Origin of the sequence: Epilithonimonas arachidiradicis, assembly GCF_003610695.1 — a bacterium.
Taxonomy (GTDB): domain Bacteria; phylum Bacteroidota; class Bacteroidia; order Flavobacteriales; family Weeksellaceae; genus Epilithonimonas; species Epilithonimonas arachidiradicis.
The window spans coordinates 692,058-749,728 of the sequence record NZ_RAQH01000001.1 but is presented as its reverse complement, the minus strand read 5'-3'; the positions used below and the strand labels follow the sequence as shown (position 1 = coordinate 749,728).

46 protein-coding genes and 3 tRNA genes (2 of these 49 cut by a window edge) are annotated in these 57,671 nt (G+C 38.1%); 23 read left to right on the top strand and 26 right to left on the bottom strand.

Annotated elements, in window-relative coordinates:
* From ccoG to BXY58_RS03600, 4 genes are all read left to right on the top strand, one after another.
* On the top strand, positions 1-1,212 hold the 3' portion of the coding sequence (ccoG, locus tag BXY58_RS03615) for a cytochrome c oxidase accessory protein CcoG (protein ID WP_120212422.1). It extends 240 nt beyond the left edge of the window; the window shows 1,212 of its 1,452 coding nt (coding positions 241-1,452); the start codon falls outside the window, past its left edge; its stop codon occupies positions 1,210-1,212.
* A gap of 15 nt (positions 1,213-1,227) precedes the next feature.
* Positions 1,228-1,677 (top strand): FixH family protein, encoded by a 450-nt coding sequence (locus BXY58_RS03610; protein WP_120212421.1) that lies wholly within the window; start codon positions 1,228-1,230, stop codon positions 1,675-1,677.
* A complete protein-coding gene (locus tag BXY58_RS03605; RefSeq protein ID WP_120212420.1) occupies positions 1,668-2,405 on the top strand; it encodes a sulfite exporter TauE/SafE family protein in 738 nt (245 codons plus the stop codon). Before BXY58_RS03610 ends, BXY58_RS03605 begins: the two co-directional genes overlap by 10 nt.
* 69 nt (positions 2,406-2,474) lie before the next feature.
* A complete protein-coding gene (locus tag BXY58_RS03600; protein WP_147366800.1) occupies positions 2,475-3,239 on the top strand; it encodes a hypothetical protein in 765 nt (254 codons plus the stop codon).
* A gap of 37 nt (positions 3,240-3,276) precedes the next feature.
* Here BXY58_RS03600 and BXY58_RS03595 read toward each other — a convergent pair whose 3' ends face one another.
* From BXY58_RS03595 to BXY58_RS03580, 4 genes are read right to left on the bottom strand one after another with little or no spacing between them, the layout of a single operon-like run.
* Complete coding sequence (locus BXY58_RS03595) at positions 3,277-3,750, bottom strand: DUF6702 family protein (RefSeq protein ID WP_120212418.1); 474 nt, start codon at positions 3,748-3,750, stop codon at positions 3,277-3,279.
* 58 nt (positions 3,751-3,808) lie between these two features.
* Positions 3,809-4,519, bottom strand: a complete 711-nt coding sequence (locus tag BXY58_RS03590) for an LOG family protein (RefSeq protein ID WP_120212417.1) — start codon at positions 4,517-4,519, stop codon at positions 3,809-3,811.
* On the bottom strand, positions 4,516-5,229 hold the full coding sequence (locus BXY58_RS03585) for a nucleotidyltransferase family protein (RefSeq protein ID WP_120212416.1): 714 nt from the start codon (positions 5,227-5,229) through the stop codon (positions 4,516-4,518). Before BXY58_RS03585 ends, BXY58_RS03590 begins: the two co-directional genes overlap by 4 nt.
* 41 nt (positions 5,230-5,270) lie before the next feature.
* Positions 5,271-5,702 (bottom strand): RapZ C-terminal domain-containing protein, encoded by a 432-nt coding sequence (locus BXY58_RS03580; protein ID WP_120212415.1) that lies wholly within the window; start codon positions 5,700-5,702, stop codon positions 5,271-5,273.
* Between the two features lie 400 nt (positions 5,703-6,102).
* Here BXY58_RS03580 and BXY58_RS03575 point away from each other — a divergent pair, with 400 nt between their 5' ends.
* From BXY58_RS03575 to ypfJ, 5 genes are all read left to right on the top strand, one after another.
* Positions 6,103-7,269, top strand: a complete 1,167-nt coding sequence (locus tag BXY58_RS03575) for an NTF2-like N-terminal transpeptidase domain-containing protein (protein ID WP_120212414.1) — start codon at positions 6,103-6,105, stop codon at positions 7,267-7,269.
* 8 nt (positions 7,270-7,277) lie between these two features.
* Positions 7,278-7,814, top strand: coding sequence for an adenine phosphoribosyltransferase (locus BXY58_RS03570; RefSeq protein ID WP_120212413.1), 537 nt, complete (start codon positions 7,278-7,280; stop codon positions 7,812-7,814).
* A gap of 256 nt (positions 7,815-8,070) precedes the next feature.
* The gene (locus BXY58_RS03565; RefSeq protein ID WP_120212412.1) at positions 8,071-8,775 is read left to right on the top strand and encodes a tetratricopeptide repeat protein; all 705 of its coding nucleotides are present in this window, start codon (positions 8,071-8,073) and stop codon (positions 8,773-8,775) included.
* A gap of 3 nt (positions 8,776-8,778) precedes the next feature.
* Positions 8,779-9,267: a 6,7-dimethyl-8-ribityllumazine synthase gene (ribH, locus tag BXY58_RS03560; RefSeq protein WP_120212411.1), complete on the top strand. Its 489-nt coding sequence runs from the start codon at positions 8,779-8,781 to the stop codon at positions 9,265-9,267.
* Between the two features lie 185 nt (positions 9,268-9,452).
* Positions 9,453-10,307, top strand: coding sequence for a KPN_02809 family neutral zinc metallopeptidase (gene ypfJ / locus BXY58_RS03555; RefSeq protein ID WP_120212410.1), 855 nt, complete (start codon positions 9,453-9,455; stop codon positions 10,305-10,307).
* A 54-nt stretch (positions 10,308-10,361) separates the two neighbouring features.
* Here ypfJ and BXY58_RS17055 read toward each other — a convergent pair whose 3' ends face one another.
* Positions 10,362-11,066 (bottom strand): helix-turn-helix domain-containing protein, encoded by a 705-nt coding sequence (locus BXY58_RS17055; protein ID WP_229728380.1) that lies wholly within the window; start codon positions 11,064-11,066, stop codon positions 10,362-10,364.
* Positions 11,067-11,298: 232 nt separating this feature from the next.
* Between BXY58_RS17055 and BXY58_RS03545 the strand changes: the two genes are divergently transcribed.
* The 10 genes from BXY58_RS03545 (at position 11,299) to BXY58_RS03490 (ending at position 32,990) form a co-directional block, all read left to right on the top strand.
* Positions 11,299-12,255 (top strand): helix-turn-helix domain-containing protein, encoded by a 957-nt coding sequence (locus tag BXY58_RS03545; protein WP_147366799.1) that lies wholly within the window; start codon positions 11,299-11,301, stop codon positions 12,253-12,255.
* A 597-nt stretch (positions 12,256-12,852) separates the two neighbouring features.
* Positions 12,853-19,563, top strand: a complete 6,711-nt coding sequence (locus tag BXY58_RS03540) for an Ig-like domain-containing protein (RefSeq protein ID WP_147366798.1) — start codon at positions 12,853-12,855, stop codon at positions 19,561-19,563.
* A 54-nt stretch (positions 19,564-19,617) separates the two neighbouring features.
* Positions 19,618-22,035: a PKD domain-containing protein gene (locus BXY58_RS03535; RefSeq protein WP_147366797.1), complete on the top strand. Its 2,418-nt coding sequence runs from the start codon at positions 19,618-19,620 to the stop codon at positions 22,033-22,035.
* A gap of 17 nt (positions 22,036-22,052) precedes the next feature.
* A complete protein-coding gene (locus BXY58_RS03530) occupies positions 22,053-22,571 on the top strand; it encodes a hypothetical protein (RefSeq protein ID WP_120212406.1) in 519 nt (172 codons plus the stop codon).
* A 966-nt stretch (positions 22,572-23,537) separates the two neighbouring features.
* The gene (locus BXY58_RS03520; RefSeq protein WP_147366796.1) at positions 23,538-29,480 is read left to right on the top strand and encodes a beta strand repeat-containing protein; all 5,943 of its coding nucleotides are present in this window, start codon (positions 23,538-23,540) and stop codon (positions 29,478-29,480) included.
* 63 nt (positions 29,481-29,543) lie between these two features.
* Positions 29,544-30,056, top strand: a complete 513-nt coding sequence (locus BXY58_RS03515; protein WP_120212535.1) for a hypothetical protein — start codon at positions 29,544-29,546, stop codon at positions 30,054-30,056.
* Between the two features lie 752 nt (positions 30,057-30,808).
* A complete protein-coding gene (locus BXY58_RS03505; protein ID WP_120212402.1) occupies positions 30,809-31,564 on the top strand; it encodes an SDR family oxidoreductase in 756 nt (251 codons plus the stop codon).
* 65 nt (positions 31,565-31,629) lie between these two features.
* Complete coding sequence (locus BXY58_RS03500) at positions 31,630-32,145, top strand: class I SAM-dependent methyltransferase (protein ID WP_147366795.1); 516 nt, start codon at positions 31,630-31,632, stop codon at positions 32,143-32,145.
* Between the two features lie 14 nt (positions 32,146-32,159).
* Positions 32,160-32,510: a DoxX family protein gene (locus BXY58_RS03495; protein ID WP_120212400.1), complete on the top strand. Its 351-nt coding sequence runs from the start codon at positions 32,160-32,162 to the stop codon at positions 32,508-32,510.
* Positions 32,511-32,534: 24 nt separating this feature from the next.
* Positions 32,535-32,990: a hypothetical protein gene (locus tag BXY58_RS03490; RefSeq protein ID WP_120212534.1), complete on the top strand. Its 456-nt coding sequence runs from the start codon at positions 32,535-32,537 to the stop codon at positions 32,988-32,990.
* Between the two features lie 376 nt (positions 32,991-33,366).
* On the opposite strand, the gene BXY58_RS03485 is transcribed toward BXY58_RS03490, so the two are convergent.
* The 3 genes from BXY58_RS03485 to BXY58_RS03475 all read right to left on the bottom strand — a co-directional run bounded on the left by BXY58_RS03485 (position 33,367) and on the right by BXY58_RS03475 (position 33,657).
* Positions 33,367-33,450, bottom strand: a tRNA-Leu gene (locus BXY58_RS03485).
* Between the two features lie 13 nt (positions 33,451-33,463).
* Positions 33,464-33,536 (bottom strand) — tRNA-Gly (locus BXY58_RS03480).
* A gap of 39 nt (positions 33,537-33,575) precedes the next feature.
* A tRNA-Leu gene (locus BXY58_RS03475) sits at positions 33,576-33,657 on the bottom strand.
* A 167-nt stretch (positions 33,658-33,824) separates the two neighbouring features.
* On the opposite strand from BXY58_RS03475, the gene BXY58_RS03470 reads away from it, so the two are divergent.
* From BXY58_RS03470 to BXY58_RS03460, 3 genes are all read left to right on the top strand, one after another.
* The gene (locus BXY58_RS03470; RefSeq protein WP_120212399.1) at positions 33,825-34,205 is read left to right on the top strand and encodes a DUF3127 domain-containing protein; all 381 of its coding nucleotides are present in this window, start codon (positions 33,825-33,827) and stop codon (positions 34,203-34,205) included.
* Between the two features lie 80 nt (positions 34,206-34,285).
* Positions 34,286-34,933, top strand: a complete 648-nt coding sequence (gene aat / locus BXY58_RS03465) for a leucyl/phenylalanyl-tRNA--protein transferase (protein ID WP_120212398.1) — start codon at positions 34,286-34,288, stop codon at positions 34,931-34,933.
* A complete protein-coding gene (locus BXY58_RS03460) occupies positions 34,930-35,811 on the top strand; it encodes a DMT family transporter (protein WP_120212397.1) in 882 nt (293 codons plus the stop codon). The genes aat and BXY58_RS03460 overlap by 4 nt, the downstream gene beginning before the upstream one ends.
* Positions 35,812-36,095: 284 nt before the next feature.
* On the opposite strand, the gene BXY58_RS03455 is transcribed toward BXY58_RS03460, so the two are convergent.
* From BXY58_RS03455 to BXY58_RS03370, 18 genes are all read right to left on the bottom strand, one after another.
* Positions 36,096-37,466, bottom strand: coding sequence for a tetratricopeptide repeat protein (locus BXY58_RS03455; protein ID WP_120212396.1), 1,371 nt, complete (start codon positions 37,464-37,466; stop codon positions 36,096-36,098).
* A 162-nt stretch (positions 37,467-37,628) separates the two neighbouring features.
* Positions 37,629-38,252 (bottom strand): hypothetical protein, encoded by a 624-nt coding sequence (locus BXY58_RS03450; protein ID WP_244926045.1) that lies wholly within the window; start codon positions 38,250-38,252, stop codon positions 37,629-37,631.
* Between the two features lie 49 nt (positions 38,253-38,301).
* Positions 38,302-39,171: a dTDP-4-dehydrorhamnose reductase gene (gene rfbD, locus BXY58_RS03445; RefSeq protein ID WP_120212394.1), complete on the bottom strand. Its 870-nt coding sequence runs from the start codon at positions 39,169-39,171 to the stop codon at positions 38,302-38,304.
* A gap of 1 nt (position 39,172) precedes the next feature.
* The gene (locus BXY58_RS03440; RefSeq protein ID WP_120212393.1) at positions 39,173-39,652 is read right to left on the bottom strand and encodes an acyl-CoA thioesterase; all 480 of its coding nucleotides are present in this window, start codon (positions 39,650-39,652) and stop codon (positions 39,173-39,175) included.
* 57 nt (positions 39,653-39,709) lie between these two features.
* Positions 39,710-40,210 (bottom strand): OmpH/Skp family outer membrane protein, encoded by a 501-nt coding sequence (locus BXY58_RS03435; RefSeq protein ID WP_120212392.1) that lies wholly within the window; start codon positions 40,208-40,210, stop codon positions 39,710-39,712.
* 34 nt (positions 40,211-40,244) lie between these two features.
* The gene (locus BXY58_RS03430; RefSeq protein ID WP_120212391.1) at positions 40,245-40,895 is read right to left on the bottom strand and encodes an OmpH/Skp family outer membrane protein; all 651 of its coding nucleotides are present in this window, start codon (positions 40,893-40,895) and stop codon (positions 40,245-40,247) included.
* Between the two features lie 22 nt (positions 40,896-40,917).
* Positions 40,918-43,452, bottom strand: coding sequence for a BamA/OMP85 family outer membrane protein (locus tag BXY58_RS03425; RefSeq protein WP_120212390.1), 2,535 nt, complete (start codon positions 43,450-43,452; stop codon positions 40,918-40,920).
* Between the two features lie 34 nt (positions 43,453-43,486).
* Complete coding sequence (locus BXY58_RS03420) at positions 43,487-44,230, bottom strand: undecaprenyl pyrophosphate synthase (protein ID WP_120212533.1); 744 nt, start codon at positions 44,228-44,230, stop codon at positions 43,487-43,489.
* 5 nt (positions 44,231-44,235) lie between these two features.
* On the bottom strand, positions 44,236-45,027 hold the full coding sequence (gene porG, locus BXY58_RS03415) for a type IX secretion system protein PorG (RefSeq protein ID WP_120212389.1): 792 nt from the start codon (positions 45,025-45,027) through the stop codon (positions 44,236-44,238).
* Positions 45,028-45,204: 177 nt separating this feature from the next.
* Positions 45,205-47,718 (bottom strand): exopolysaccharide transport family protein, encoded by a 2,514-nt coding sequence (locus BXY58_RS17030; protein ID WP_120212388.1) that lies wholly within the window; start codon positions 47,716-47,718, stop codon positions 45,205-45,207.
* A complete protein-coding gene (locus BXY58_RS03405) occupies positions 47,718-48,593 on the bottom strand; it encodes a polysaccharide biosynthesis/export family protein (protein WP_120212387.1) in 876 nt (291 codons plus the stop codon). The genes BXY58_RS17030 and BXY58_RS03405 overlap by 1 nt, the downstream gene beginning before the upstream one ends.
* Positions 48,594-48,622: 29 nt before the next feature.
* Complete coding sequence (locus BXY58_RS03400) at positions 48,623-49,732, bottom strand: glycosyltransferase family 4 protein (protein WP_120212386.1); 1,110 nt, start codon at positions 49,730-49,732, stop codon at positions 48,623-48,625.
* A gap of 25 nt (positions 49,733-49,757) precedes the next feature.
* A complete protein-coding gene (locus tag BXY58_RS03395; RefSeq protein WP_120212385.1) occupies positions 49,758-50,765 on the bottom strand; it encodes a glycosyltransferase family 2 protein in 1,008 nt (335 codons plus the stop codon).
* A 129-nt stretch (positions 50,766-50,894) separates the two neighbouring features.
* Positions 50,895-51,965 (bottom strand): formimidoylglutamase, encoded by a 1,071-nt coding sequence (locus tag BXY58_RS03390; RefSeq protein WP_120212384.1) that lies wholly within the window; start codon positions 51,963-51,965, stop codon positions 50,895-50,897.
* A 4-nt stretch (positions 51,966-51,969) separates the two neighbouring features.
* Positions 51,970-53,535: an EpsG family protein gene (locus BXY58_RS03385; protein ID WP_120212383.1), complete on the bottom strand. Its 1,566-nt coding sequence runs from the start codon at positions 53,533-53,535 to the stop codon at positions 51,970-51,972.
* A gap of 2 nt (positions 53,536-53,537) precedes the next feature.
* Positions 53,538-54,662, bottom strand: a complete 1,125-nt coding sequence (locus BXY58_RS03380; RefSeq protein ID WP_120212382.1) for an EpsG family protein — start codon at positions 54,660-54,662, stop codon at positions 53,538-53,540.
* A gap of 88 nt (positions 54,663-54,750) precedes the next feature.
* Complete coding sequence (locus BXY58_RS03375) at positions 54,751-56,100, bottom strand: hypothetical protein (protein ID WP_120212381.1); 1,350 nt, start codon at positions 56,098-56,100, stop codon at positions 54,751-54,753.
* A gap of 155 nt (positions 56,101-56,255) precedes the next feature.
* Positions 56,256-57,344: a glycoside hydrolase family protein gene (locus tag BXY58_RS03370; protein ID WP_120212380.1), complete on the bottom strand. Its 1,089-nt coding sequence runs from the start codon at positions 57,342-57,344 to the stop codon at positions 56,256-56,258.
* A 167-nt stretch (positions 57,345-57,511) separates the two neighbouring features.
* Here BXY58_RS03370 and BXY58_RS03365 point away from each other — a divergent pair, with 167 nt between their 5' ends.
* On the top strand, positions 57,512-57,671 hold the 5' portion of the coding sequence (locus BXY58_RS03365; protein ID WP_120212379.1) for a hypothetical protein. Its footprint extends 317 nt past the window's final position; the window shows 160 of its 477 coding nt (coding positions 1-160); the start codon lies at positions 57,512-57,514; the stop codon falls past the right edge of the window.

Here is a 57,671-nt window from a genome sequence, read left to right as displayed (position 1 = left end):
GACCGACAGTTTTTCATTTTCGGTCAGCCTTTTTATCCTCAGGATTTTTTTATACTAGCATTAGGTGCTATCGCTTCACTGATATTCATTATTCTTTTTACAGTAGCCTTCGGAAGGATTTTTTGTGGATGGATTTGTCCGCAAACCATCTTTTTAGAAATGATATTCCGTAAGATCGAATATGCTATAGAGGGAGACAGAAACAAGCAGATCAGACTAGATAATCAGCCTTGGGATTCTGAAAAAATATGGAAAAGATCCTTGAAGTGGTCTATATTCATTTTGATTTCGTTAATCATTACTCACATTATGTTTATGTATATTGTCGGTTATGAGGAAGTTTTCAGAATAATGCAGGAAGGTCCTTTTGCAAAACCGACCAACTTTCTGGTAATGATTATGTTCACGGCAGCATTTTATTTTGTATTTGCTTGGTTCAGAGAACAGGTTTGTACAATGGTTTGTCCATACGGAAGGTTGCAGGGTGTTTTGATTGACAAAGAAACCATTAACGTTTTTTACGATTATAAAAGAGGCGAAAACCGTTCCAAATGGAAAAAAGGAGAAGACAGACGGGCACAGAGTAAAGGCGATTGTATCGACTGTAAACAATGTGTTGTAGTTTGTCCTACCGGGATCGACATCAGAGATGGTCTGCAGATGGAATGTGTGAACTGTACTGCTTGTATCGATGCTTGTGATGAAGTCATGATCAAAGTTGGACTTCCAACCGGGCTAATTCGTTATGCTTCCGAAAAAGAAATCGAAGAACAACAGCAGTTCAAATTCTCTGGCAAGATGAAGATCTATTCGGTGATATTAGCTTTGCTGGTAGGATTTCTTGGATTACTACTTTACAATAGAGGCGAAATGGAAGCAAAATTCCTGAAACCTCCTGGATCAACATTCTTTGTCAGAGACGGAAAAATCACTAATACTTATAATTATACCTTCCTCAACAAGTCCAATGAAACGAAAACCGTTATCATCAAAATTATTGAGCCAGCTAACGGAGAAATATCATCTAGCGCATCAAACAAAATTGTTTTGAAAAGAGATGCAATGATAAAAGGAACAATCAACGTAAGTTTCCCGGAAAGCCAAATCAAATTATCCAAACAGAACCTAACGCTTGGCGTTTATGATATGAACGGAGAATTGCTGGATTCTTACAATACTTATTTTGAAGGCCCTTTCAAATTTCAATTTTAAACAGAGATCAGAAAAATGAAAAAATTACATTGGGGACACGGTTTAGCCATTGCATTGGGATGTTTTATCCTGTTCATCTTATTTCTGATTTTTATCTTTCCTATGGGAAAACAAAATGCAGATATGATCTCCAACAACTATTACGAAGAAGAGCTGGAATATCAAAAAATTATTGATGCAAAGGACAATGCTGCTAAGCTGGAGAAAACACCCGTTTACAGAGCAACTGCTGAAGGTATCCAGATCACCTTTCCGGATGCGATAAAACCGGACGATAAAAAAGTCAATTTCGTATTGTTCCGTACAGAAGATTCTAATCTGGATGTGAAAAAAGAAATTATATTGGAAAGCAACACGTTCGTTATTCCCAAAAAAGTGATTTCTACAGGTTCTTACACCTTGAAATTGAGATGGGCAGAAAATAAAAAACCCTACCAGATAGATTACGACATTCTATGGAAATGACCTTCATAATATCAGCGATTGGACTGGGTTTCGCATCAGGATTCCACTGTATTGGGATGTGCGGTCCTATCGCTTTATCTATGGGTCTTACCAAAAATCAAAAAGCCAATTTCTATTTACAAAATATCACTTATCAATTAGGAAGAATCCTCACCTACTCTATTCTGGGAGCCGTTTTAGGAATCATTGGTCAGAGCTTTGAACTGGCAGGTTTTCAAAAATACTTAACGGTTTCCGTCGGAATTCTTTTGATAATAATGGCCGTCTCATCTTTCGGAGGAAAAGATTTTGCCACCAAAATTCCATTTGTCTCAAAAGCTTTATTGAAAGTTAAGATGCAATTGGGAAAAATACTCCAGAGACCAGATTACAAATCCCGTTTTGCAACCGGAATCCTGAACGGATTCTTACCGTGTGGGATGGTTTATATGGCTCTGACGGCATCATTAGCCGCCGGTGGAATCTGGCAAAGTTCACTTTTTATGCTGTTATTCGGTTTGGGAACTTTCCCGTTTATGTTCGCTGTTGTTTTTCTTGGCAACTTCATTACAACTACGTTCCGGGTAAAAATATTGAGAGTGATTCCTGTGATGATGTTTTTTTTAGGTGGATTATTCATCCTTAGAGGATTAGAATTAGGAATTCCGTATGTTTCTCCAAAGTCAGAATCTTTGCACGTTCAGCATTCTACAGACGGTTTCCATATGGATCATACCAATTGCCATTAACCAAGTTTCAGTCAGGATTTGCATTAATTTTAAAGCCATTAATTCTAAATCGATTTTAAATTAAACGCTATGAATAAACTTCTCAATCTTCGGAACATTATAATTGTAGTCTTTGGTATTTTATCTTTACAATCCTGCTCTGTATCTACAACCAATCACTATTACGCTGACAAAAAAATGAGTTTTGCGACAGATATCGATATGTCACAAGCTTTGGAAATGATGCAGTCTTTTATGCCCGATTCCCTGAATCAAAACGCTGACTTTATGAAGATGGATAAGTATCCGCGCACCTGGCAAAACCTATACGATATTCAGAAAGCTGAAGGCAAAGCACCAACGAATCAGGACTCGATCAAGCTGATGAAAAAAATCTTTTTCAAAGGAAATTTCGATGCGGACAAATTCAAAGGTTTTTCTGTTAAATCCGATCCTTTGACAAATGAAGAATTGTCCGGCGTTGGTGCGGTAATGGGCAAAGAAGCATCGGTGATGAATAATAATGCATTTGATGACTGGAACGGCAAAGCTTTGAAAATAGATATGTCAAAACTACAGATGTCTCCAGCTGATCTGGAAGCACTTCTGAAAGGTGGCGAGACCGACGGACAAACCACTAAGGAAGACCTGGATGGCATCCTGAGTATGATGGATATGGACCTTAAAAACAAATTGGTTTTTGACAAGAAAATTAAATCCGTGACAGGTAAGCACGACTGGATCAAAAAAGTGGACAACAATACAATTGAAGTTAACTTTAGTTTAAAAGAACTGATGGATAAGGAACATCAGTTCAAAGATAAAGATCAGCTCATCGTTATCGAAACAGAATAAAATAAAAAAGTCGGCGCTTTGCCGACTTTGATTTTATCTAGAAACTAACTTCCGCAGTTTCCTTTCCCTTTTGGAAATTGACTGTTTTCAGATTTCCTTTGTAGGTGATGTTCATTATATTCACCTGTTTTGGAAACTGCCCAATCAGGATGCTGTTTTTGATTTTTAAGCTGGCGATATCAGAGACATTCGCAACTTCATAATAAACCCAAACAGATTCACCATTCACCTGGCTTCCTGTAAAGGTTAACGTTTTAGCAGCACCATTTATGGCAACGTCCACATTATTGTTCACATATTTTTTTACTTCCGCTTCGAAACCTGCTGTTGCGGGATCAATTTTCACCGCTTGCGAAATATGACTGGTATTTAATTTAGTCGTGAATTTAAGTGTCTTGCTCCCATCAATATAATCCACCTTGGTCATAGATGAAAAGAAGTCAAAATCTTTGAAGCTGAAAAAGCTGATAAGCAAAATCCCCAAAGACAATATGAATAATGATTTTTTCATTTTTTTGTAATATTTTAATAACTTTAGTAAAGATGTTGGTCAAATTATATGCCAGATGCTAAAAGTTGACACTCACCGAATATTTATCATAAAATGCCTTGATGTGTGCCACTGCATCTTCCGCAGTATCCACCACTCTGAAAAGCGAAAGATCCTGCTCTGCGATCAATCCCTCTTTCAGTAACGTTCCTTTGAACCAGTCCAATAAGCCGCTCCAGAACTCGCTTCCGACTAAAACAATTGGGAATTTCCCTATTTTATTGGTTTGGATTAATGTCAAGGCTTCCGATAATTCATCCAATGTTCCGAAACCTCCTGGCATTACGACAAAACCTTGAGAATATTTTACGAACATTACTTTTCTAACGAAAAAATAATCAAAATTGATATTATAACCTTTGTCAACATATGGATTAAAGTGTTGCTCAAAAGGCAGTTCGATATTCAAACCGATTGATTTTCCGTGTCCGCTGGCGCCTCTGTTTCCGGCTTCCATAATTCCCGGCCCGCCGCCCGTGATTACTCCAAATCCGATTTCCGTAATTTTTTTCGCAATCTCTGAAGCCATTTTATAATAATAGCTGTCTTCTTTCAGCCGCGCAGAACCGAATATGGAAACGCAAGGCCCAATACGAACCATTTTCTCATAGCCATCTACAAATTCTGACATAATTCTGAAAACCATCCAACTGTCCTTGGTAATGGTCTCGTCCCAGGTTTTTTGTCTGAGACTGTCGTGCAGTCTTTTTTCTTCGTCTTGTTGTGTCATTTGAATAATTTTTCTGCTTCAGCAATCGATTCGGGTTTACCCACATCTATCAAGTTAGAAGTATGCTGATAGCCAATAATAATATCTTCTTGCATCAGGTCCATATACTCATCCATAATAGAGAATTTCCCCGTTCTGGTCATCTTGTCAAATATCTCTGAGTTGACGCAATGGACACCACTGAACGCCAGTTCTCTTAGTTTAAAAATCCCACCAACGACTTTCTTTTTATTGTCCTTCAGGTTTTTCCAGCCTTTGAGATACATTTTGTCATTGAACATCAGTTTTCTGGAACTGTCTCTATCCGAAACCGCCAAGGTAATCATCCCCCCTTTGAGTGCGTGGATTTTGATAAAATTGGTGATATTAAGATCTGTCAGGATATCGACATTCATGATCAGAAATGTCTTCTCGTTTTCCAAGAATCTTTTAGCAAATAAAAGACCGCCGCCGGTTTCCAGAAGCTCTTCGGACTCGTTGGAGATTTCGATATTAGCACCGAAGTTATCATTTTCAGCTAAAAATGCCAAAATCTGTCCTCCAAAATGATGAATATTAATGACAAAATCATTAATCCCATAACTCTGGAGATACTTTATATTTCTTTCCAAAAGCGCAACGCCATTGACTTGCGCCAAAGCTTTCGGATGATTGTCTGTGAAAGGTTTTAGTCGGGTTCCCATCCCCGCAGCAAATAGTAATGCCTTCATAATTTATAAGTGATAATTTGGTAAATGATGGATGATAGATCTTAATTATCACTTATCGATGACAGATTGAGGTGCAATTGCTCATCGTGATGGATTCTCACTTCCGCATCCGGGAAATTCTGTCTGATGAATTCAGCCGTTTTAATAGCAGAATAAACCGAACGGTGTTGTCCGCCGGTACAGCCAAAATTGATTTGCAGATTTTCAAAACCTCTGTCCAGATAGTTTCTGATACTGATGGAAATAAGACTCTGAACCGATTTTAAAAACTGAGGCATTTCTGTTTTTGTTTCCAAAAATTCCTGCACACCAATATCATTCCCTGTCTGTGATTTGTATTCCTCAATTCTTCCGGGATTCAGGATTCCTCTGCAATCGAAAACGAAACCACCGCCGTTTCCGGAATCATCTTTGGGAATTCCTTTCTTTTTATAAGAAAAACTGTGAATATCAATAACCAATTTGTTCTGCATTAACTTTAATTTTCCGTAAAGTTACCCTTTTTAATTTTCTTTGAAAAAATTTGATTAGTTTAAGTCATATTTTTGATTTAATTAGAATAAAACCCAAGTGTAAATTTTTCACTTGCCTTTGTTCGTTGTTTGTATATCCTATCTTCGTCCTTTGTTCGCCCTAAGCACACTGAATAGATATTAATTAAAATTAAATTTTTATAGAAATTTCTTAACAAAATTTAATTTAAATGTTCATTTTATTCTGATTTCTTTTTCTGAAAAATTACTAAAACTTAAAGTCGGAAAAAATCAGATCAAATAGGGATTTTACGGATTTTAAATTTAATTTTGCATATTAATTGATATAAAGGTTTGCGAATCAAACATATTCCTTATTTTTAGAAATAAATCACACAAAATGAAATTTATAAAATACTGTCTCTTAGCAACTTTATTATTCCTTATGGTAGGTTGCAAAAAAACAAGTGTTGACGGGAGCAGCCGCAAGAGCTTCCAGGAAAGCATCAACGATATGGCTTCCAGCCTGCCTACATTGAAACAAGTGAAATTCAACGAAGCGTTGTATATCCTGAAAACTTTTGGTGTAGAAGCCGATGGCGATATCGCAGAAATCGCTGCACTTGGAAAACTCCTGGATGGTAAAAAAACGAATGAGATTTTTGCACTGGCAGACCAGGTTGCTCAGAAAAACGGAATCACGTGGAGCAGTACTGCGCCGCCAAGTCTTGGCGAGATGAACATCTTTGGCGATACAGCCGCTTCTGAAAAAGACCCGAATGATGTTGACGCTGCAAGTCTTAGCATCAATGTAAGAAATATTGCCGGCGATAGCTTGACCGGCTCAAAAGGTTTGATCATCACACCACAATTATTAGATAACAACGGAAAAAAAGTTGAGTTCGAAGGTGCGGCTCTGGAAACTATTATGGAAATTTCCAGTGGCGGCAACAAGATTTCCACCTCCAAGAATCTGATGCAGGATCCTGCTTTCAGAGGATTCACAGTACTGTATGCTAAACTTCCAAAGGATAAAATCTTCGAAGAAAAAATCGATATCAAATTGAGTGTTAAAACCACGAAGAAATTGTTACAGATGATAAAAACAGGAATCGCTGTGAATGGGCAAGCGCTTTACACGCCACCACCTCCAGTTGTTGTGGATTCGCTCCAAGTTCCTACTTCTACAGTTGATCCGCAAACAGGCGAAACAATAACAACACCGCCGCCAGCTCCAAAACCAGCCTCCGCTGATCCAAAAGCAACGGTAACAAAGTTCCTTAATAATTTATCCTCGCAGAATTTCAAAGCGGCCTATGAATCCGCTGATAATCCAAACTGGGGATCATATGACAAATTTTCCAATCCTAATTCAGGTTTTGGTTCGGTTAAGAATATCAGTGTTAAAAACATCTCTGTTCCTTACAACAAAGATAATTCTGCTAATGTTAACGTAACGTATGATGTGACCGACAAAAACGGGAAAACCACTTCACTCAATGTCACTTACGGACTGAAAGCTGTTAATAACAACTGGAAAATTACCACTTATAAAATCAACAATTAAAACAGAAGATGGCATCCGCAGAATTGATTAAAAAATTAGAAGACACAATAGAAAATATTCCTGATTTTCCAATTCCGGGGATTCAGTTCAAAGATATTTGTCCGATTTTTCTCCAGCCAAAGTTATATGAAGAAGTAATTGCAGATTTGGCTAATTTCAGCCGTGGTAAAATAGATGTCGTTTGCGGAATCGAAAGCCGCGGTTATCTCTTCGGGATTGCCATTGCGGTTGCTTTGGATGTTCCATTTGTTTTAATAAGAAAAGCAGGGAAATTACCGCCGCCGTTTGTCGGAGAAAAATATGATCTGGAATATGGCTCTGCAGAAATCGAAATGAAAACAGGTCATCTTAAACCCGGACAACGCGTTCTGATCCACGACGACCTACTGGCAACAGGCGGAACTACGGAAGCTGCAGCGAAGTTAGTTTCAAAGCAAGGAGCAATTCCTGCACAATTCAGTTTTTTGATTGATTTAAAAAATTTGAATGGTGTAGAAAGACTCAAAAAATTTAACGCAGAAGTTTATTCGATTCTGAAATATTAAAACAATTGACCTATCCCTTTAATTAATATTTCAAAACCACGATTAATAAATGTTTGTATAGCGTAAACCCTTCGACAAACTCAGGGTGACATCTCGAATACTAACCACAATATTTAAGCATTGTCAGGCTGAGCCTGTCGAAGCCTTTATTAGTAAAAATGGATAGTCGATAAAATAATTTTTAACCCTCAGAAAAAGAAGTTTTTGCATATCAAAAGGAAAACATTAAATTTGCACTCTATTTATTAAAAAAATTATGGCAGACCTGCATAACAAAAAAAACGAACAGGAAGGAAAAGAAACTGTAGAATTCTTCAAAGACCTTGATAAAGAAGCGCTTAACATCGAATCATTTTTAGAAAAAAATGCAAGAGCATTAAGTATCGGTTTCGGTATTTTGATCGTTGCAGTTTTGGGCTGGTTCGGGTATCAGCAGTTCATTTTAGGTCCAAAAAATGAAGAAGCAACAAAAAGCTACCTGGCTGCACAGAAAAATCTGGCTGAAGGCAAAGAAGATCTTGCTCTTGGCGGAAAATCTGTTGCAAACCCTGGTTTTATCGGAACTTATGAAGAATATGGAAGTACAAAAGCTGGTAAATTATCTGCTTACAATGCTGGTCTTATCGAATTCAAAAAAGGAAATTATCAGAAGGCTTACGATCTGTTAGACAAATTCAGTTCAGACAATAAGGTTTTGGTAGCGCTTAAATATGGCGCAATGGCAGATTGCCTATCCAACCTTAACAAAGCTGATGATGCATTAGCAATGGCTGACAAAGCTTCTTCTGCTTCAGATGATGCTTACACATCTTATTATTTCACAAAAAAAGCGGGAATGTTAGCTTTGGCTCTTAAGAAAAATGCTGATGCTAAAAAATATTTCGCTACAATCGACGAAAAATATCAGGACTATGACAACGGGCAATCCGATGCCTTCATAGAAATGACAAAATATTACTAAACAATGGCAACAACTAATCTATCAGATTATAAGCCGCTCAACATATCCAATGCCGATGAATATTCTATCGGCATTGTTGTTTCTGAGTGGAACGATTTTGTAACCTATAACCTGAGAAACGGCGCAGTCGAAACGCTGAAAGCAGAAGGCATCAAGGAAGAAAACATTCATATCTATTACGTTCCCGGTGCTTTCGAACTGAGCTTTGCAACCATGAAACTTTGCCGCTCCAACAAGTTTGCCGCAGTGATTGCAATTGGCAACGTGATCCGTGGAGAAACGCCACATTTCGAATACGTTTGTTCAGGCGTAACGCAAGGAATCAAAGATTGCAACATATTGACAGATACACCTGCGATTTTCTGTGTTTTGACAGACGACACCAAAGAACAATCGATTGCCAGAAGTGGAGGAAATCTTGGTAACAAAGGCGTAGAAGCAGCTGTTACGGCATTGAAAATGATTGACTTCAATACAAAAGTTTCTTTATAATAAAATTTCCAGAAGCTTAATCCCGCTGGTAGTTTAGTCGAAGAGTGCTTTCTTTTGTTTTTTCAGATCAAAAAGAGAACAAGAAAAGGGTCGCCGGTACTATATGGCTATTGGCAAACAAAGGCATAATTTTTCGTTATGGCTACAAAAGAATTTCTTAATTTTAAAAACACAAAACATCAATTATGAAATGGACAAACGATAGAAGTGACAATGTTGACGACAGACGCGGCTCGGGCGGCAGCGGAATGCTTGTTGGCGGCGGCCTGGGAACCATCATTATCGCAGCAATAGTTTTCTTTCTTGGAGGCGACCCTTCGGCAATTCTCAATAACGGAAGTAATTCTGCGCCACAACAGACCGAACAGAGACAACTTTCTAAAGAAGAGCTCAACATCAGAGAATTTGTGAGAATGCTGACTAAGGAAAATGAAAAGACGTGGACAAATATTTTTAACCAAAACGGAATCCAGTTCAGACCGGCAAAAGTTGTTTTGTTTGAAAGCGTAACCCGGTCAGGATGTGGAACTGCTCAATCAGAAATGGGTCCTTTCTATTGCCCTAATGATCAAACGATCTATATGGATATGAGTTTCTTTAACGAGCTGCAACAGAAATTCGGAGCTAAAGTCGGCCAATTTACAGTCGCCTATGTTCTTGGCCACGAATATGGACATCACATCCAAAACCTTTTAGGAACATTAGATAAAGTGGATCAGCTGCGACAAAGCGGCAGATATTCTGAAACGGATATGAACAGAGTTTCTGTAGCCAACGAGCTACAAGCTGATTTCTACGCAGGATTATGGGCCAAGCAAACCGATAGCCGGGAAAAGATATTGGAACCAGGTGATATCCAGGAAGCTATGAGCGCAGCAGCAGCTGTCGGTGATGACAATATCCAGAAAAGAGGCCAAGGTTACGTGAATCAGGAAAGCTTTACCCACGGTTCCTCAGCTCAAAGAGAAGAATGGTTTATGAAAGGTTATAACACCGGAGACATCAGACAGGGAGATACCTTTAATGCGTTATTGAAATAAGTACAAGCTACAAACCATTACACAATAAACTTCAAGCTCAGTTCACGCTGAGCTTTATTTATATACTATTTGTTCCAATTTGATTTGCTCTATAAAATAAGAAGGTGTAAACCCTGTTTCTTTTTTGAAAGCAATAACAAAAACCTGAGAAGACGTATAACCACATTCATCAGCCAGGTAACTGATTTTATACTCTCTGTATTTTGGGTCATTATATAGCTTCTGAACAATGTAATTAATTCTTAAGCTATTAATATAACCGCTGAAATTGTTATTCTTATGGGTACGGATAATTTTTGACAGATATTTCGGATTAGTCCCCTTTGAATGTGACATAGAAGTCAGGCTGATATCTTTTCTCAAAAATCTTTCTGATTCTTCGAAAACAGCAAGCTTTTTCAGAAGCTTCTTCTCCGTATCTGTAGATATGTTAACAATTTTTGACTGATCCTGGCTTTTACTTTCTGCGTGATCTTCATCATCAGCAAAGTCCATTTTAATGTCTGAATCCGAATTCGCTTCATTAGTTTTTAGCCGTTCAATAAGCTTATTATAATTCGCTGTATTTTTTTTATTTCGTTTTATGATCAGTATCAATAATATTAGGGCTAAAAAAATTACAATCGCAACAAAAGCGATCATCATCGTTTTCTCTGAATTTTCATCCGCCTCACCAAACTCTGAAATAACAGTTTGCCCTCCTAGAGAAAATGGCGTTGTAAGAAAATAAATTAAGAAAAGCACTTTTTTCAGATCCATAACAATACAAAAATATGAAATCTGAAAAAAAAAGCATTCAAAACATTACTTTATTTCTTACAATAATTACTCCTTACATATACCATTGATAATCAATATCCTTTACTTGTACAAACTATAAATCAGTGTTCGTTTTATAACAGCATTATTTCCGTAATCATTCTATAATACAATTGTGACATCCGTTTTGTTACAATAATATTGAAAAAAAAACACAAGTAGGTTGGAGAAAATGGGAAATAAGATCTTGAATCTTTTAGACAGGAAAGTCTTGTTCAGCATTATTCTACTCTTTACTTTCGGCGCTCTCGAAGCCACTCCGTATCTAAATTCGGACAAAGAACATCCGAAATCTTCCGGAGCCGGAAATAACAATCATGTAAAACCTATCCTTAAAAAAGATACCTTGCTTATCATTACAGAAACGCATGTTTTTGTTACGGTTGTTGATCAGGAAAAATCAAAACAAATCCTGGCCAATAAGAATCTTTTGAAGGCGATCAATAAAAGCAGACTTGAAAAAGGGTTAAGCTCCAATTATCAAATTATATTCTCTGAATCCAAAGATCAGCCCGGACTGACAACCAATAGTGACGCAGATCTAAAAACTCACAACGGTTATCCAAAAGAATACTTCCTACCATTTTTATTATTTCTAAGTATTACCCTGCCTATTATATTATTAATATTTTTCTTTAGAAAAAATAAGTCAACAGCAGAGGATACTAAAAATTACCCAACAGAATCTACCGATGATAATTACAAGGAAGAAACAAAAGATTCTGATGATCACTCTAAACCAATGCTCATTCCTGAAGAAACGGTAAGCCAAGTATTGTCAGGGCTTGCACAATTTGAAAAAACACAAAAATATCTTAGATCAGATATCAGCTTATCAGAATTGGCAAATGATGTCGATACCAACAAAATATACCTTTCTGAAATATTGGAGCTGCATAAGGACAAAAGATTTGTGGATTACATCAATGGATTACGCATCGCTTACATCACAGAAATGATCTATAAAAATTCTGTCTACAGAGAATACAAGATCAGCTCACTGGCAAAAGAATGCGGTTTCTCATCCCGAGAAGAATTCGTCTTAGCATTCAAAAAAGAAACAGGCATATCGCCATCCTACTTCATTGCTCATCTCAAAAAAGAAAATAACTCCGATAATCAGACATAAAAAATGCCTACTCGTTTAATAGTCAAACAATAAACTGATAAAAAAAATATTTTTTATTAAAAAAAGTATTGTCCAATCCGTAGATATATTTATCTTTGCATTGAATAAATCATTTTATAAAATCAAGTTATTTAATAGATTTACATAAAAACACAACAAAAAACAAACACAAATGATAATAAAAGCCTTATCTACAGCTATTCTGCAGTTAGAATTTCCAGAAAAAAACACACTACAAGTTATATAGATTTCTATAATCTAAGTTTCTTTGTACGCTTTTGTTTAACAATATCGAAAATTGTTAAAATCATTAGTAATAAAAAACACAAAAAACACACGCAAATGATTAATCACTATTTTTTCTTCGAAAATTTATTCAAGCGGCATCTCTAAGACTGCTTAATTGCCAATATCTTATTCTATCGGAATGAGATAAATCCTACGACTATTTTTTGGGGGGATTTCTATCCCTCCATTATTGCAAAATCTAAATTATTTTACATTAAGTATAATAATTAAAGGTGGTAATATCTACAATAAATGATGACAAACAATAACACTATGATGATAAAACATTTAAAAAGCACAAATAAAGGGTTGGAGAATCTCTTTTTTCTGGCGCTTGAATTATTCCGATGGTTTCATCGCAAAGATCGTGATATCCCGAAATTACAATTGCTATTATTCTCGATGATGCTTTTTGCTGGTATTCCGTATGCCCAAGCACAGTGTGTCACGGGATGTAACAGTAATTATGGGCTTAACTCTAATAATGACGCTGCTAGTATTGAGTATGATAATATAATTTCTGGCAATAATAATACAATCATTAAGGAATCTGATGGTACATTCAAAGTATTTGGCTATGGTATGGCCAGCGATGGTTTCAGTAATGTACTCAGTCCTTTAATAATTAATAGCACTAACTTTCCCGGTCTGCAAGGTACAGTTTTAAAAGCTGCTATTGGAGGTAACCAGGCCGTTGTACTAACAACACAAGGTTTATATGCCTGGGGTAATACTGGTTCCATGCTATCTACCACTGTAAAATCAACTGCCTCTATGGGGCCAGTGACCATAGCAGGGAGTAATACTTATGGTCTACCACAAGGGGTGGAGCCAGGAAACGTTAAGAGTTTATTTGGTACTTCCGATACATTGGCATTGCTGACTTGTAACGGGGAAGCATGGGTATTAACACAAACTGCCAGCGTAGCAGGTGTTGGTTTGTCGACCGCAAACCATACCTGGAACCGCGTAACTACCGCAGAGTCTGGCAATCCTACTTTGAACAATGTGGCAGCCCTAAGAGGTGGACCAAACAATCTTATTGCCTTGCTTGGTGATGGTACACTATGGACTTGGGGAAGCTACACTTATTTGGGTGATGGTACAGCCTATGCGACCAGAAACAGGGCAACCAAAATGACTTTGCCTAACCCTGCAGGCGTTATCAAAATGATAGGAATGACAAGCTTTATTGGTAGTTATTATGTATTATATACTGATGGCAATCTTTATGCTATGGGAGATAATGCAAACAGACAACTAGGGGATTGGACAACCGCCACCCGAACATCATGGATACAACCCAAATACACTTCCGCATCGGGTGCTGCGATGAATAATATTCGTTGGATTTCCCCTTCAGAACATTATGATTCTTATCAGGCAATCAATGTTCTTACAACAACCGGGCAGGTATATAACTGGGGAACCAATTATCAAGGTAAGCTACGTTCGACTGGTATCAGTAGCGCCCCGAATGTAGGTATTGATCCGGGAAGCCCTAACACAGATCGAATGCTGGCAATAGAATCTGGTGCCAACTTTACTATTGTTATCAAAGCCTGTACACAGAATTTTGGCTTTGCAGGAAATCAATATTATGGCAATGCAGGAGATGGTTCTAATACTGTCAATGCAACAAGAGTACCTTATTATTATACCACTGCCCCTGTTAATGTATGTGGAGCTAATGCCATTACAACAGCTGGAACACCTGTGTTTAATACAGGTTTACCAACCAATAGATGTCAAGGTGCTGGAACGGTAACCTACACAGCTACGTCTTCCGGAGGAAGTGTTTCTTATAGCCTTACACCTGCTGCAGCAGGAACGATCGATAGTGCCACGGGTGCTGTTACGTATAATGCGTCCTGGTCAGGGACTGCTGTTATAACAGCAACTGATAATGGCGGTTGCGGTACACCAGGAACAGCAACGTTTACAGTAACTGTAGCTCCTGCGCCTGCTACTCCGGTATTTAATAGCTCTTTGTCAACTCAAAGATGTACAGGAGCAGACACGGTAACTTATACCGCTACATCTACCAACGCAGACAGTATAACATACACTATTACAAATACCGGTACAGGAACGCAGCCAACCATCAACCCTGCAACAGGTGAGGTAACCTATGCCGCCAACTGGATCGGAACCTCAACGATAACTGCAATAGCAAGCGGATGTAGTACAACAGCCTCTTCTACTTTCACAGTAAGCACAGCAGCAATCCAAGCAGTAGCAGATGCTGCTACGGGACCGTCTGCTACACCATTAGTGATCAATGTTTTAACCAATGACCTTTGCAGCCCTGATCCTACTACATTAACCATTGCAACACAACCTGCAAACGGTAGTGTACAGATTGGTGCAGGAGGAATAGTGACCTATTTACCTAATGGTGATTTTGCAGGAACGGATACATTTGTCTATAGGGTATGTACTGGTCCTTCAGGCGCATGCAGTCAGGCTACGGTAACAGTTACTATTGAGGCCAACCTGACTGACGTATGTAGTACCGCCGGCTTACCTAAAACGTTTTATCTGCCTTTCCCGGAAAATGCGGAACTGAAAAAAGCACTAATGAGTGCGGGAAGTGATGCAGTAAGTAATAATACTACCAATGCCAGAAGGATTATTGGTATCAGAGCCAATTACTCTAACACACTTATTTATTATGACCATTGGGAAGATGGTTATGAGCCTACAGCAGGAACGCGTACACAAACTACTACGGAAATCTGGGGAGACGGAAACACCTCCAACGGTGTTGCTCCCGGATATCCGACAGATATTTTTCCGGAAGGGGCTATCATTACATTAGATAATAACAATCCCTACAGAACAGGAGATGGCAGAACCCCTACCGAAACCACAATACAATATGATGGTAGAGACAAAATATATTCTACCAAACTACTGACCCTCACCAAAGTTACAGGTAGTGATGCCACTTTTGCTGTACAAAATACCAAAGGTAATGTGATCGATACCAACAAATTCGGGCGATTGTTCGTAGTTCCTTTTGGAGAGAATATTAGCTCTCTATTAAATCCTAATATTGCGACTACAGTTTTCGACTATACTTCTCTATTTGTAAGAGCGTCAGAGAACGGTACTATAGTACAACTGGATTATAATGGAGATGGCGTGGTAGATGTTACATCGCCAACACTTGCAGAAGGAATGGTATGGTTCTATGAAGGAACAGCTGGCCCACCCCCAGGTAATAAAACCAGAGATACAAACAAGTCAAATGATATAAAATCCGGAGCTGTGATCACCAGTAACAAACCGGTGGGTGTAGATCTTGTTTTTGGGGGGATAGATAACTATGGAACCAGAAATATTCCATTGCTGCCAGGTAACTTTTATGGAAGCACCTACTACTCTCCTGTTTACACAACCTTGACTACTGCACCTGTATACGCAGTATTCACAAACAGTTTAAATGAAGATATAACAGTGAATTGGAAAAATGGACTTGGAGGCAATGGCAGCATCATAATTCCAGCCAAGGGTTATACATCTTTGGAGATGAATCAAGCCACTGCTTATAAGTTTGAGAGCGCTAACGGGAAAAGCTATACAGCTGTCACAATCGTAGATGCTGATGCTAATGGTTTAGCTTATGACTGGGCATTTAATATGATTCCTGGAGAACAACTGACGAACTTTACAACGACAGCTTGGGCACCAGGCATGGCTTCTGCCGGAGCTGCTAATCCGGTATGGATCACTCCTACCAAGAGTACCACAGTATATGTTAAATATACTGGCAGTGTCATAAGTACAGCGCCAGGATCGACAAGTCCTTGCGGTCTGAAGTATGATGCGGCCTACACGCTCTCGGAGCTACAAGCACAAAAGGTTTTTACCAGCACAGGAAACGGAGGTATGTCCTTCTTTACTTGTGACGGGACACCAATCTCCGCTGTTTATGGCCAGGATTCATCTGTTGCTGCAGTAAGTGGAGCTACTACATTGGATGCAGGATTTACATTGGATCCTCAATGTGTAGATTTTGTAATATTTGCAAACGACGACCAATCTCAAACCTATCCTAACATCCCAGTAACTATAGATATCCTGAACAATGATGTAGGAAGAGTATCTCCAACTACTGTTACTATAGTGTCTCAACCAACAAATGGAACAGTAGTAGTCAACCCGGACGGAACGGTAACTTATACACCAAACCCTGGGTTCTCTGGAACCGATACTTTTAACTACCAGGTTTGTAATTCTGACAGATCATTATGCAGCACCGCTGTTGTAACTGTAAACGTAGGCTGTCTTGATGCTGAGATGAAGCATATCCTGACAGGTAAAATATTTGACGATGCCAACAAGAATGGTGCTAACGACAACGGAGAAGGCGGAATTGCCCATACGGTTAATCTATATCTTGATGCTAATGGTAATGGTGTATTAGACACTTCTGAGAACACTCCCGTAGAATCTGTAACTACCACTAATACCGGCGCATACGTTTTTGATCGTGCTACACCTACACCAACTACCCAGGCTTCCCATGATTTTGCTACGGCCAGCTACAGTGCAGGAACAGGATGGTCTACCAACTGGATAGAAGAAGGTGAAACAACATCTGCAACTGCAGGAAACATCCAGATAGTTACGGGCGAGCTTCGTATTACAGGAAATACTGCCGTAGCCATCAGAAGATCTGTGAGTGCACCTGTTACTAATGCCTTGTTGTCATTTGATTACAGAACTGCCAACCTGGATGGCCTTCCATATAAAACACTGTTAGTAGAGGTAGCACCAAGCGCTACAGGACCTTGGACAACTCTCGGTTCATTATATAGTACTACAGGATACACAAACGGGAAAAAGGTTTATAATATCCCGGCTTCGGTTGTGACTGCAGGTACGACCATTCGTTTCAGAACAACAGGAGCTGGCAATCACTTCTTTTATATCGATAATGTAGCAATACAGTCTATACCAACTGTTAATTATATTGTACAGCTTGCAGAACCTCTGCCTGCTAACAGTTACCAGACTTTGCCTGTATCGCCACAGAAAGGTTATGCAGTAGCATTTAGCGGTTATAAAACCAGCTGTTCAAATAACTTTGGGCTTGCGACTTGTTCCGCAGCAGGAACAACGCCAGCTGTGAACACTTCTGTAATGGCAAACTGTTCTTCTGGTACTGTTAACCTTAATACACAAGCACATACAGGTGCAATACCATCAGGTAGTACTTTATTGTGGTTTACAGATGCAACACATACTACAGCTGTAGTTGATCCTACAGCGGTAGGACCAGGAACATATTACGCTTTCTATTATAGCTCGGGTGGCAATTGCTATTCTGCGCCATCACAACCTGTGAATGTAACGGTAGACACAACAACCATTACTGCACAGCCAGATAGCACGCCGCAAAACATTTGTGTGAATGGTACGGCTACCCAATTAAGCGTTACAGCTAATAATGCAATAAGTTATCAATGGTATTACAGTAATGCCGCAACAGGCGGATCTGTAACAACAGTTACTGGTGCTACGTCATTCACTTACACACCGCCTACTGTTGCAGCTTTTGCTACAAGATATTATTTCGTGATCGTAACGGGAACTTGTGGTTCTGTAACCTCATCGCCGCGTACGCCGGTTACAGTTAATGCCTATCCTACTTCTGTATCGATAAGCCCGACAACGCAGACTGTAACCCTTAATAGTACTCCTACTAATCTTACAGCTACAGCAACAGGTGCTACTACTTACCAATGGTATAGCAATACAAACAATAGTAATACCGGAGGGACTCTGATAATTGGAGCTACATCCTCTACTTACACACCACCAACTAATGCTTTAGGCACTTTATACTACTATGTTGTGGCAAGCAGCGGTTCAGGATGTGGTACAACATCAGCAACTGTTCAAGTTAATGTAACAGCAGCTTGTACAGTAGGTAGCATAGCTCCTGCAGTAAGTTCGCCTCTGTTCACATCTTGTCCAAGTGGAGTAGCCAATCTAAACAATGCGCATACAGGAACTATACCTGCCAACGCAAGCCTGGTATGGTTCAGAGATACAGCCCATACAGATCCAGTATCCAATCCTACCGCTGTAGGTGCCGGAGTCTATTATGCGTTCTATTACAGTACCGCAGGTAATTGCTATTCACCAGCATCCAGCCCAGTTAACGTTATAGCTGCTGTATGTTCAACGTGTACAGCGCCAGCCGATCCGCAGCCAAGAGATTTGAACTCAGTATTTAATGTCAATGCAGCACCATCAGGTTCTGTGATCCAATGGCATACTTCAGCAACACCTTCTTCAACTAGCTTGTTGAGCAATACCAACATATCTGTAACCTCTACTCCTACAGAATATTGGGTGTACTATTACAACACTTCTACCAATTGCTACAGCCCTGGAAGCAAATTGATTACGGTGACTAATATTTGTTGTAATATCCCTACGGTTAATCTTAACACGACACAATATGCTGCACCACCAGATGGTTCTACATTGGTATGGTACAGTACAAGAAACCATTTGAATGGAACACTTGTCAATAATTCTGCGGCTGTAGGTGAAGGCGTTTATTGGCCTTACTTCTTCAATGCTTCTACCAACACGTACACTATGGCGGGTGCGCCTGTATTAGTTGCGATTGACGATCTGTGTGCTTGTTACAAGCCGGGAGCAACAACCGGAGGCACTGTGCTAGACACCAAGGTAGGTATCTCAGCTTTGGGAAGAGCTGGCACAAACGATGCTGATAACTGGCCAATGACCCGTAAAGGTGGACACATAGCTCTGGAATCTAAGACCAAAGCTTTTGTACCAAACCGTGTAGCATTCTCGGATGCGGATAATGATCCTTTTACACCGGACGTTCCAGTGGGTATAGCTCCTGCTAACTTTGTAGAAGGAATGATGGTGTATGACACCACCAACAAATGTATGAAGCTATATACTACTATGGATAATGGTTTGAGCTACGCATGGTATTGTATCTCTACCCCAACTTGTCCGGATTAATAGAGATTCTAATTATAGAAATAACCGTTTATTTTATTATTAAAACACAACACAATGAAATTTTTTAATACATATATTTTATTCTTCGTATTTCTGTTAGTAGGATCGTCTATGACATCAGCACAGGACTGTACTGTGAATGCCGGCGGGACTACTAAAATATGTGGAACCAGCTATACGCTGCAAGGCAGTGCGAATAATTCTATATCTGGTAATCCAACCTGGACGATTGTATCTAAACCCGCAGGCGCTCCTGACCCGGTCATCAGTAATATCAATTCTTATACACCGAATGTAACGGGGATGACGTTCCCAGGAGATTATGTGTTCCAGATTGCACAAAACTGTACCACGGGCAGTGTAACATCGCAGGTAACAATTACAGCTCCTGGTGATGTCTCTACTTTTACGGCAGGCCCGGATATTACCAATGTTAATGCAACAGTGGGTATCGTAAATCTAAATGGTGTGGTACCCGCAGGTTATACAGCACAATGGAGCGCATACAATATATGGCGATACGAAAGATCAAGTGGAGTAAAAACATCTCAAAACTCAACCTTTGGATCCCCTAATTCTGCTTCTACCACATTCAGTCTGATTAAAAAGGCTGATCACGATATTGATCCTGCCTATGTTGTTACTTTAAGAATTACATCCATTTATAACCCCAACTGTTTCTACGAGGATACAGCCATAGTCCGGTTTATCCCAAATCCACAAATCGTATTACCTCTAAGTACGAGTAATTGTGTTACTCCAACAGGCAATACCTTTATTGCTTTAAGTAGTACTTCTCCAATTTTTGGTACGACAACTACAGGTTCCGCTGGTAACCCTACTTACGGAACCAATATATCAATGAACGTTACCAGCCAGCCTTCCGGAGCTAATATGACATATTGGAGAATTTTTGATGGATTATTTTATTTCACAGGAGCCAATACACCTGGAACTTATAAATTTACAATTACTGTTACAAATGCTGCAGGAACTTATACTACGCCAGAAATTACTTATATTAATTCAGGCACGCCACCTAATGTAGTCTCCTTCCTGGTACCTTCTGACCCGGAACAGATGATGGTCTACTTTAGCTCCAATAGTGGTGGAGAAGTACATTGTGGTATTGCAGGCAGCAGCACACCTATCACTTTCCGTTATACACTAGATCCATCTGATCCTGTTACCAATACTTCTAATGTATCTGTCTCTGGTATAACTCCTCCGGGTGGGGCACCAACTTATGTAACAGGCGGGGCAGGTACGGCCAACCGAAGTGTGACTGTAACCCCACCATCAGGCGGATGGCGTGTAGGAACTTATAAATTTTCAATTTATACATATAATGGAACATGTAATGGTCCAAATCAATCTTACTATATTCATATTTCCGATGGTGCACGTTCTAATGTAAGTGTTAACAATACTGTGGTTTGCTATCCGGGTTCAGGCGTTGTAACAGCTACCGTTCAATTGCCCGCTGTATATAAAGGCGTGGTTAACAGCAGCTACTTCCAGGACTTTGTGGGAAGGTATGATTTCACAACCCTTTCTACGCCAAACGGAGCTGCTACTCCAACATTTGAGGCTGCCAATCTAAGATCTTTTACTTCCACATCTACAGTAATTGGTAACCTGACGACTCCCGGTGTCTATACCTTCAAAATTAAATTAGCCCCAAATACTAGCGGTGTAGGCGCATTTTTAGATCAGGAATATGCTTGCTCAGGAGCTTCCATGGAAAGTACTTTCACTGTTACTGTATCACCTCAGATTAATTCCAATGCCGGAAGCGATCAGGATGTGATATGTAATGCTACCGTATCATTGGCGGGGAACAACCCTGGGGCAGGAACGGGAACTTGGTCAGTTGTATCCTCACCTTCAGGAACATCGCCTGTCTTTTCTAATGCCTCATCACCTAATACATCCGTATCAGCTCTGAGCGCAGCAGGAACATACACCTTCCGATGGACTATTACTACTGGCGACTGTGTAAGTACAGATGATGTTACCGTTACCATCCAGGCTTGTCTTACCATTTCCGGTACGGTTTTTAATGATGCGAATAGCAATACTGTAATCGACAGTGGTGAAGCTGGTACTTCTGCAGGAGGAAGCTATATCTATCTGGTAGATAGCAGCGGTATCATCGCTAACAGCACACCTGTTAATTCTAATGGAACTTACATTATCAATGTAGGGGCGAATAAAAATTACACCTTGCAGTTGTCACCTAACGTTTATCCAATAGGAACTAATACTGCAACAACACCAATTAACCATAACATCGCAGGATGGGTAACGACTGGTGAAAATAAAAACAATAATACAGGAAGTGGAGACGGAACCCCTGACGGGACACTATCTGCTACGGTAACTAATTCAAGCTTTACCAATTATAATTTTGGTATCAAAGCTTGTGCAGCAGGTACTACTCCGCCTATTTTTGATCAAAGAACCAATTAATCAATATAAAACACAAAATGAAAACAAATATTCTAACTTCATTATTATTGATGGCAGCGGCTATTGGGATTAAATCGCAAGTCGCCATTGGAAAAGCCAGTGTCACCAACAATTCTGTTTCTCTGGAATTCTCGGATGCTGAAAACAAGGGACTGATACTCCCATACATAGAAAACAAATCGGGTATTACAGAAAACGGATCTGTCATCTTTGACAACAGTGATCATAAAGTAAAATATTTAAAGGATAACAGCTGGTTTGATCTGTCAGTAGATACTACGGGAAAATCTGATATCGCCATCCAAACCACCAAAACGGAACTTACTACCGCTAAAACGACCATTGGAACCAATACGGCAATGGATAGCAATGGTATTCTGGTTTTGTCTGATGCCAACAAAGCCATGATCCTTCCAAGAGTAGCCAGCCCGCACCTTAATATCATCAATCCTGCACCGGGAATGATGGTTTATGACACCACCAAGAAGCAGCTTGCCGTGTATAACGGGACAGTCTGGTCCTTTTGGAAGCCCTAGGAACCATTTCTGCTTAATCCAAATCTAAATTATAAAACCTCGATGCTTCGATTCTGCGATGTCAAATTTGTGAGAGATCTCATTAATTTAGCTCAGTATAACTTTCTCTTTTCAAGACAGATATAACTTTATGAATAGAGAAAAGCGGAATCGAAGCGTCTTATTTGTTATTTTCATATCAGAATAAAGCTTTGGAACTGTGGATATCTAATATTTCAAATTCTTCTATTAAGCACACATATAACGATTAATTCAATATAATTACAACTATATTTCACATTTTTTTTCACATCCATAATCATATCATTTTTTTAATGTGAAATTCCCAAAAACAACACCTCTAAAATCACTATTTCAATTTAACATAACTAGTTAATAATCAGTACAACTTATTTGTAGAAGCCATTTTTTGCGTTGCAAAAAATGGCTTCTATTTTAGACGAATAAATTCCGTAATTCTTCTATACATTAATTGTATTTTATCGCTTCTTATAGTAATATTTGTATACCATAAAATGACTGTTCTAATTGCACAATGATCAAAAATCAAAATAATGAAAACACAAGTGATCAATACTTTAAGTTGGATCTCGTTTCTAAACTGAAGGTAGATCCAACTTTCTTTCATCATAGTGCTTGTTGTGCTGTACAAAACGCTTTCTAAAAAACTACCATTAATACAAACAAAAAATAACTTGAAAAAACGAATCACAATGGACAAACAACTACTCAACCCATCAAAAGGGAGTTAATTCTCCACCCGCTCCCCAGACTTTTTACGAAAATATTTTATAGGCTAGGCAGGTCTATATTTTAGATAGATTATTGCTACTGTCGTTATTAGCTTTAGGATACTGAATGGATTCAAATTATCTTTTCTTATCTCTAATTTTTGTCCGAACTATGAAATAGCAGAAGGGCTACCTTCATATCTTTTTCCCAATTATACTGTTAAAAAAAATAATTATGGTTAAAATCTATTCTGCACTATTCCGATTTGCAGCATTCCGAATGGTATTACTAATGGTATTTGGCCGTGATACAGCAAAAGCTGTCACAAAAGCATATAATAACCATAATAAAATATATGTCCTACTCTTCCTTACGCTAGGTATTTGGTCTTCTGCCCAAACTCAATCTTTAGAATTCGCTGCTGGGGATAGTAACCCTACCGCAACTAATGGACCTGCTCAAAATACGAGTATCAGATTCCGGTATAATATTGATAACCCTAATGGGAATACTTTCCAGACCTATACCCCTGCTGTTACAGCATCTTTCCAATTGATCAATCAGCAGTACACATTATCAACCATTTCAACCAACCAGGCTGCCAACTTTGGACATACTACTACTGGTGCCACGCCTATATTACAAGCATTAAATAGCTACGGGGCCCCTTCATCTAATTGGTTTACATCTAGTAATGCAGCTACAGGTACCGGTATCGATCCTGCCAATAACTATGGGGTCATTTTTGCTACCAACACATCCCCATTGCGTGCCGCAGCTTTAGCCACAAATGGTACATATCGGATGACTGATCTTGTAGTGACCTTTAGTCAAGCTGTCAATAATCCTACCCTACATATTGGGGGAATGGGAGGCTTTTATGGTGCCCTGGGTTTTTCGCAACAATATGATCTTATATCCTCGAATACTCCCGTAACCTTAACCCGATTATCCGGTTCTAATGTTTTTGCTGTCAGCGGTACCAATATCAACAATACAGCTACAGTTTTTAATTCATCAGGAACTGATAACTCGGGAAGTGGTTCGGTAAGAATCAATGGTACTGGTATCACAACATTGACATTTAGGGTCTACCTGAAAGGTGACGGAGGTGACCCTGCTACTACTGCCTGGGCAGCTTCTAACACCTCTGCTGTGGAAGCAGATGTCGTTACATTAAGCTTTTCATTAGGAAATACCTCAACCAGCTGTATCACTTCACAACCAGGCAGTACGCCAAGAAATCTATGTCAGAATGTGACTCCAGCACCTCTAAGTGTTACCGCAACGGGAGCTACATCCTACCAATGGTATTACAGCGATGCCGCCGATGGCGGAACGATTACCACAGTTGCCGGTGCGACATCTGCCAGCTACACTCCGCCTACAACTGCAACATTTGCCACCCGCTACTATTTCGTGACTGTGGAAACTTCGTGTGGTACGGCAAGCACCTATCCCAGAACGCCTGTAACTGTTAATGCTAATCCTACATTTACAAGTAATCCTGCGGCCAGTACACAAACCGTTTGTCTCAATGGCACACCGACCAACTTAACAGTAGCAGCAGCGGCAGGAAATACCTACCAATGGTATAGCAACACTACAAACTCTAATACAGGAGGAACACTAATAGCAGGTGCAACTTCAGGAACCTTCACTCCTCCTACAAATGTTGCAGGAACCACCTACTATTATGCCGTTATTACCAATACAACTACCGGGTGTACTGCCACATCCAATGTGAGAGGCGTTACTGTACTTCCGGAATTGGCTATTACCACACAGCCCAATTCTACACCACAGAATCTTTGTGTGAACAGTACCGGACCAACATTAACCGTTACTGCAACGGGAGCAACCACTTACCAATGGTTTTACAGTAATGCTGCTACAGGTGGTACTATAACTACAGTAACAGGCGCTACTTCCGCTTCTTATACCATCCCTACAACGACAGCATTTGCTACACGATATTATTATGTGACAGTAGGCAATGGAACCTGTACGGTTACATCAAACCCCAGAACACCTGTGACAGTCAATGCGAATCCTACTTTTACGACCAACCTAACAGCCGGCACACAAACAGTCTGCCTTAATGGTACAGTGACTGCATTAACCGTTGCAGCTCCGGCAGGAAACACTTACCAATGGTACAGCAACACTACCAACAGTAATACAGGCGGAACTCCTATTTCCGGAGCAACATCCGCATCCTACACACCGCCATCTACAACTACCGGAACAACTTACTATTACGCTGTTATTACCAATACAACTACCGGGTGTACTGCTACATCCAATGTGAGGGGCGTGATTGTACTTCCGGAATTGGCTATCACAACACAGCCCAATTCTACACCACAGAATCTTTGTGTGAACAGTATCGGACCAACGTTAACCGTTACTGCAGCAGGCGCAACTACATACCAATGGTTTTACAGCAACGCAGCTACAGGCGGAACTTTAACAACCGTAACCGGAGCTACTTCTGCTTCTTATACAATCCCTACAACGACTGCATTTGCTACACGATATTATTACGTGACAGTTGGTAATGGTACCTGTACAGTTACATCGTCACCTAGAACACCTGTGACAGTCAATGCCAATCCTACTTTTACGACTAACCTAACAGCTGGTACACAGACAGTCTGTCTTAATGGTACAGTGACTACACTAACCGTAGCCGCTGCAGCAGGAAACACTTACCAATGGTATCGTAACACTACTAATAGTAATGTGGGAGGAACTCCTATTTCCGGAGCAACATCCGCATCCTACACACCGTCTTCTACGACTGCCGGGACAACTTACTATTACGCTGTTATTACCAATACGACTACCGGATGTACAGCGGCTTCCAATGTAAGAGGAGTTAACGTACTTCCGGAACTTGCCATTACTACACAGCCAAATTCTACACCACAAAACCTTTGCCTGAACAGCTCTGGCGCAACATTAACAGTTACTGCAACAGGTGCAACTACATACCAATGGTTTTACAGCAATGCAGCTACAGGTGGTACTATAACTACAGTCACCGGAGCTACTTCTGCTTCTTATACCATCCCTACAACAACTGCGTTTGCTACACGATACTATTATGTGACAGTTGGGAATGGTACCTGTACAGTTACATCATCCCCTAGGACGCCTGTGACAGTCAATGCCAATCCTACGTTTACAAGTAATCCGGCAGCAAGCTCTCAAACTGTTTGTCAAAATGCTGCAACAACATCCCTTAGTGTAGCGGGAACAGGCGTTACTTATCAATGGTACAGCAATACCACTAACAGTAATACGGGAGGAACACCAATAGCGGGAGCAACTTCAGCCACTTTTACCCCTCCATCCACAAAGGGAGGCACAACTTATTACTATGCTGTTATTACCAGTACTACTACAGGCTGTTCCACACCATCCAATGTAAGATCTGTTGTTGTCAATGGGATATCAGTAGAAAATCTAAATGCACAGACCGTATGCCAGAACACACCGGCTAACACATTAGGTGTGATTACATCTCCTGCTGCTACAGCTTATCAATGGTATTATAACACGACCAATACCAATGTTGGCGGAACTCTAATCAGTGGAGCAACTACATCTACATACATCCCACCATCCAGCACACTTGGAACATTGTATTATTTTGTTCAGATAACAACAGCCGGATGTACTGCGAGATCCAATACCGCCCAGGTCAATATTGTGAATACAGGATGTCCTGATCTCTCTATAAGCTGTAACACTAATCTCTATCTGTCTCAGAATAGCAATACGCAGCTTTATCTTATAGATAAATCGACCAATCCATTTACCTATCCTCCAATTGGAGTCGCTTCCGCAATACAATATAATGGTATTGGAATCGATCCTGTAGGCGGAGGCATGTATGGCATGAAAAACGGATCCAGAACATTGATCAAAATCAATAATGATGGAACCTATGCTGAATTGGGAGATATCACAGGAATGCCGGCAAGTACAACCATCTCTTATAACACAGGAGAATTTGATGATCAGGGAAATTACTATGTAACCCCTACAGGATCAGGTGTCACTATTATGTATAAAGTCAATGTCACAACCAGAACCGCCACTACAGTTACGTTATCTCAAGGGTTACAAATCTCCGATCTGGCTTATAACGTAAATGATGGAAAACTGTACGCCGTAAATATTGATGGAAGAACAGTATCTATCGATCCTTCTACAGGTGTAGTTACATTTATAGGACCCGCAACAGGAACTGTAGCTTTCGGTGCTATGTTCGGTAGCCCAAATGGTATTTTTGGCGCCGATAATAACGGCGGTTTTTATAGAATAGACACCGTTACCGGTGCAAGATTCAGAATATCAGATTCACCATCCAGTGGCACAAATGATGGTGCACATTGTGTTACTGCACCTATCACTTTTGATGCCGATCTCTATGTTACAAAAACTGACAATACACAGTTTTACACACCAGGATCCAGTACCGTTTATACAGTAGTTGTAGGTAATAACGGACCTTTTGGTGTTCAGAATGCAACCGTTACTGATGCCATACCAACCGGCATTCCTAATGCCAATATGACTTACACGGCTGTTGCATCCAGCGGAAGCGTAACTAACATTACAGGAGCAGGAACAGGAGCTATCAACGATATTGTATCATTACCAGTAGGTGGTACCGTAACTTACACCGTAACGATTACTATTCCTCTTACATTTACCGGGAACTTGACTAATACCGCAACAATAACTGCACCTGCTTCAACATCGGACACTAACCTGAGCAATAATACTGCTACAGACACCGACATAAAAGCAATAACTGCCTGTGATCCTGTCGTTTGGTATCATACTGATGACGACAAACTATATGCAGCGGATGTTAACACAGGAGTAGCTAGATTGATTTGTGATAATTTTTATACCGTAGACGAAGGTGTCTTTGATATTGGCTATGACACCAATGGCACTATGTATACCGTTAATTATAATTATACCGAGGGAAAATCATATTTTTATAGATTCAATACTGCTAATTGTACTTTTACGAGGCTTACAAATACCGGAACCACAGAATTATCTGCAGGTAGCAATTCTCTTTCTTTCTTACCGGATGGTACCGGCTTATTAGGAAATAATTTCAATACACTAATACAAAGAGTTACAATAACGGGTAATAATTACACTCTGAGCAATTGGTATAACATTGTTGATCCTAATGCAGCAATTTCTGGTGGAGACTTTATTCTTTTTGAAGGAAAAGTATATGCCTCAATGCTGAATAGTTCTTATGAAAATTATATCTATGAACTTGCATTAGATGGTTCTTACAATGTTACTGGTATTCAAAACATCTATGCTGACGCGTCCGGTGTTTCCGAACTAATGTTTGGAATGGCACAAGTTGGGGGCGATATTTATGGTGGATTCACCGATAATACCGTAAGAAAACTTACATTCTCAGCCGGTACAATGTCTCTATCAGCTAATGTATTGAATGCTCCTACCTCGGGGCAGGTCTATGGAATGACCAGCCTTCAGGAAGCTTTTGGAGTCCAGACTCCAGTGATAGCCTCTAATCCTGCGGCTGTTAATGGAACGGTTACGGTTTGCTCTACTAATCCTATATCTGTGACATTAACCTCATCATTGGCTTCAAACATACAATGGTACAAAGATAATGCTGTCATCCCGGGAGCTACTTCACAAAATTATATTGCTACCGCTCTTGGCAGCTATACCGTAGCTTATACTAATACCAATGGTTGTTTATACACCTCCGATCCAATAGTAATTGCGGGTGGTGCGTCCTGTGCTTGCTATAAACCTGGTGCAATAACTGGCGGAACCCTATTAGATACCAAAGTCGGTATAACTTCTCTGGCAAGAGCCGGTGAAACAGACGCAGACAATTGGCCAATGGTAAGAAAAGGAGGCTGGATAGCATTAGAAGCTAAAACAAAAGGATTGGTTGTGAACAGAGTTGCGTTCAGCGATGCTGATGGCAACCCTTCAACGCCAGATGTTCCTACAGGAATACCGTCAACGGACTTTGTAGAAGGAATGGTAGTTTATGATACTACTAATCATTGTTTGAAAATGTACACCTCTACAGATAATGGCGTCAGCTATCATTGGTATTGTATCTCAACACAAACATGCCCGGATTAAATAAACACAATTAATTATGATAAAAACAGTGTGATGAAAATAACAGATTCTAAAAACAGTACAATGAAAAAAAATTTAGGAGTAGTATTGATTTTTATAACAATCGTTATTAAATCTCAAGTAGCCATTGGGAAAACCAGCGTTACCAATAACTCAGTATCGCTGGAATTTGCCGATACCGAAAACAAAGGATTAATAATTCCTTATGTAGAAACAAAAACAGGTATTACAGAGAACGGAACAGTCATCTACGATGTTACCGACCACAAAATGAAATACCTGAAAAACGGAAGCTGGTTTGATTTGAGTATTGACACCACCGGGCAATCCGACATCTCGATCCAGCAATCGAAGTCAGAAATGACCACTGCTAAAACAATAATTGGTAATAATACGTCTGATACAAGTACCGGGATTTTGGTTCTTTCTGATAGCAATAAGGCCATGATTTTACCAAAAGTTGCAAGCCCTCATATTAATATTATTAATCCGGCCCCCGGAATGATGGCTTATGACACCGTAAAAAAACAACTTGCTGTCTACAACGGAACAGTTTGGTCCTTTTGGAAACCATAAATTAAAAAATAAATGGTTACAAATTAAAAGGAATTATTCTATTACCAGAGTGATCAAAAACTCCATTTGTACAGAACAAAGACCGGGTAGCAATAACTCTTGACCAAACAATAATACAGAACATTTATTGGTAAATATTAGCGTGCTTGCAATATAGTAGAGATAAATATCAAATCATACATTTGATAATGACTTTCTATAAAAGACATGAGCTTCCACATACAGAGATCGTATTATCATTCAGGGAACCTTTAACAAAAAAGCTATGATAAAATGCAATACATTGAAATCAGAAATGCTCGATAAAATACTTGAAGAAAAAATGATTGGAAAATCACATCGCGAGACTCAAAAATTTCTTGGCAGACCTGCGGATATCATAAATGAGAATGAAAGAACCTACATTTTGAAGACATATTGTTTCGGGATTTTTTCAAAAAAACTTCATCTTTATTTTTATGAAGGGCGATTAAGAGACTATTACATTGGGATATTTTAACTACAATAATTAACATTTCGCATTTTCCAACACAATAGAAAACTAAGAACCATACATAAAAAGGCTTAAATTCAGTTAAATCAAAATTTTCTAAAAAAATTTCATTCAAACAACTAAAATTCTATTAATCAAATAATTGAATAGCCTTTTTGATAGAATAAATTCTGTAATCCTTCGTAGGAATTAATTGCTTATAGCTGATTAATGTCTGCAAATTGACATATTTGTATAGAATAATTAAAAAAATACAAATATGTCAAAACACGATGTGAAAGGGAAAGTGATCCTTATTGCCGGAGGAGGTAAAAACCTTGGCGGATTATTAAGCAGAGATTTTGCTGCAAAAGGTGCAAAATTAGCGATTCATTACAACAGTGAGAGCTCGAGAGCAGAAAGTGAAAAAACTTTGGCTGATGTTCAGGCTCTGGGTGCAGAAGCATTTTTGTTTCAGGCTGACCTTACGAAAGTTGAAAACATTACTAAATTCTTTGATGAAACCATCAGCAAGTTCGGAACTATTGATATCGCCATCAATACGGTTGGGATGGTATTGAAAAAGCCTTTTACAGAAACTACAGAGAAAGAATACGATACAATGTCTGATATCAACTCGAAGGTTGCCTATTTCTTCTTGCAGGAAGCCGGTAAAAAAGTAGCTGACCACGGGAAAATTTGCACAATTGTAACGTCTCTTCTTGCGGCTTACACAGGGCTTTACTCGACTTATGCGGGAATGAAAGCGCCTGTTGAGCATTTCACAAGAGCAGCTTCTAAAGAATTCGGGGCGAGAGGTATTTCTGTAACAGCAGTTGCGCCCGGACCAATGGATACGCCGTTTTTCTATGGCCAGGAAGCTGACGATGCCGTGGCTTATCACAAGTCTGCTTCTGCATTAGGTGGTCTTACCGACATCAAAGATATTGCTCCATTGGTAGAGTTTTTAGTGACTGACGGATGGTGGATCACTGGTCAGACTATTTTCGCTAACGGCGGATACACGACGAGGTAATAGAGTATTCATAAGCTCTTTCAAAGTTGGGAATTGGAAAAGCTTCAATTCCCAATTTTTATTTTATGGAGATCAGCGAAGCTAAATTATTGCTACCAGAATTAACCTCAATCCAGCCTGAAATATGGGCAGACTTAGGTTGTGGAAGCGGAATCTTTACTTATGCTTTAGCCGAAAAATTATCAAGGGAGAGTAAAATATTTGCTGTTGACAGAATCCGACAAAAATTTTCAGGACGATATGACCAGGCAAAGATTGATTTCATACAAGCTGATTTTGAAAATGATGATTTGAATATTTCTTCTCTGGATGGGGTTCTTTTAGCCAATGCCTTGCATTTTGTAAAAGATAAAGCAAGATTAATTCAAAAATTTGAAATGTATTTTGAGCAAGAAAACGGAAAATGGATTATTGTAGAATATGATCATTCGGTTCCGAACCAGTGGGAGCCGTATCCAATTCCTTTTGTTCAGTTGAAGTTGTTATTCAGTCAATTTGGTTATTCAAAAATTGAAAAAATAGGCGAAAGAAAGTCTGTTTTTGGCGGAACAATGTATTCGGCTTTCATTACTAAAACTTAAAAAAATTAATTACGATGATACTTAAAATTATAAATGGAATTCTGATTCTGGTTGCCGTTTTTATGGGCTTCAAACAAGGATATGCTATGTTTTCCGGAAAGCCTGAAATGATGGAGATGTTCGGAAAATGGGGTTTTGGAAAAACCGGACTGATGATTAACGGAGCTGTTACTATTCTTGCAGCAGTATTAATTCTTTTTCCAAAAACTTTTGTCTGGGGAAATTTTCTGATGGCAGCGGGAATTTTGCTGATTATCTGTTTTCATTTATTAGATAAAGACTTCAAAGGTGTAATGGTTGAGCTTCCATTTCTGTTGCTTAATCTGTTGATTATCTATCTTCAGCATCCTTTAAAGAGTGCTTAATTAATGATTCTAAAAACACAAATGATGAGAAAAATATTATTTGCAAACCTTTCAGCATTGGTGCTGTGTTCTGTAACGGCCTGCGCACAGACTAAGACAGAAAAAACACAGAATATATCTGAAACTAAACATTTAACCCTTAAAAAAACACAACAAACTATGGAATTATCAAAAATCACCAACCCGACAGTCAATGCTGCAATGACAGCTTGGCAAAACGGCGACAGCAAAACTTTCTTATCTTATTTTACAGCCAATCCCACAATGACGGATGATGGCAGCCCGAGAAGTTTTCAGGGATTTGTAAAGGAAGCGTGTGGCGAAGAGAAGTTTCTGACGATAGACTCTGTAGAAAATGATGGAAAAGATATTACCGGAAATTTCAAGGCTGGAAAATGGGGAACTTTCAAGGTTTTCTTCAAATTTCATCAGAATTCTGATGGCAAATTCGACCGTTTGGACATCGGGCAAGCCCATTAAATCTATAGATAAACTGAAATCATCTATCAGCAACTTACAGGAATTACATGTACAATATTAAAGAGTTGCAAGAAATTGCGATGTATAATTATGGTCGAGGATCTATATGTAAGACATTGCAAGATGACGTGTTGTCAATGCTTCATTTGAGAAACACAAACACTCTCCGTAAAACTATGCTTTTAACAAACGGTATTGTTCGTAGATCCGGATGGGAATGATGCAACCTCTTATTTAGGACAGGATCAATAAACGCTTACTATTCTATGCAAGCCTGAGCCCTACCACTGATAGTAATGGTTAATAACAGTATTCATCTTTAGCCATCCTTAAAATAAAAACTCTCTGTTACTATTGTTGACAGAGAGTTTTTAAGTACCCCAGACGGGACTTGAACCCGTACGTCCTTGCGGACACAGGATTTTAAGTCCTGCGTGTCTACCAATTCCACCACCAGGGCAAAGTAGAACTTGAGCGAAAAACGGGATTCGAACCCGCGACCCCAACCTTGGCAAGGTTGTGCTCTACCAGCTGAGCTATTTTCGCATAAAAAAAATTCCTAATTACTTAGAAATTTTTTCGTTGTGCGGATGAAGGGACTCGAACCCCCACGCCTCACGGCACCAGATCCTAAGTCTGGCGTGGCTACCAATTACACCACATCCGCATTATTGAAGAACTTCTTTTCTTTCGTTTTGGTGAGTGCAAATATATAACTCTTTTGTATTCTCTCCAAAATAAAAACAACATTTTTTTAAAGTTTTTTCATCGTCGGATTTTTGAATAACATTAATACTTTTATTACCTTTACAGACTTAAAACATTTTTCAACATATGGAATTAACAGGAACAATTAAGAAAATTTCTGATTTACAAACTTTTGCAAGTGGATTTCAAAAGAAAGAATTGGTTCTTTTAACAGAAGAGCAGTATCCACAACCTATTAATATCGAATTTTTATCAGAAAAAGTTGACCTTTTAAATCAATATAAAGTTGGTGACAAAGTAAAAGTTTATATCAACATCCGAGGTAGAGAGTGGACAAGCCCGCAAGGAGAAGTGAAGTATTTCAATTCTATCCTGGGATGGAGAATGGAAAAAGATGGTTCATCCGATTTCAACGAGCCAACCGAAGCTACGCCTTCTCAGAATTCGCCTGCAACAGAAAACAAAAATGTTTTTTCTGAGGATGAAGATGATGATTTACCTTTCTAATCGACAATAAAAAATTATCACATAAGTCCCTGCATTCTATTAAAGTGCGGGGATTATTTTTGTAATCAATAGTTAATACAATGATCAGGCTAGATTCTGAAGACATTTCTTTTCCCGATCCGGAATTCTATGATTCTGAAGACGGATTAATTGCCATTGGCGGTGATCTGAAACCAGAACGGCTTTGGTTTGCTTATCAATTAGGATTATTTCCCTGGTATAATGAAGGCGAAGAAATACTCTGGTGGTGTCCGGATCCGAGATTTGTTCTTTTCCCAAATGAAATTAAGGTTTCAAAATCGATGAGGAAAATTCTGCGAGATGAGGTTTTTGAATTTACCGAAAACCAATGCTTCGAAGAAGTGATGAGAAACTGCAAAACATTGGAAAGGAAAGGACAAGACGGGACATGGATTAATGAACAGCTCATCAAATCCTTTATAAAACTACACCATTATGGAAAAGCTAAAAGTTTTGAAGTCTGGCAAAACAGCGAATTGGTTGGTGGCTTTTATGGTGTTCAGGTTGGGAATGTTTTCTGCGGCGAAAGTATGTTTTCCAAAGTTTCCAATGCCTCCAAAGCCGGCTTTATCTACTTTACTACAAAATATAAAAATGTATGGGAATTGATTGATTGCCAGATCTACTCTGAGCACCTGGAAAGTCTGGGGGGCAAGATGATTCCAAAAATTGATTATTTAAATATCTTAAAACAACAAAAGCCTTGAATACCGAAAAACTTAAATGGATTCTTCTCATCGTATTATCTGTGATTTGGGGATCATCCTTCATATTGATAAAAAAATCTCTGGAACATTTCAATCCTTATGAAGTTGGTGCGTTACGTGTTCTCATATCCGGAATTGTATTAATGCCTTATGCCATTACTAAAATCAAACAATTTCCGAAGCAACACACCAAATGGTTGATTTTAGCTGCTTTGAGCGGAAGCTTTATTCCTATGTTTCTGTTTCCATTAGCAGAAACTGAGATCAGCAGCAGCATTGCAGGAATTATTAATTCTATGATGCCAATATTCGTGATTATAGTTGGATCTTTGGTATGGAAATTCTCTACTACCAAAAGACAAATAATCGGCGTTTTAATCAGTTTTATTGGCGCTTGTATTTTGGCTTTGGGAAGTGGCGAAAGCGGTGAAATTAAAATCTATCCCATTCTATTATTAGTTTTAGCCGTCCTAATGTATGCGATCAGCACCACGACGATAAAATCGAAACTACAGGAAGTTCCGCCGATTCTGATGTCAGCCTTTATTTTTTCTTTTGTTTTGTCTTTACCGTCTTTAATTGCATTGGTATTTTCCGGATTTTTCCAGGATTTAGAATTTAATCAAAGTACGTTTGAAGGACTTGGTTTTGTAGCGATGTTATCCATCTTTGGAACCGGCTTGGCAATGATGATGAATTATAAATTACTGAGTATTTCTACACCGCTATTTGCATCAACTGTGACTTTGCTAATGCCAATTGTTGCGATTATTTGGGGAATTTTGGACGGTGAAACTTTGACAACAATGCAGTCTATCGGCGCATTAATTATTTTAGCTGGATTGATATTTTTGAGAAGTAAGCCAAAGGCTGCATAATTTTTTTGAACGCGAAGCGCGCAAAGATTTTATTGAACTTATTGAAAATATCTTTAAGGTTCGCAAAGGCGTAAAACTCAGCTAAGAAATAGATAAAGGATTAGTTTGTGTCCTGCGGAATGATAATATTGTAGTTTTGGTTTAATGTTGATTGGATTACAAAACCCATAGCCCTGATTGCAACGGCATCCTTTTGTGATGAGGAACGAAGAGCAAAAGATATAGTGGAAAGCAGGTTCCCGGCTCCTAAAAATTAAAAAGCTCAGATGACTCTGAGCTTTCGTTTATTTCTTTTTGGTCTTTATTTTTTTGACCTGTTCTTTGATGAACGGATATTTCTGCTGCATATCCTTGCTGAGCGACGGATCTAGTTCCAAAGCTTTTTCCAGTTTTTGGATTCCCTCCGAATCATTTTTCAGATTGAAATAGCAGTTACTCAACTGATAATACAATTCTGCTCGTTGATGCGTCTGCAACGCTTTTTCCAAAACTGTAATCGCCTCCTCATACTCTCCTATCAGCATCAAAACTTCTGAATAAGCATACCAATTATAGAATCTACTTGGTTCTGTTTCTACTAATTTTTTCAAACAAGTTAAACTCTCCTCGTATTCTCCACAAGTGATATAAAGAAAGGCTAAACGTTTTTGATATTCCAGGTTACCCTCATTCAAAGCGACTGCTTCTTGTGCGAAATAAAGCGCTTCCTTAGGGTTCCCCATTTCCTCATAGATCTGAGATTGCTCCATCATTGCCAAATAAAACTGAGGATCTTCTCTCAATGATTTTTGGAAAGAGGTTAAAGCCGGAACCAATTTCTTAGCTTCTTTATAACATAAGCCTATTTTGTAGAAGGTAAATGCTTTGGTATATTCCAACTCCAGCATCTCTTCGTAAACTTCAATCGCTTTGTCCCACTCGCTCATCGCTTCATAGCAGGATGCTTTGTTCGCATAAACACCAACTGCACCAGAATTAATCGCTAATAGATAATCAAATCCTCTGATAGCTTCTTCATAATTTTTCTTATTAAAGAAAAACTGCCCATATTCGTACCAAGCGGTTTCGGAAAATGGAAACCTGTCAAGATATTGATTCAAGAAATCTAAAGCTTCTTGTGGACGATTCAGTTTGCTGTAACATAGCATTACATTCTCCAAAGAATAATCATCATAAGGATCGTGCTCCAGAGCAGATGTGTAATGTTTAAGCGCGTTGAAAGGATCATCCAGATTGACATATTCGTCGGCGATGAAATTGTGAAGGAAGTTTTCTTCCTCTTCCAGTTCCAAGGCTTTCAAACAGTACTCTATAGATTTTTTCGGATTTCCAAGGTTAGAATAGTATTTAGCACAACAAACTAAAAAGTCTGTGTCTTCCAAAGACGACTGGTGTAACTCATCAATCAGTTCTTTTGCTTTCGCATAACGTTCCAATTCCAAGAAAACTTCCAGTTGTTTGGTTTTGATCTCCAGAGAGTTCGGATGAATTTTCAGGGCATGATTCACAGCAAGTTCTGCGTAGCTGAAATCTCCCAACTCCAAGTAATAAATAATGATATCAACATATTCTTCTGTGTCGAAGTATAACTCTTCATTATTCTCTATCATTTCTTCGAACTTTTTTGCAAGTTCGTTTTCAAAAAATTCTTCCAATATGTGTGATTTAGATTTGAGATTTAGCTCCGCTCAGTTAGAAATAATTCCAAGTGAGGTCTGTAAATGAATTACAATTAGCCGGGTTCTTAAATCTTCTTGTATAAAGTTAATCAATTTTATTCTGAAAATAAGTCATATAAGCATTATAACTTATTAACATTAATCCTTTTTCTGTTCAGAATATATTGTAGTCAAAAACATACCAAACGATTTCTCTAATCCTGTGATATCGCCTGATTTTAAGTTGATTCCTCCGTAAATACTGTCGTTACTACGAATTTTGAAATCTGTCAAAGAAAAGTACAAAGACGGCTGATCTTTTTTTCCTGACAATTTTACCGCTGAACCTAATAATTTTCTTGTAGAAACTGTCAAAACTTCATTATCAATCAGTTCCAATCTCAGAAAGCTTCTTGGTTTTATCTCGGTGGTTTGGTTATTAATATTGATTTTCTGATTTTTTTCTGATGCCGAAACCAGATAAACGACATTTTGTTCATCAGTAATATTATCCGGCTGAGTATAATAAAGATTCAAAATATAATAAGCCGGATTGAAGCTTTGAAAAGTCCCATCCACATTTTCAATCGGTTTTAATGAAAATGAATTGGCTCCAACCTGTTTTGCCTTTTTATAAATATCACCGAAAATGGCTACATCGTCATTCGAAAATCCGTTCACAAGAATTTCACCCAGGAATTCAGATTTCGACGGTTCCGTTATTTTGTAAAAAAACTTGTCTTTGTTATCATTTGTTTTTTCAACCTTATTCAATGTAACCATCTGAAGGTAAAATAACTGAAAACAAAAAACACTAATTAAAAATAATAATTTACGCATTCGTTAATTTTAATATTTCGATGCAATCTCTCAGACTATTTTCCCAATGCTTTGGTTCGATATGATAATCTTTTTCGATTTTGTCCAGAGACATTGTGCTTCTCTTTGGGCGTTTTGCCGGTGTTGGAAATTCTTCTGTTGTAATCGCTTTTAATTGAACGGAAGAATCCGAAAATTCTTTTATCTTACTTGCAAAATCAAACCAAGTGGTTTCCGGATAATTGGAAAAATGATAGATTCCGAAAGTCTTCTTTTCAGCACCAATGATTTCCATAATCGCTTCGGCAAGATCATTCGCATTGGTCGGCTGACCAAACTGATCACCCACAATTCCCAATTCATCCTTAATTTCGAATAAATGAAGCATTGTCTTGACAAAGTTCTTGTTAAACTCAGAATATAGCCAGGATGTCCTCAAAATAACAGTCTCAGGATTGTTTTCCAAAGCCAATTCTTCGCCTTTTCTTTTGGAAGCACCATAAACACCAATTGGATTGGTAAAATCGTCTTCCGAATAGCTAAGATTAGTTTCTCCATCAAAAACATAATCTGTAGAAACGTGGATCAAGATTGCGTTGTTATCTTTACAAACCTGAGCTAAATTACCCACAGCATCTCCATTGACAGCAAAAGCTTTTTCGACTTCTTTCTCAGCTAAATCAACTGCCGTATAAGCTGAAGCATTAATCACAAAATCCGGTCGATATTCTGCAAAAACAGTATCTACCTGCTCGTCATTTGTAATATCCAGAACCGATGATCCTGTAAAATTAAAATCATACAGATCGTGGTATTTTGGAGCTAATTTCTGCAGGCAGTGTCCTAACTGGCCATTTCCTCCGATAACAAGTATTCTTCTCATATTATTTTGTTTTATTCTGGCTTCTTAAAAATCCAACTCTTTCTTTAAATGTTTTCTGGTCTACCTCCACCAGAAAATGAGCGAATTTGGTAAGAGTTTCTTCAGGCATTTTTTCTGCTCTTCTGGTTTTCATATTAAAATAAATGACCGTGAGCCAAAAAACAGCGTGGACCACTCCATTTTCATCCTTCATCAGCAACTCAACCACTGCTGTAAGATCATCAACGAAAATGGTTTTGCTGGTGATTTCAACAGTAGAATTGTATCTAACTTCTTTTAAATAAGCGATCTCATTCTGGACAGTAACCCAGGTGCAGCCTGTTTCTCTGGTATATTGTTCGTAGGTAAATCCGTAATTCTGCTCCACGTGATCTTCTCTGGCGTTGAGCATATATTCCAGATATTTGACATTATTGAGATGACCGATTGGATCACAATCTGCAAAACGGATTTTAACCGTAGAAGAGAATTCTTTTTCCATAATACAAAAATAAAAAAACCGCTCCGAAAAAGAGCGGTTTTAATGATTTGGATTCTATTAAAGACCTAATTCTTTTTTAACCGCTGGTGTAGCGTCTGTTCCTGCTTTGTAAACTAAAGCCGGGCTAGAAGCGTCGAAAACATATTCATACCCTGCAGCTTTAGAAACTTTAGTAATAGCATCATTGATTTTTTTCTCAATTGGAGCTAAACCTGCATCTCTTTTTTCAGCGATATCTTTCTGAGCAGCAGCATATAACTGTTGCAAGTTATCCTGAAGTTTTTGAACCTCCTGGCTTCTTTGCTCATTGATAGCCTGAGTTTGAGTAGCAGCTTCTTTTTGATATTTTGCCATCATATCTTGAAGAGATTTTCCTTGCTTTTCTAATTCGCTTTGTTTAGAAGTCTGTAAGGTTTGTAATTGCTGATCCAACGCTTTCATTTCCGGCATAGCTGTAAAAATTGAATTTACATCTACATATGCTAATTTCTGTGCGTTTGCAAATCCTGTAGCAAAAACCATTACAACCGCTACTAATAATACATTTAATTTGTTCATTTTAAAAAGTTATGTTTATATATTTAAATTAATTTTAATCTGCTTTGATTTCGCCTTTGCTGACAGATGATGTAGCTTTTTTAAGCATATTACCTGCTTTACCTTTCAGACTTTCTCTCCCACTTTTAACACCTCCCCTATTAGGCAAAGAATTATTTTTTGATTCTTCAGCCTTAGGAAGATTTTTTACAAGTAGGTTTAAAACAGCCTCGGTATAATCATATTTCTTATCCAGAAAAAGAACATTGTTCGTGGTTTTATCCAAAACTATGCCCAGATTATTCTTCGTAGATACTGTTTGTATTGCATTCCAGATCTGATCCTGATAAGGTTTTGTAAGATTGGATCTTAACTGATTAACTTCACCATTTGTACCAAATCTCGCACCAATTGTATTACGGATGCTCGCTTCCATATCTACAACTTCTTTTTCTCTCAGTTTCAACTGTTCACCTACCAAAAGAACTTTTTCGTTTTCAAAAGCTTCTCTTTTTCTCTCATACTCAGCCTGCAGCTTCTGCAAATCGGCCTGCCACTGAGTCACCTGGGTATTAAGCCTGTTCTCTGCTTCTTTATATTGAGGCAATTTGCTCAAAACATAATTGGTATCTACAACACCAATCTTTTGTGCATAGATGTGTGTAGTGGTAAAAAGAATTGTTACAATGAATGCTAATTTTTTCATCCTATAAAAATAGTATTTTATTTTATAATGGTTGGTTCATCAAGAAGTGGGTCTGCCATCCTGAAGGATCCGCACTTCCTAACGTTCTGTCAAATCCATAGGCAAAGTCAAATCCAATTAAACCAAATGCCGACATTGACACCCTGATACCTATACCCGCTGATCTTTTCAATTTGAAAGGGTTATAAGTTCCGAAGCTGTTCCAAGCGTTACCGCCTTCCACAAACGTCAAAGCAAAAATCTTCGCTGTTTGATTCATAGAAATTGGATATCTTAATTCCGCAGCAAATCTGTTATAAATTGTTGCCCCACCATATGGTGTTATATCATATGTTGATGAAGAACTGAAACCTGTAGAAGATGCATTCTCATAACCTCTTAACGGCACCAATTCTCTACCATCAAATCTACCATTGAACAATCCAACACCTCCTACATAATATCTTTCAAATGGCGGTGGACCCAATTCTTTGCTGTATCCGCTTAAGAATCCCATTTCACCGGTTGTTCTAAGAACCAATTTTCCAATAACTTCGTTATAGAAATCAGCTTTTAACTTCACTTTGTAGAACTCCATCCACTTATATTTGTCCAACGTATTCATAGTGGAGTAATCTTTGTTACTGAACCAGGAATAAGGCGGCGTGAACTTCAATGACGCTTCTATATTAGAACCATAAGTTGGGAAAACAGGATCCAAACCAGCCGAGTTTCTACTCAAACCAATATTGAAACTGAATGATTTCGTACTTCCGTTATATTCCAGCGCATCTCCGAAATAGAACGGATAGTTACTGAAATTATAGCTCTGAAACTGTATCCCGGTATAGAGCGAGAAATAATCATCCGGCCATCTCAACAGTCTTGTTAAGCCTGCTGTTGCAGAGAAAATATTCATCGTTTGATCTCCAGTGGAGTAAGAATAGTTAACTCTGGAATAGTTTAATCCAACACTCAAAGCTGTAGGCCTTGTTCCAAATAACCATGGCTCTGTAAATGAAACTCCATAATTGGTAAAATATTGTCCTGCTTGTGCCTGAAGTGACAATGTTTGTCCGTCACCCTGAGGAACAGGTTTGAAATCTTTGAATTTCAGGAAGTTTCTCAAAGAGAAGTTATTGAAAGTCAATCCCAAAGTTCCGATGAAAGATCCTCCACCGTAACCCGCTTGCAACTGAACCTGCGATGAACCTTTCTCAACCAAAGTCCAGTGCATATTAACCGTGTTATCTTGTGGATTTGGTTTCACATCTGTACCAATCTGCTGAGGATCGAAAAACTGCATCCCAGCCAATTCGAAATAAGTTCTCTTGATGTCTGATTTTGCAAATAAAGTTCCCGGTTTTGTTCTAAGCGCTCTCAGGATAACGTGGTCGTGCGTTGTTGTATTCCCAGACCAGGTTACACGGTTCCAAGTCGCTTTTTCACCTTCATTGATTCTGATTTCCAAATTAATAGAATCACCTTTGATTGATTTCTCAATTGGTGTCACATTAGAGAACAAGAAACCATTGTTCATGTATAGAGACTTAAGGTCAGAGTCATCTTCTTTACCTCCATCTTCTCCAACTTTCTTGTTGAATCCTACAGCATCGTAGATATCGCCTGTTTTATACCCTAAAATCTTTTGTAAGAACTCGGTTGTGAAAGTTGTATTACCAACAAAATTGATATCACCGATGTAATATTTTTTACCCTCATTAAGTTTTACATTGATGTTATAACCTTTTTCATTTCTGGTGACAGAATCTGAAACAATTACCGCATCACGGAAGCCCAGAGAGTTATAATAACTGATCAGGTTTCTCTTATCCTCATCATATTTGTCCTGAACAAATTTTGACGGCTTAAGGATTCCCAACAAAAATCTTTTCTGCTTAGTATCTTTGAAACCTTTCTTTCTCAGTTTTCTGTCAGACACTTCATTATTACCATCAAAAGTAATTTTGTCAATTTTAACTTTTTTACCCTTGGCTACTTCAATGGTCCAGTCTACCAAATTCGGGTCTCCTGCATTAGCTTTTTCCTGGATATTAATCTTAGCGTCAGCAAATCCTTTTGCAACATACTCCTGAGGAATCTTATTTTGTAAGCTGGAAACCAAATTGTTATTGATTTTAGTCCCAGGCTTCAAATTATTATCCTTGATCAGCTTTTCGTTTTTGGACTTACCGATTCCTTTACCTGTGAATTTGATCTCTCCCAATTCTTTTAAGTCCTGTAACTGGAATTGTAAGATCACGTTTTGACCTTCTACATCCTGTACATAGACCTCTACTTTCGAAAAAGATTGTGTTTCCCAAAGTTTCTTAACAGCTGAGCTGACTCTCTGGCCGGGAATTTCTAACTTCTCTCCTTTCACAAGACCTGTAAAACGCAAAATCTGAGCTGGGGTGTATCTTTTGACACCGTCTACAACGATATCCTTCAGAACATACTCTTGGTTTTGGTTTGCTGCAAGTTCTGTGTTTTCTGCATTGTTACCCTGTGGAACAACCTGAGCGTGGAAATACACGGAAGCTGTTAACAAAATAATGGGTATAAATCTTAATTTCATTCTTATTGAAGTTGTTCTCTTTTCTATATATTTTTTATGAAAGCTGCTCGCTTGTCATTCCGTATCTCCTTTCCTTATTTTGATAATCTATGATACATTGGAAAAAGGTATCTTTTGTAAAGTCCGGCCAAAGCACATCCAGAAACTGAAGCTCTGCATAAGCAATCTGCCAAAGCAAAAAGTTACTGATCCTCACTTCCCCACTGGTTCTGATCATCAGATCAACCGGCGGAAAATCTTTTGTATAAAGATGATCTTCGAATACTTTTTCATTAATATCATCAACATCTATTTTCCCATCTTTCACTTCCTGGCTGATTTCTTTGATCGCTTTGAGGATTTCTTTTTGCGAACCATAATTCAGTGCCAGAATCAGATTTCCTTTATCGTTATTTTTAGTCAGCTCAATTACATTTAATAATTGATCTCTCACCAGTTCCGGGAGTTTTGTAATATCGCCGACAACGTGCATTCTCAAGCCTTTTGTGAAGATCTCTTCCGCTTCCAGAAGTAGTGTCTCTGACAAAAGATTCATCAGCGTATCTACTTCATCCTTTGGACGGTTCCAGTTTTCTGAGGAGAATGTGTAAAGTGTAAGATATGGGATATGGATCTCATTACAAGCATTGATAACATTACGAACAGCAGTGATAGCGTTCTTGTGCCCAAAGGTTCTCTCTTCTCCTCTGGATTTTGCCCATCTTCCGTTGCCATCCATAATTACAGCAACATGCTTCGGTAATTTATCTTTATTTATAAGCTTTTTTAAATCCTGCATAATCATTATTTGCAATAACAAGGTGGTCTCCCAAAAGAATAGGACAAAATCAATGTTGCAGAATTAACCCAATCTTTAGAATTCAGATTACCAATATTCCTTTGATCCATAAATCCTTGTACAATAGCAGCTGTTTGGTCTTTTCCTAAAGAACTCTTCACTGTAACATCACCATCTTTCAACATACTATAATCCACCTGATCCGAGAAAGTCGGACGGAAAGTGAATTCCCCGGACAATGCCCAGTTGTAATTAAATTTATATTTAAGCCCTACACCAAATGGCAATCCCATTGTAAAAGCTTTTTCCTGCTTGTACTTAGCTTGTACGCTGGTATTTGTAATGGTCAGTTCTGCCTTCACTGCATCCATATACAAACCGGAAACACCGGCAAATATATACGGACTTATCATACTGGTTTGCTCCTCATTAACCGGTAAAAAATTATATTCGAAAAGCAAGTCCGCTGATATCACCGAGTTGGTGCCTCTCAACTGCCTCATTCTTCTATAATTTTCTTTCGCATACCTGTCATCAAACTGAATGTTGCTAAATCCTACATTAAGCCTGACCGTCTGATAAGGATTAAAATTCATCCTGTACATTACGCCTCCATAAAATGGAAGGCCGTTTTCCGATACATTTCCGAGAGGTTTCTGAAGAATATAATTTGTCCTGCCAATATCTCCCACGAGATTACTCATACCCAATTGTACTCCTATCTCATGTCTCTGAGCTTTTGCAAAACTCAAAAAACAAAAAATAGCGATAAAGGCATAAGTTAATTCTCTCTTCATTTTCAATATACTGAAACGTCTATTACTCAAAAATTTGGTGCAAATATAAAACATTTTTAGATTAAGGAACTTCTTAAAGTTTAGTTAAATAAAAACAAAAAAATATAATTTATTGTTATAAAAACGAACTTATTGTCAAAATAGTCTATAAAAAAATAAAAGCCTTGACAAAGGCTTCTATTTTCTATTAAAAAACATTTTCAGCTTGTTCCTGATTTTTATGATTGTTGGTTCTTTATAATTTTTGTCTTCATCAAAGTAACCGTAACCATAGCCGTACCCGTAACCATAGCCGTACCCGTAACCATAGCCATACCCGTAACCATAACCCTGCTTAACAACAAAATCATTATAAACCAATCCAAGATTGGAAACTTCTTTATTAAAATACTTTTCTGTGATCATTCTCACCATATGCTTTTCTGTGTACTCGTGGCGGACAACATAGATGGTGGTATCAGCTTTTTTGATCAGTTCAAACGAATCGGCAACCAAGCCTACAGGCGGCGAATCTATAATAACATATTCATAGATCTCTTTCAGTCTTTCTATGAACTTCATATTATTATCACTCATCAGCAATTCTGAAGGATTCGGTGGAATAGGCCCCGATGTTATTACATCCAAACCGGGAATACTGGTATGATTAATAATCTCTTCCAGTTCTACCTGACCTGTGAGATAATTGGAAATTCCGTTTTTATTATTGATTTTGAAATCTCCGAAAATTTTTGGCTTCCGAAGATCCATACCTAACAAGACTGCCTTCTTCCCACTAAGCCCTAAGACAGAAGCTATATTGATAGACACATAAGTTTTACCTTCTCCACTGATAGAAGATGTAACCAGGATAACTTTGCTTTTCTGCTCCTCATCAAACAGGAAGCGCAGGTTGGCTCTTACAGCCCTGAATGCTTCCGATATTGATGATTTCGGTTCTTCTAGAACCGTCAGATTATTGTCGTAGCTGTTATGTCCTATTACACCCAATAACGGAATTCTGGTGGCCGTCAACAATTCTTTCAGATTTCGGATCTTGTTATCCAGCAATTCACCTACCAGCAAAAATATAAGAGGAATCAGTAACAGCCCCCCCATAATCTGCATTTTCGTAGCGTTTACATCCGGAGCAATGGGTCCTTGTCCCAGATTTTTTGCTCTGTCTATAACGTTTAGATTACTTTGATTGGTCGCAACACGCATTTGAGATTTTGCCTGTTCTGTAAGTAATGTATTATAAGTACTTTCAATAATATCATATCCCCTTTGTGCATCCAGGAAAATCCTTTGCTTTTCTGGTAATGTAATTAACTCCTTATCAATTTTTGCAATCTGTGAATTAACATCAGCAAGCCGGTCATAATAGCTTTGAAAATATTTTTTCAGACCATCTTGTGAAGTATATTTTGCTTCGTTAATCAACCTGTTGATTTCCCGCATTGGTTCAGAATTAGGGGTGTAGATCTGAGCCATTTCTCTCCGTTTTGCATAGAGCTGTTTCAGTTCTGACACAGAAGCATTAAAGCTCCCATCCTCTATCCCTGCAATATTGAGACTGATTATTTTTTCTATATTATTCGTCCCGACAGAATTTCTGATCTGATCCAGAGAATTAATTTTGGTCGCTAATTCAGCTTTTTGAGTTTCTAATGCAGTGAGTTTTTCCAATGTCTTAGAATCGATATTCTCCATATCGAAAAGACGATTGTTGATTTTCAGATTATTAAGAACTGTTCCGCTGGAATCTAATTTTTTCCTGATTAGAGAAAGATTTTCGTTAAGATATTCTACAGTATTTTTATCTACCATATTTTGATCCAACAATCTTTTCTTGATTAATTCATCAACAGAATTATTAAGGAAACTCACCGTATTATTAAGATTATAACCCGACTTAGTTATAACCATAATTGACGGTAGTTCTTTATCAAAATCTACCGTTAAACTTCCTATTATTCCATTAACCGCCTGATTTACAGGAATAAGAGTTATAATAATATTATCAAGGCCTAAATTGCTTGGTGTAGGGTTTGGAACCAGTTTGAATTTAAGATTTGGCGTCTCGTACCATTCATTAATTCCTAAAATTTTATTTTTTGGTCTTGGGTATGAAGTGATAGTCTCCATACTTTCTGTCTCATAATTATAGAGATACGGCGACTGCCCTTCTTCTGGTAAAACAACTTCATATTTATTCTTCTCTTTTGGTATCAAGGTTATGGGATAGTTCACCTGCTGCAGATGATTCGTATCAATCTCCAAAAATACCGGACTATCTTCCTGATCCAAATAAGTTGTCTTAATTAATCCTTTGGTTGTATAATTAGTGATTAAATTAAGTTTTTTTACCAGAAACTCGTTATGACTTCTTGATAATAAGATCTTTTTCAAATAAACACCATCCTGATTTCCACCCTGCCCCCAAATGAAGTTAATTGACTGATTGGGTGTAAAATAGCTAGCCGTATTGTTAGATATGCTTAATGATAGGCTGGAGGCATAAACTCTCTGAGCATAGTATTTACTATATACATACGAAATACAATAACCTATAAAGCCCAGAATAACAAACCAATACCAATTGCGAATAACTCTTTGCAAAAAATGAGCAGGATCAAACAAATTGAAAGCTCCCATTTTTTCAGCCAGTGCTGTATCTTGTGATTTTTTTCCGTTTTTATCAGGAATCATTATAGTCTAGTAAGAATTAAATAAATAGACATTACTGTTGTAAGAACAGAGACGCCAGTCGTCAAAGTCTGAACAGGTTCTTTTCCGAATCCATTGATAATCTTACTATTCGTATTGAGATAAATAATATCACCATTCTGCAACCAGTAGTAAGGAGAATTCATAGCATCTTCTCTTGTAAGATCCAGCCTTGCTGTTTTTATACCTTCCGGATACTTTCTATGGATCATTATGTTTTTACGGTCAACGGTTCTGTTGAGCCCGCCATTCATCGCTAGCGCCTGCATAATATTGAGCTGAGTAACATATGCCGTTTTTTCGCCTGTTATAGCGACATTTTCCATGTCACCCAAGATGTAATACCGGATTCCATCTAAGTTTAGTCTAACTTCCGATTTCCCTTGCAAAAAATTTTCGTTAACTTTTTCCTGGATCTCTTTTGTCATATCCTCAAGTGTCCTACCCTCTGCTTTGATGTAACCAATGCCAAAGATATTAACATCTCCTTTCGAATCAACTTTCAGCCCATTAAAATAAAAGGTTGCATTACCTCCTGAGCCACTATTCATCTGATTGTTCCCCATTTGGTTGGCATTGTTACTCATTGCCTGACTATTAGAACCCGTATTGGAAGAGTTGAGTGAAGAATAAAATTGAGCTGCATCTCCTTTCGGAGTTGTCACTACATTGAGGCTTAAAATATCACCTTTTGTTACTCTGTATTCCGGGACATTATAAGGGACTAAGCCTTCCTCATTTATTGTAAGGCTTTCGCTGGGTTGCAGATAACGAACATCTTTTTTAGAAATACAAGATGAACTTACCCCAACAAGAATGAGTAAAAAAAATATATTAAAAAAATAACGTTTTGTCATCAATAGTTTTTTACAAAAATATAATAATTTTAATCTTTTTTGAATCGCAATAAAAATATCGGCAAATAAGCGCCAAAAAATCCAAGAACCATTATAAGAACTAATAGCTGATTAACGCTCAAATGCCTGAAAAAATAGGCTGCGACTATGATTAATAAATAATAAGCTATAATATAAGCTGTTGATCTTCTATGGGTTAAACCTAAATTCAACAATTTATGATGAATGTGATTTTTATCCGGAGACAACACCGATTTTTTATGATAAATCCTTGTTATAATAACTGTTAAGGTATCAACGATTGGTAAAATCAGGATTGCAACAGCTATGACTGGCGCTGACTGCAAATGATAAAAAACCTCATCTCTTTTTGCAATAAAAATTTCTATAAAAGAGATTCCTGTAAAAGCAAGAAGAAAACCCAATATCATAGAGCCGGTATCTCCCATAAAAATCTTGGTACTTCTTTTATTCGATAAATTATAAAACAGAAAACCTAAAGAAGCTGCTATTAAAATCGAGCAAAGGACCACCAACGGATCATTATGGCTGCCCAACCTGAAAAAGCTGACACCAAACAAAGCGCTGGTTACTATAGTGTAACTCCCTGCCAGTCCATCAATACCGTCGATCAGATTAAAAGCATTAATTAAAATAATGAATGTTAAAATACTAAAGGCAATACTGATATAATAATTGATCTCATAGATGCCAAACACGCCAAAAAGACTACGTATGCGGACATCGGAACCGATTACCATCAATGCGGAAACTAATATTTGAGCCAATAATTTTTTATAAGCCCTCAAAACCATAATATCATCCATCACACCTACAAAAAACAGGATAATAAAAGATGCGAACAGGAACTTGTATCGGTCAAACAGTTCGTATGCAAAGATGGGCGCGCAGACACCTAATGAAAAAAAGATAGCGATTCCGCCAAGATTAGGTATCTTCCTGAGGTGTGAACTTCTTGCGCCGGGCTCATCCATCAGATTTTTTCTTCTGGAAATTTTTATAATCGTAGGAATGGCGATATAAGTAATAAGAAACGAAAATACAAAGCCAAGCACTAGCTTAAAGTAAAAGAAAGATATTCCGGTGCTTTCTAAAAAAGTTTCGAAATTATTATTCATTTAGTGTTTTTGGCTTATGGTATTATTAGCGGGTTAATTTCCTGACAAGTCTCCTCAACTTTAAAAGACTAAGGATATAATAAATTTTTTTTCTCAAGGGCAAAGATAATAGATAATTCTTACCAAACCGCTTATATTGCAATATATCTTTAGTCTTCAAAGCATTTATTTTTACAAAATCATCCAATTTTTGTGACATCAGATAAAAATCCTCCTCTTTTTTTACAAATGCCAAATAAGCCAAAAAAGTATAAACGCCTTCCAAAATCTGAAAATCCTTCAAAGCTTTTGGTCGGTCGGCAAACCGGCTTTTTTTAAAACGTTCGCTCACCGTTTCTACAGCTCTCAGAATATCCAAACCTTTTGTTGTATGACTTTTACTGATTGAATCTTTTCTTTCCAGATATTGATAATGATAATTCGGAGTGAAAGCCAAAGTCTTGCACTGAAGCAAGAGCTGTGGAATCAGTTCAATATCTTCGAAATGAATGCCTTTTTTGAACCTCTTATTTTGAAATAATTCCTTTTTAAATAATTTGTTACATGCGAAATAAGAGATGTCAGAAAAAACCGAAAGGTTCTGTTCCAAGAGAATTTTCTCCGGAAATCCTGGAAGTTGCGTCAGTTTTTGAGTGACATTACCATTTTCATCAACCTTTTGAAGATTACAAATCGTCATTTCTGCCTGATGTTTTAAAGCTAAGTCATACATTTCCTCAAACATAGTTTCCGAAACATAATCGTCGCTGTCCACAAAACCGATAAATTCCCCTTTTGCTCTGTCGATACCGAAATTGCGCGCATCGCTGAGTCCGCCGTTTTCTTTTATGAAACCAAAAATCCTACCCGGATATTCTTGCTGGAATTTTTCGATGATTTGTTGAGATTGGTCTTTACTTCCGTCATTCACCACCAGAATTTCGATGTCTTTTAAAGTTTGGTTGACTAATGACAACAAGCATTTTTCCAGATATAATTCGACATTATAAACCGGAACGATGATTGAAACTTTGATATTTAATTTTTCAGACATTACAAAATATGTAGCTCCTCTGGAGCTTTACCTGTTGCTTTTTTCTAAAAACATTACGCTCCTACGGAGCTTTTCTTCTTGCACCTTTCTTCTTTTGAACAGTAGTTTTAATACAGCATTATTAAATATTTAATTTCTGGTAAATCTCGGTCCTAAAAATCCTTTTTTAGCCTCATCAAAATCCGAACGTGAACAAGGGATACAATTATCGATATCCTCATCATCTCCAAAATACCAGAGATTACTGAAAACCTCTCTTTTGAAAGCATATTGCTCGTCATTAATCAAAACATAAAAAGTCTCGTAAGATTTCTCCTTCGGATGAGATTTTTGGATATTAATTCCTTCAATTAGATACCAGATCATTTGTGCTAAAAGCTGATGATTGAGCTGCGAATCCGAATAGATATTGTAATTGAAAATCCCGACAGATTTCAGTCTTTCGCTCAAACCAATTTCTTTCATATAAGCACAAATCTCCCTTCTGTTAAGTCCATTCACTTGCGGATTCATAGAAAAAGCCTCACCAAAACTTTCAATCGCATCGCAGTTAATCGTTACCAAATCTGCTTTCCGGAAGTAAGGCTCAGTTTTCTCTGTAGAATTCATCATCTCTGCCAATCGGATTATATCAAACTGAACTTCTTTGATGAGCTTTACAGAATCCATTTCGTTCAGATGTTTCTGATAGCCCAGATGATGGTAATTTTTGATAGAGAAATTTTTGGAACCTAAGATTTTACTCAGAAAATTAGACTCGTGGATCTCGTCCTGCTGCTTCAGTGACACCACGTTGCTAATTTGGGTATAATTGATATTTTGTTGATGAAAATTGAGCGCAGAAAAAAGTGAAAATGCGAAGTCATTACTTCCGCCAACAATCACCGGAATCGCACCTTTGTAATGACAAGCCGACAAAACTTCCTGCAGAATATAATGCGAATCCTGCGGTGTCCTTCCGGAAACCAAATCTCCTAAATCTACAAGCGGAATCTCAAAATCCAGTTGAGACAGTTTATAAAATTCTTTTCGTACACCTGTAAAATCCTGACTTTCCGCTTCGCCGTCAGCACCACGGTAATCTGATACAAATAGCAGAACGATGCTGTCTTCTTTGATGTCGTTGGTGATTCTGTCTCCGATTTGCCATTTCTCGGTTCGGATTTTTCTGGGCGCAATAATAAAGTCTTCGAATTCCATAGTTCTAATCTACAATTTTTATGATAACGTCTTTTGGTGTTTGTTTAGAAAATTGAATTAACTGATTTCTAAGTCTCTGGGTATTCTCTTTCTGTACAGAATAAAAAGAAACAGTTTTTCCGCCAGCCATATAATTATCAGGAATAGTTAAAGTTCCGACTTTTGAAAAATAATCCGGCATTTTTACCCATTCTTCAAAAACCAAAGCCACATCAAAATTCTGGTTTTTTGCCGTATCATAAACATATTGTTGCAAAGCCTTGTTATCGGTAAATTTTCCGTGGTCACTTTTTCTGAGCTTCGCCACTCCTATACTTCCTAAACCGTAGGTGTCCAAAAGATGAATATTATTGAAATAAGTAATCGCCCCGATATCATTGGCAATAACTTTCGAGTTTCTATAATATTGATGGAGAAAACCTGCCAGCTGAATCTGCTGGTCAAAGATATTTTTAGAAGCAACTTTCTGTTTTTCCAGCATTGTCCCAAACCGCATATACAATGTAACCAGTAAAAGAAAAACAGTTCCGAATTTCAGAATTTTGTTTGTCGCATTTTTATTGAAAACCTCATTAATAAAAGGCGTTATTGCAAATAAGACAATCACCACAAGATAAGCTTCATACCGGATCAGCCAACCAAAATTAGCAAATAAAAGATGAACGATAAACCCGCAAAACACAACAAGTGGAATAGCATTTTTGGTAAGTTGTAGCGTTTGAGAGATTTTGAGATTTTGATTTTTTGGGTTTCGAAGAATCTGAATCGACAGAATAATTATCAATATCAAAACTGAAATTCCACGGTAAGCATTCCCTGCGACTCTGGTGAAAAACCCTACAATACCATCGTTAGTATTTCCTTTCAGAATCAAAGAATTGGGCAGAAAAAACGAGGCGTTATCTATAGAAATCAATCCATAAACTACGACCGGAGTGACGGCGAAAAGGCCCAATGCAATGCTGATAACATAATCTTTCTTAATGAAAAACAGATAAACACAGATGAAGAAAACAAAAAACAAACTCTCATACCGGAAACCGACCGCAATGATTGAGAGCAAAGCTAGATTGGAGAAATGTCTCGGCGTTTTATCCTCAAGATATTTTTGAAATCCACGCAAAACTAGAATCATCGCCAGCGTATGGAAAACATGTTCCATTCCTGTCATTATCATCAGGTGCAAAGGCATCAGCAAAACAACAGAAAATAAAATAACGCTATAGGTTGCCTTAGAAAATTGTTTCAGATACCGATTAAAAACCAATATTAATGCAAAGCCAGCTACGCTATTGACAACCAGTGGTAGATATTCCCAATTTCCAAAAACCTTAATTAAAATTGCTAATAAAAATGTGAAAAGTGGAGACGATGTTGTGGAAGAAAACTCATATTGGGTAATTCCCCACGTTTGAAATTCAGCAAAATTCTTCGCCATCGAAAGATGGATATAAGTGTCATCCAAGGGATAAATATATTTTCCTGCAAAATCTGTTACGACCTGAATATTGAAAAAAATCAATAATCCAAGAATTATAAATATTAATAAAAGGACGATTTTGTTATTCATAATTATTGATTGAGCCAGAGAATATTTTGGTATTTTTCGGGTGTAAAACGTCCTGCATTGCCTTGATATTTCACAAAAACAAAATAATAAAATATCATAAATGAAACAAAAAACAGATGAAGCATTCTTTTTACATTAGCATTAATTGAAAAAATCACATTGGTAATAACCAGAGGTGCAAATCCTAAATAAGGACCTACCAGTCTTGTCGAAAACACCGGATTACTTCTCATTATAAAATAAAGACATACCCCGAACACCAGAATATTACGCATATACTCGTAATAATATATTTTCTCGCACGCCTTTTTATCATAATTAATCAAAATAAAGCTGTACATCAGTATCAGTCCATCCATAAAACTGGAAGACTTTGCCTCATAGTTGACATAACCGTTGAAACCGTTTGAAACATCCTGAACATTCAATGTGTTCAGAAAAGTTGAGAAAAGGTTATAAACCTGAAATGGTGAAAGGATGATACAAATCAATATGCTGTAGAACATCCTGCTGGAGTTCATTGGAATCACCGCTAACCAGTAAGCCGGCAAAAATATTATTGCAGATTTGTGAAAACCGAAAGCTAAATAGATACACAACAAGTACCACCAAACCTTTCTCTCTTTGATAAATTTAAAAGACAACACACAGACTGTCATTCCCAAGGCCTGCCTCATATGCCCGCTATCAGCGATAAAATACGCCGGTATCAAAAATAATAGAATCGCAAAAACAGGATATTTAGAATTCTTGGAAAAAAATATAAGTTTACCGCCCAATGTGATAATGGCACTTACTAAAGTGAAAAAATAAAATGGGCCTCGCGTGATATAGACAATTTTATTCAGAAACACGTATAGCCATTCTATATCAAGATTGCTTCCGCGAAAAAACATTTTATCAACAAGCTGAGAATAATTGATGGTTGGAAAATACTCATTATACATTCCCATATATACAGGATAATCTGCTCCAACATAATGCCTGAATCCAACAATGATGATCATGTAAATTCCCAGCAGCCAAATCAGAAACTTAGGCGTACTCTTGTTGCCATAGACTTCGTAAAAGCTATACACAACTAAAAAAACAAAAAGAATCGTAAATACCGGATGTAAGAACGCCATCAAATTCTGTTAAGAGGAATTATATCTAACAAAGATAATTTTATTTTACACATTACATCAAGTAGAAGCGTTATTAAAGACATTCTCTTTACCAATAAAAATTCCCAATCATCTGCATTCCAAACGTTTGAAAAAGACAGAGGTAAAACATGATTTTAAATTGTTCTGAACCAATATTCTTCAACAAAATCAAAAAATAAGGTACCAAAAACAAACAAGCCCTTGCTGTTTCGCCCGTTCCGTAAGCCCCTGTCAAAAGCATTGCTGAGATTGCTGAGATCGCTGAGAAAAACAGGATATTGATATTTCGGTTGTCAAAAACTTCCGTTCCTGATTTTTTTGAGAAAAATATCGCCAGGAATCCAAAAGACAAAAACAGAAAAATTTCGCCAATGTCTTCCAGTCTTGTCATCAGGTAGATAAAAGGTTGATGAAACAATCGGAAGCCATCCGGATTCTCGGATTCTGACGCGAGTAGAAATGTATCTAATTGATCGTAACCTGTTGTTGCATAGATAATCGAAAAAGTCAAAACAAAAACTGCAGCTGTCATCAAACTTAGCCAAACGAAATTCCATTTTCCTTTGATTACAAAATAGAAACTGATACAACCAAGAAATGCAAACAGAAATAATCCCGAAAATGTCAAAAGATTGGTCAGAATCAATCCAGAAGAAATCAATAAAAATGAAACAGAATCGATTTTATGCTGATGAAAAATTCTCGCAAATCCTAACAGGAAAATCAAAGTTGACGTCAACACCAACGCATCAATCGATACCAAGAGATAAATATTAACAGAAGGAATTACCGCCAACAAAAGCAGAGTCCATTTCCTTCTCGTTTCCTCAAAACCGAGGTACACCAAAATCTTATAAAACAATGGAAAGGACAAACTTCCAATCGCAAAAAACACAATTGCCAATGTCTCGATATTAGAAATATTCAGAATCCAATAATGCAAAAGCGTGACAAATGGCGGATGTGTTTTGGTGTGCATCTGGAACTGCTCCAGATTCTTCGCAAAATCCCTTAACCAGATTTGTCCGTCGGTAATGTTAAGAGCATCGGTGTAATACTGTCGGCCTTTCAGATAAAACGGCTGCAGGAAAGCAATATCAAAGTTCCCCTGACTCAGATTACCTAAAATAACGAGAACTATTGCAATTAAAAACAAGAGATAAACATTCAGTTTCTCAGAATATTGGAAAGCGAAAATCCCGACAATCAAAAACAAAAACGCAAACACAAATCCACTCCACAAAAACTGATTAGGATAGATAACCGAAATCGGGAACAAAATCCCTGTCCCGGTGTAACCGCCTTGGCTTTGGTAATAGTAGTTAGCACCAGCCAAAGCCAGCCAGATGACGATTGCTACAAAAAAAATCAGCCAGGGAAAGTTTTTAAGATTCGTCCATTGTAATTTTCCACCCATCAGGAAATGTGTTTTCTTGGTTTTAAGGGCAAAAATATTAATAAAACTTCAGACTGCTGATTAATTTTTTGTGATTTTGGTTAAACACAAAGACACAAAGCACATCACAAAGCACACAAAAATTCATGATGTACTATTTTGTATTTGCTTTAAAACTACTTATTCAGAATCTCAAACACAAAAGTGGTAGAAGTCTCAAACGCCCCACCCTGCGTGGCTCCGAATAAAAACTGGGGCTTCTTACCATCTTTGCTCATCAGAAGCATCGGGCGCTCCAGTCTGCCAAATCGTTTCAGATGTTTGGGAGGCGTTGGTTCTGTGATGTAAGACTTCATATCAAGATAGGCCATCTTTGGTTTTGTCCAGCTAAGTCCATTTTTCGAAGTGAGGTGCAGACCATATTCGTGGTTATAAAATCCCATATCACGGGCTATCAAATGGAACTTCCCATTTTGTTCCCAAACAAAAGCATCTTCCAGTTGTGCATTATTGGGTAAAGCTGAAAAATCGATGACGGGATGTTCTGAAACCTTTTCGTAAGGTCCGGTTGGCGAATCCGATTTTGCTAATCCATATTTTCGGTTGCCCCTCACCGCGCCTTTTTGCGTTTCATACTCGTGGGTGTTCCAGGATTTGTAGAACAGCCAGTATTTACCATCATTCCCTTTTACGAAGGCAGGATTAGTGGTACAATGGTCGTCCCAGGCGCCCGGTTCGCCGGGAAGCAACAGCGGTTCGTCAGGTCTTGTCCAGTTGCCGTCCAGCGTTTTGGAAGTTGCCAATCCAATCCTTTTCGTATTGGTTTTACCATTAGAGTTACCCATAAAAAACAACAGCCACTCGCCATCCACTTTTTTGATCAATGGATTATGGCAAGTCGTAGCATCCCAAAAACCTTCACCTCTCGGACTTAGAATCACTTGTTGATGCTCGAACGGATGAAACGGCGAATCCGCCTCGGCACGGCAAATCTCGGAGCCATTCAGCCAGCCGCCCATCCCTTTTTCCTTCTTCCAACGGGAATAGAAAAGGTGAACCTTACCATCATCTCCCCAGATGGGCGAGCTGCACCAGATGTAGTAGCTGTCCAGAGACAACTGCCGTCCGATAGGCTTCAGATTGAAATAAGGCTTCTCAGAAAAATCAAATCCTCTTGTAAATGAAGAACCAAAAAACACCGCAGCCATTCCCAGTGCTGAGGTTTGGAGAAAATCTTTTCGGCTAAAGTTTTTGGATGTACTCATTCTGTATGATTTTCAGCTAAGTTATAGGAATTGGGTTGAAGAAGTGTCCTGCGGTTTGATGTTTATTAAAGTTCGTAAACAATGCCATTAAATTATTCAACCAACAGCATCATTTCGTATATCAAAATTCATTACATTTGATTGTTTAACAAAAAAAATCACAAACGATGAGCACAAAAAATCAAATCAGCATCGAAATTCCTCAATCTGTTATAGACCAAGTAACAGAAAACCTACAAAACTCCAGAACGCTGCTTGCGCCTTATCTACAAGGATTAACGCCTGAACAAAGAGAAACTATTTTCAAAATGGGAGACAAAACTGTGG

Coding starts and splice junctions, on each gene's coding strand:
- BXY58_RS03610 (WP_120212421.1), top strand. CDS start 1,228: ATGAAAAAATTACATTGGGGACACGGTTTAGCCATTGCATTGGGATGT.
- BXY58_RS03605 (WP_120212420.1), top strand. CDS start 1,668: ATGGAAATGACCTTCATAATATCAGCGATTGGACTGGGTTTCGCATCA.
- BXY58_RS03600 (WP_147366800.1), top strand. CDS start 2,475: ATGAATAAACTTCTCAATCTTCGGAACATTATAATTGTAGTCTTTGGT.
- BXY58_RS03595 (WP_120212418.1), bottom strand. CDS start 3,750: ATGAAAAAATCATTATTCATATTGTCTTTGGGGATTTTGCTTATCAGC.
- BXY58_RS03590 (WP_120212417.1), bottom strand. CDS start 4,519: ATGACACAACAAGACGAAGAAAAAAGACTGCACGACAGTCTCAGACAA.
- BXY58_RS03585 (WP_120212416.1), bottom strand. CDS start 5,229: ATGAAGGCATTACTATTTGCTGCGGGGATGGGAACCCGACTAAAACCT.
- BXY58_RS03580 (WP_120212415.1), bottom strand. CDS start 5,702: ATGCAGAACAAATTGGTTATTGATATTCACAGTTTTTCTTATAAAAAG.
- BXY58_RS03575 (WP_120212414.1), top strand. CDS start 6,103: ATGAAATTTATAAAATACTGTCTCTTAGCAACTTTATTATTCCTTATG.
- BXY58_RS03570 (WP_120212413.1), top strand. CDS start 7,278: ATGGCATCCGCAGAATTGATTAAAAAATTAGAAGACACAATAGAAAAT.
- BXY58_RS03565 (WP_120212412.1), top strand. CDS start 8,071: ATGGCAGACCTGCATAACAAAAAAAACGAACAGGAAGGAAAAGAAACT.
- ribH (WP_120212411.1), top strand. CDS start 8,779: ATGGCAACAACTAATCTATCAGATTATAAGCCGCTCAACATATCCAAT.
- ypfJ (WP_120212410.1), top strand. CDS start 9,453: ATGAAATGGACAAACGATAGAAGTGACAATGTTGACGACAGACGCGGC.
- BXY58_RS17055 (WP_229728380.1), bottom strand. CDS start 11,066: ATGGATCTGAAAAAAGTGCTTTTCTTAATTTATTTTCTTACAACGCCA.
- BXY58_RS03545 (WP_147366799.1), top strand. CDS start 11,299: ATGGGAAATAAGATCTTGAATCTTTTAGACAGGAAAGTCTTGTTCAGC.
- BXY58_RS03535 (WP_147366797.1), top strand. CDS start 19,618: ATGAAATTTTTTAATACATATATTTTATTCTTCGTATTTCTGTTAGTA.
- BXY58_RS03530 (WP_120212406.1), top strand. CDS start 22,053: ATGAAAACAAATATTCTAACTTCATTATTATTGATGGCAGCGGCTATT.
- BXY58_RS03520 (WP_147366796.1), top strand. CDS start 23,538: ATGGTTAAAATCTATTCTGCACTATTCCGATTTGCAGCATTCCGAATG.
- BXY58_RS03515 (WP_120212535.1), top strand. CDS start 29,544: ATGAAAAAAAATTTAGGAGTAGTATTGATTTTTATAACAATCGTTATT.
- BXY58_RS03505 (WP_120212402.1), top strand. CDS start 30,809: ATGTCAAAACACGATGTGAAAGGGAAAGTGATCCTTATTGCCGGAGGA.
- BXY58_RS03500 (WP_147366795.1), top strand. CDS start 31,630: ATGGAGATCAGCGAAGCTAAATTATTGCTACCAGAATTAACCTCAATC.
- BXY58_RS03495 (WP_120212400.1), top strand. CDS start 32,160: ATGATACTTAAAATTATAAATGGAATTCTGATTCTGGTTGCCGTTTTT.
- BXY58_RS03490 (WP_120212534.1), top strand. CDS start 32,535: ATGAGAAAAATATTATTTGCAAACCTTTCAGCATTGGTGCTGTGTTCT.
- BXY58_RS03470 (WP_120212399.1), top strand. CDS start 33,825: ATGGAATTAACAGGAACAATTAAGAAAATTTCTGATTTACAAACTTTT.
- aat (WP_120212398.1), top strand. CDS start 34,286: ATGATCAGGCTAGATTCTGAAGACATTTCTTTTCCCGATCCGGAATTC.
- BXY58_RS03450 (WP_244926045.1), bottom strand. CDS start 38,252: ATGGTTACATTGAATAAGGTTGAAAAAACAAATGATAACAAAGACAAG.
- rfbD (WP_120212394.1), bottom strand. CDS start 39,171: ATGAGAAGAATACTTGTTATCGGAGGAAATGGCCAGTTAGGACACTGC.
- BXY58_RS03440 (WP_120212393.1), bottom strand. CDS start 39,652: ATGGAAAAAGAATTCTCTTCTACGGTTAAAATCCGTTTTGCAGATTGT.
- BXY58_RS03435 (WP_120212392.1), bottom strand. CDS start 40,210: ATGAACAAATTAAATGTATTATTAGTAGCGGTTGTAATGGTTTTTGCT.
- BXY58_RS03430 (WP_120212391.1), bottom strand. CDS start 40,895: ATGAAAAAATTAGCATTCATTGTAACAATTCTTTTTACCACTACACAC.
- BXY58_RS03425 (WP_120212390.1), bottom strand. CDS start 43,452: ATGAAATTAAGATTTATACCCATTATTTTGTTAACAGCTTCCGTGTAT.
- BXY58_RS03420 (WP_120212533.1), bottom strand. CDS start 44,230: ATGCAGGATTTAAAAAAGCTTATAAATAAAGATAAATTACCGAAGCAT.
- porG (WP_120212389.1), bottom strand. CDS start 45,027: ATGAAGAGAGAATTAACTTATGCCTTTATCGCTATTTTTTGTTTTTTG.
- BXY58_RS17030 (WP_120212388.1), bottom strand. CDS start 47,718: ATGATTCCTGATAAAAACGGAAAAAAATCACAAGATACAGCACTGGCT.
- BXY58_RS03405 (WP_120212387.1), bottom strand. CDS start 48,593: ATGACAAAACGTTATTTTTTTAATATATTTTTTTTACTCATTCTTGTT.
- BXY58_RS03400 (WP_120212386.1), bottom strand. CDS start 49,732: ATGAATAATAATTTCGAAACTTTTTTAGAAAGCACCGGAATATCTTTC.
- BXY58_RS03395 (WP_120212385.1), bottom strand. CDS start 50,765: ATGTCTGAAAAATTAAATATCAAAGTTTCAATCATCGTTCCGGTTTAT.
- BXY58_RS03390 (WP_120212384.1), bottom strand. CDS start 51,965: ATGGAATTCGAAGACTTTATTATTGCGCCCAGAAAAATCCGAACCGAG.
- BXY58_RS03385 (WP_120212383.1), bottom strand. CDS start 53,535: ATGAATAACAAAATCGTCCTTTTATTAATATTTATAATTCTTGGATTA.
- BXY58_RS03380 (WP_120212382.1), bottom strand. CDS start 54,662: ATGGCGTTCTTACATCCGGTATTTACGATTCTTTTTGTTTTTTTAGTT.
- BXY58_RS03375 (WP_120212381.1), bottom strand. CDS start 56,100: ATGGGTGGAAAATTACAATGGACGAATCTTAAAAACTTTCCCTGGCTG.
- BXY58_RS03370 (WP_120212380.1), bottom strand. CDS start 57,344: ATGAGTACATCCAAAAACTTTAGCCGAAAAGATTTTCTCCAAACCTCA.